This is a genomic window from Caballeronia sp. GAFFF1 (genome assembly GCF_023630705.1).
Classification (GTDB): domain Bacteria; phylum Pseudomonadota; class Gammaproteobacteria; order Burkholderiales; family Burkholderiaceae; genus Caballeronia.
On sequence record NZ_JALQEM010000023.1, the window covers coordinates 1 to 55307 of the forward strand.

A 55307-nucleotide genomic window follows, 5' to 3' on the forward strand; every position below is an offset into this window, starting at 1 on the left:
AATTACTCTCAAGCGAGACGTGTGGGCGGGTTTTTCTACGGCCCGCGGCGACGAAAAAGTCGGGGGCCGCCCCCCCCCCCCCCCCCCCCCCCCCGCCCGGCCGCGGCGACACGGGGCGGTTCGCGGCGCGCGCCGCCCACTCGCGATACGAATCGCTGCCGAGAACCCAGCCTTTGAGCGTCGCCTGAAGCAGACGGGTCGTCTCGCGCTCGTCGAGCGGTTGCTCGCTCAGTTCCTTGTACGCGTGCTGACGCTCGAACGGCGTGTTGCCGAGCAGCCAGAACAGGGAGTGGTCCGTGATGAGCGAATCCACCGTAAGCCCGATGTGATGTCGGTAGCTCGACCACTTGTAGTCCTGCGGCGACGCCACGAGCTGCGCGCGCACCGGCGCCATTTCGACGACGCGCGTGGCAAGCAGAAAGTACCGCTCTCCCTCGATGACCGTCGCGCGATACCGGCCTTCCCACAATGTGCCGCGCCGCGTGTAACGCCGGTTGAAGTGCGCGACGTAACGCCGGCCGACCGCCTGCATCGCCTTGGGCAAGCTGGCCTCGTCGCGGGGCGTGACGAGCAGATGGACGGCTTGCGGCATCAGCGCATAAGCGTGGATGGCGAGATGGTGATCGCGTGAGGCCGTCCTCAGGCATTCGATGAAAAGCTCGTAGTCCTGGTCGTCGACGAAGGCGGGCTGCTGGTCGAGACCGCGCAGGATGACATGCTGCGGCTGTTCGGGGACGTAGAGTCGTGCAAGCCGTGCCATTCTGGATATTCCATGGGTCGCGTTTGTGTTACCCCAAGCGGGGGCTGACTGGAGACGCTGCTGCAGCGGGGACACAAGACGCATGCAAGGGCCGTGCAACGGGACTCCGAAGCGGTCTTTCGCCCTAGGGAAAATGCTCTACCGTGCCGCTATGGTGACTTTGAAATGATGTGTTCATAATGAGCGTGCTTTCAGGAGGAGCACAAATTGAAAATAAAACAAGTCATGGCGGGGATCGCAGCACTCGCATGCGTGTCCACCGCGGCACACGCGCAATCGGCTGGGTCCATTTACGCAACTGCAGGCTGGTTTCACTTTGCACCGCAAGACAGCAGCGGTCCGCTCAAAGAAACAAGTGTAGGCGGATCTCCCGTTAATATCAGCGTACCCGGCACGGGTGCCGGCATCGGAAGCGCTGATACCGCCGGCTTCACGCTGGGCTACTTCGTCACCGACCACATCGCCACCGAACTGGAGATGGGCATTCCGCCCAGCTTCGATCTCAACGGAACCGGAACGCTCTCGCAGTACGGCAAGATCGGCAGCGCCAAGCAGTGGAGTCCCACGCTGCTGTTCAAATACTTCTTCAACGCTCCTGACGCGAAGTTCCGCCCGTTCGCCGGCATTGGCGTGACACGCACCTGGTTCACCGATGCGCAGATTTCGAACAGCGCATTCGAGAGCACCGTGCTGCATGGTCCGACCACCGTCGATACGGATAGTTCGTGGGCACCGGTCTTCAATCTGGGCGCTCAGTACAATTTCACACAACACTGGTTCGCGGCGTTCTCCGTGTCCTTCATTCCGTTGAAGGCGACCGCCAAGTTGAGCACGCAAGCGCAGACGCCTGTCGGCACGCTTAACGTGCAATCGCAGGCGAAGATCACCATCAATCCGATCGTGACGTATCTGCGCGTCGGCTATCGTTTCTGATCGCGCGAGCAGCGGTCGCTATGCAGTCCGAACGCCGTCGTGCAATCAGCATGACGGCGTTTGCTTTTACACGCGCCTTGTAAATGTGACTTGCGCGGCGGCGCATGCCATGCACTAATTACGCGTCGACGGCGTGCGCATCACGCGCTGATACCGGCATCCAATTTGCTCAATGGCACTTTCCGCCGCGAAAGCGGAGTGTCATCCATCCACGATTCATCCATCGACGGAGCGAACATGAACGCACTGCCTAACACGCGAGACGCCATCGGAGATTCATGGAACAGCACGAGCCGCCGCGCACGCCGCATGGCGCGGCACGGCCGCGACGCTGCTGAAGATATCGGCACCGAGCTGCGCGCGCTGCTCTCCGAGCTCGAAGAGACCTTGGGCGAAGGCGCGTCTGCCGATGCCGCGAGGCTGCGCGCGCGCATCAGTGACCAAGTGGACGCGGCCCGCGCCCGTCTGAACGATTCGCAAGCGGCCGTGCGCGAGCGCGCCGCCGCGGTCATGGACGACGCCGACGCTTACTTGCGCGACAGGCCGTGGCGAACCATCGCGCTGGTCGGCGGTCTCGCGTTGCTCGCGGGCGTGCTGCTGGCGCGCGCCCGCTGACGGTTCTGTCTTCGGCTAGCTGTCGAGAAACTTGGCGCCGATGATGTCGATGCGGTCCGTGCAGATCGCATCGACGCCCCATCGCGCGAGCAGGCGCGCCCGCTCGGGATCGTTCACGGTGTAGGCGAGCACGCGCAGGCCCGCGTCGCGGATGTCGCGCACGAGCGTTTCGTCGAGCGAACGATGGTCCGCATGCAGCGAGACGCACGCGAGCGCCGCGGTCTGCGCGCGCCAGTCTGCCGGCACGCGCTCGAACAGCATGCCGCGCGGCAGATCGGGCGCGGCGGCGCGCGCGGCTTCCAGCGCCTCGAACGAAAACGATGACAGCAGCGGCGCGGGCTCGGCGCCATTCCAGAGACGCGCCGCCTCACGCGCGACCAGTTCGCCTGTTTCGACTTCGCGCCCCGGACACGGCTTGATCTCCACGTTCGCAGCCAGACCTAGCGACGCGCATTGCTCGCGCACTTCCGCGAGCGTCGGCATGTGCGCGCCGGCAAATTCCTCGCTGAACCACGACCCCGCGTCGAGCGCGCGCAATTGCGCGTAGGGCATCGACCTCGCCGCGCCGTGGCCGTTGGACGTGCGGTCCACGTCGTCGTCATGCAGCAGGAACACGACATTGTCGGCCGACAGCTTCGCATCGAATTCGATCATCTTCAGGCCGAGACGCGCGCCCGTCCGGATGCCTTCGAGCGTGTTCTCCGGCGCGAGCTTGCCGCCGCCGCGATGCGCGACGATAGCGGGATACGGCCAGGTTCTCATCGCGGTTCTCCTCAATTGGCGCGCAACCCGGTATCCGGATCGAAGAAGTGGAGTTGCCGCGCCGGCACCGAAACCAGCAGCTTCTCGCCCCGCTGCGGCCGATGCGCATGCGGCAAGCGCGCCGCCACCTCATGCTTGCCCCACTTCCCATGCGCGAGATTGTCCGCGCCGAGCAATTCCACCGAATCGACGTCCAGCGTGGCGCTAGCCGTTTCGATATAACCGGGCGTCATGTGCTCCGGGCGAATGCCCATGATCCACTCGCGCCCGCACATCTCGCGCGTCAAGCCATGTGCGCCCGCAACCGGGAGCTTCGGCCCGCCGCGCGCCACTTCGAACACCGAACCATCTTCCGACAAGCGGCCTTCGAGCAGATTCATCGCGGGCGAACCGATGAAGCTGGCGACGAACACCGACGCGGGACGCTCGTACACTTCGGTCGGCGCGCCGATCTGCTCCGCGCGGCCCTTGTTCATCACGATGACGCGCTGCGCGAGCGTCATGGCTTCGATCTGATCGTGCGTCACATACAGGCTCGTGGTGGCGAGACGCGCATGCAGGCGCTGGATTTCGAGGCGCATTTGCACGCGCAGCTTGGCATCGAGATTCGAGAGCGGCTCGTCGAAGAGAAAGACGGCCGGCTCGCGGACGATCGCGCGCCCCATTGCCACGCGCTGACGTTGCCCGCCCGACAACTCGCGCGGCTTGCGCGCGAGCAGGTGTTCGAGTTCGAGAATACGCGCGGCATTCGCGACGCGGCTCTCGATGGTCGCGCGGTCCGCGCCGCCGATCTTCAGCGCATACGCCATATTCTGTGCGACGCTCATGTGCGGATAAAGTGCGTAATTCTGAAAGACCATCGCGATGTCGCGATCTTTCGGCTCCAGCTTGTTCACCACGCGCCCGCCGATCTCGATCGTGCCTTCCGACACGCTTTCGAGACCCGCGACCATGCGCAGAAGCGTCGACTTGCCGCAGCCCGAAGGCCCGACCATCACGACGAACTCGCCATCGTTCACCGCCACGTCGATGCCATGCAGTACGTACTGCTTGCCGTCGTACGTTTTCTTGACGCCCTGGAGTGTCAGCGCAGCCATTGAACCCTGTTCTCCTTATTATTTTTCCGCATCGACGAGGCCGCGCACGAACCACCGCTGCATCGTCAACACGACCGCGAGCGGCGGCAGCATCGCGAGCAGCGTCGCGCTCATGACGAGATGCCACTCGGTCGCCGTATCGCCCGAGGCGATCATGCTCTTGATGCCGACCACCGCCGTTTGCAGCGACTGCTCGTTGGTGATGAGAATGGGCCAGAGATACTGATTCCAGCCATAGATGAACGTGATGACGAAAAGCGCCGCAATGTTCGTCTTCGAAAGCGGCAGCACCACGTCCCAAAAAAAGCGCAGCGGCCCCGCGCCGTCGATGCGCGCCGCTTCCATCAGTTCGTCGGGCAGCGTCATGAAGAACTGACGGAACAGGAACGTGGCCGTTGCCGAAGCGATGAGCGGCAGCGTCAGGCCCGCATACGTGTTCGCGAGATGCATCGACGAAACGACCTGCACCGTCGGAAAGATGCGCACTTCGACTGGCAGCATCAGCGTGACGAAGATGAGCCAGAACGCGAGGTTCTTGAACGGAAAGCGGAAGAACACGATGGCATACGCCGAAATGATGGACACCGCGATCTTGCCGATGGAGATGACGAGCGCCATGACGAGACTGTTGACGAGCATGCGTCCGAACGGCGCGGCGGCGTTGCCGCTGCCGTGCGTCCAGATGTGCGCGACATTCTCGAACAGATGCGTGCTCGGGAGGAGCGAAAGCGGCACGGTGAAGACTTCTTTCGCGCTCATCGAGGCCGCGCAGAACGCGACGTAGACCGGAAACACGATCAGCGCGACGCCGAGTATCAGCACCGCATGACAGAAGATATCTAAGCCGCGGCGGTTCTCGATCATGAATATTGCACCCTGCGTTCGACGAAACGGAACTGCACGATGGTGAGCGCCACGACGATCATCATCAGCACGACGGACTGCGCGCCCGAACTTCCGATGTCGAGGCCCTGAAAGCCTTCCGCGAAGATCTTGTAGATGAGCGTTTTGGTCGATTGCGCGGGTCCGCCGCCCGTCGCGGCGTCGATCACGGGGAACGTATCGAAGAACGCGTAGACCAGATTGACGACGAGCAGGAAGAACGTCGTCGGCGACAGGAGCGGCAGCGCAATGCCAAAGAAGCGCCGCACGGGACCGGCGCCATCGATGGCGGCGGCTTCGATCAGCGATCGAGGAATCGCCTGAAGCCCGGCGTAGAAGAACAGGAAGTTGTAGCTGACCTGCTTCCAGACGGACGCGAGCACGACGAGAAACATCGCCTGCGTGCCATTGAGCGCGTGATTCCAGACGATGCCTTGCTTGGCGAGCGCATAGGTCACGAGCCCGATGCTCGGATTGAAGAGAAACGACCACAGCACCGCAGCGATGGCGGGCGCGACCGCATACGGCCAGATGAGCAGCGTTTGATACGCCTTCGCGCCACGCGTCACGCGATCCGCGCAGGCGGCAAGCACAAGCGATATCACGAGGCCGGATACGGTGACGAGCGCGCAGAAAATCATCGTCGTACTGAACGACGAAAGATAGAGCGGGTCCGCGAAAAGCTGCCTGAAGTTCGCGAGCCCGACGAATTCGCTCGATGTGCCGAATGCGTCCTGGCTTTGCGTTGCCTGAAAAAGCGCCTCGCCCGCCGGCCACAGAAAGAAGAGCGCCGTGATGGCGAGTTGCGGCGCGACGAGCAGATACGGCAAGACGCTCGCGTCGAAACGGGACCGTTTTTCCATTGACATGTCCTGAAGCGCGCCCGCGCGAGTCGCGGGCGCTTAAGCGTCGCGCGTCTTGTTCAGCCGCCGCTTTTCTCGAAGCGGCGCAGAAGTTCGTCGCCGCGCTGCACGGAAGAATCGAGCGCCTGCTGAGGCGTCTTCTTGCCCGCCCAGACCTGCTCCAGTTCCTCATCGACGACCGTGCGGATCTGCGGCATGTTGCCGAGGCGCAAGCCCTTCGTGTAGGCAAGCGGCGGCTTGTTCAACATCTGCTTGATGGCGATGTCCGCGCCGGGGTTCTTGTCGTAGAAGCCCTGCTTCTGCGTGAGTTCGTAGGCGGCAGTCGTTACCGGAAGATAACCCGTGTCCTGATGCCACTTCGCCGCCACCTTCGGCGACGAAAGATACGCGAGGAACTTCGCGACGCCCTTGTACACCGCCGGGTCCTTGCCCGAAAGCACCCACAGACTCGCGCCGCCGATGATCGCGTTCTGCGGCGCGCCCTTCACGCTGGCGTCGTACGGCATCATGCCGACGCCGTACTCGAACTTCGCGTACTTCTGGATGGTCGCCCGCGATCCCGACGAATTCGTGATGATCCCGCAGTCGCCGCTATAGAACTTGGAGACGGGCTCGTCTTTGCGGCCGACATAGGTGAACGTGCCGTCCTTCGCCATGTTCTGAAGAAACTGGATATGCGCGACCTGCAGCGGCTTGTTGAATTCGAGCGTGGCGTCGAGGCCATCGAAGCCGTTGTTCTTGGATGCGAACGGCGCGGCGTGCCACGCGCTGTAGTTCTCGAGATGAATCCAGCTCTGCCAGCCGGAAGAATACCCGCACGAGTAGCCCGCAGCCTTCAGCTTTTTCGCATCGGCTTCGACATCGGCCCAGGTCTTCGGCGGCTGGTTCGGATCGAGGCCCGCCTTCTTGAACGCGTCCTTGTTGTAGTAGAGGACCGGCGTGGAACTGTTGAAGGGCATCGAGATGAGATGCCCGGTCTTCGCGTCGCTGTAATAGCCGGAGATGGTCGGCACGAACGCTTTCTCGTCGAGCGGCACGCCCGCCTGCTTGAAGACGTCGTAGACCGGAAGCACGGCCTTCTTCGCCTGCATCATCGTCGCGGTGCCGACCTCATAGACTTGCAGGATCGCGGGCGCGTTGCCGCTGCGATACGCTGCAATGCCCGCCGCGAGCGTCTGGTCATACGTGCCTTTGAATACCGGCACGATCTTGTAATCGCTCTGCGATGCATTGAAGTCGTTCGCAATGTCGTTGACGCGCTCGCCGAGGGCGGCTTCCATCGCGTGCCAGAACTGGATTTCCGTCGCGGCGTGAGCCGCCGTGCTAGCGCCGAAAGCCAGAATGGCCGCGGCCGAGAGGGAACGGAACGAGGGCATGCATCGCATCGAGTGAGTCTCCGGTTGTCGAACGTCTGCGCGTTAAACGCGCAATGTTAGTTGTTGTCGATGACAAACAGGCGTTGATATTCTTTCAGTGCGTACCGATCCGTCATGCCCGCGATGTAATGCGCGATGAGCCGCGCCTGTGTGCTGTTGTGGCTGGGCGCGGCGGGATCGTTCGCCGACTCCTCCGCTGCCGCAATGCGCGCCTGATACGCCGGCGGCAGAAGGCGCGGATCGTCGGTGAAGGCGTCGAAGAGACCGGTCACGACGCGCCTTGCCTTATTGGCCATGCGCATGACGCGGTAGTGCCGGTACAGGTTCTTGAACAGGAAACGCTTCAGCGTGGCGGCTTGCGCGGCGACTTCGTCGCTATGGGCGACGAGCGGCGGCGCATTGCGCACGTCGTCGAGCGAGGCGGGCGCGGCGCGCGCGAGATTGCGGCTCGTGGCTTCGATCAGATCGACGATCAGCGTGTTGATGATTCGCCGAATGGTCTCGTGAATCAGCCTGCGCCCTTCGATGGCGGGAAACTCCGCGCGTGCCGCTTCGAAATGCGTGTGCCACACGCTCACTTCCGCGAGCTGGTCGAGCGTGATGAGGCCGGAGCGCAGGCCGTCGTCCACGTCGTGATTGTTGTACGCGATTTCATCGGCGACATTCGCGATCTGTGCTTCGAGCGAAGGCTGCTTGCCTGCGAGGAACCGCTCGCCGAGATCGCCGAGTTGCCGCGCATTCTCGCGCGAGCAATGCTTGAGAATGCCTTCGCGCGTTTCGAAGCACAGGTTCAGGCCATTGAACGCGCCGTAGTGCTCTTCGAGTTGATCCACGACCGCGAGACTCTGCAGATTGTGTTCGAAGCCGCCATGACCGCGCATGCATTCGTTGAGCGCGTCCTGGCCGGCATGACCGAACGGCGTATGGCCGAGATCGTGCGCGAGCGATATCGCTTCGACCAGATCTTCGTTCAGCCGCAGATTGCGCGCGACCGACCGCGCAATCTGCGCGACTTCCAGACTATGCGTGAGACGCGTGCGAAAGAGGTCGCCTTCGTGATTGACGAAGACCTGCGTCTTGTATTCGAGGCGGCGAAACGCGGTCGAATGCACGATGCGGTCGCGGTCGCGCTGAAACTCCGTGCGGGCGGCGGGCGGCGGCTCCGCATGCCGGCGCCCGCGCGACAACGCCGACCGCGCCGCGTACGGCGCGAGATGCGCTTCGAGCGCAAGCGACGAAGGCACTCCAAATCCAGCTTCTGTTTCGCTCACCGGTGGCTCCGCTTCGTCGTGCATCGTCGTGGTCCCGGCTGATGCCCGATTGGTCAGACGCTGGCAGCGAGCGTTTCGCGCACGGCCTGATCGGGCGCGCCGGTGATTTCCGTCGCGCCGAAGCGGGTCAGCAGGATGAATTTGATCTCGCCAGCTTCGGCTTTCTTGTCGACCTTCATGAGGTCGATGTAACGGTCGTCGCCGAGCTTCGGCGCGCGGACAGGCAGCTTCGCCGCTTCGATCACGCGCACGAGCCGCTTGCGCGCGGCGTCGTCGAGCCTGCCGAGGCGCACGGAAAGGTCCGCCGCCATCACCATGCCGCAGCCGACGGCCTCGCCGTGCAGCCATTCGCCGTAGCCGAGGCCGGCTTCGATGGCGTGGCCGAACGTGTGACCGAAATTGAGGATGGCGCGCTGTCCGCCCTCGCGCTCGTCCGACGCCACCACCGAAGCCTTGATCTCGCACGACCGCTTGACCGCGTGCGCGAGCGCCCGCTCGTCGCGGTCGTTCAAGGCGCCGATGTTCGCTTCGATCCAGTCGAAGAATTCGGCATCGGCGATTGCGCCCGTCTTGATGACTTCCGCGATGCCCGCCGCCAGTTCGCGCGCAGGCAGCGTATGCAGCGCGCCGATATCCGCGATGACCGCTTGCGGCTGGTAGAACGCGCCGATCATGTTCTTGCCGAGCGGATGGTTGATGCCGGTCTTGCCGCCCACCGACGAATCCACTTGTGCCAGCAGCGTGGTCGGCACCTGAATGAACGGCACGCCGCGCATGTAGCACGCCGCCGCGAAGCCGGTCATGTCGCCGACGACGCCGCCGCCCAACGCGATCAGCGTGGTCTTGCGGTCGGCGCGATTCGACAGCAGCGCGTCGAAGATGGTGTTGAGCGTTTCCCAGTTCTTGTGGGCTTCGCCGTCGGGCAGCACAACGGTCGTCACCTTCTTGCCGAGCGGTTCGAGCGCGGCGCGCAAGGCGTCGCCGTAGAGCGGATCGACCGTGGAATTGTTGACGATCGCGACCGACGAACCCTTGATATGCGGCGCGAAAAGTTCGGGGCGGCCGATCAGACCCGCGCCGATATGAATGGGATAGGCGCGCTCGCCCAGTTCGACGTTGACGGTGATCGTTGGGGTAATCATGGCGGACATTATGACTCAGCCGACTTGATGACGCCGGCCACCTCCAGTTGCATCAGGACCATGTTGACGAGCGCGTTGACGGTCGGGCGGCCCGTTTCCACGACGAAGTGCGCGCACTCGTGATAGAGCGGGTCGCGTGTTCGGAACAGCGTTTCCAGCTTGCCGCGCGGGTCGTCTGTCTGCAAAAGCGGCCGGTTCTTGTCCCGGCGCGTGCGCTGCCAGAGATCGTGCGGATTGGCGCGCAGATAGATAACGATGCCGCGATTCTTCAGATGTTCCCGGTTCTCGGGCCGCAGCACCGCGCCGCCGCCCGTTGCGAGCACGATGCCGCTCTTTTGCGACAGCTCGTCGATGACATTGGCTTCGCGCTGACGAAAGCCGCTCTCGCCTTCCAGTTCCCAGATCACCGGGATACGCGCGCCAGTGCGCGCCTCGATTTCCAGGTCCGAATCGATGAAATCGCGCTGCAAACGGCGCGCAACCGCGCGGCCCACGGTGGTTTTACCCGCCCCCATGAGTCCGACGAAAAAAATGTTCGCGTTCGCGTGCCCTTCCTGCAACGTCAATCCTTTACGGTATCGAATTTGTTCGTGCGGCAGCTTAAGGGCAAACCGCCCGCTTTGTCGAGTCGCGCCCGCCGCGCCGATCTGCCCCGCACCCGGCCGTCAGCGAGCCGCTATCCGTCCGACGCAATCACATGCGGCGTGATAAGGATGACGAGCTCGCTATGAGACCTTCGCCGCGCGTCGTGACGGAAAAGCCAGCCGATGAGCGGCAGCCTCATCAGTCCCGGCACGCCTGTCACGTCCTCGCGGTCATCGTCCGAATAGATGCCGCCGATCGCCACGGTTCCGCCGTCCTCCACTTCGACGCGCGTCTGCACGTGCTTCGTATTGATGGCGGGCCCCGACACGGTCTGTTCGCCGACGCTGTCCTTCGCTACATCCAGATCCAGCACGACATGACCGTGCGGCGTAATCTGCGGCTCGACCTCCAGTTTGAGCGCAGCGCGGCGAAACTGCACGCCGGAGACGCCATTGCCGACTTTCGCCTGATACGGCAGCTCGGTGCCCTGCTCGACGATGGCCTTCGCGCGGTCCGCCGTCACGACGCGCGGCCGCGACACGACCTGCCCGCGCCCTTCGGCCTCGAGCGCGCTCAGTTGAATATCCAATAGACGCGTGGCTTGCGCGGCAAAGAGCGTGAGGCCCGCCGTGGCCGCGTCGAAGCCATTGAGAGGCTGCGCCGACAGATCGTATACCACGCCGTCCTTGCCGCCCGCGATGCCGCGCGCCGCATCGCCCGTCGGCGCGACGCCCAGTTTCACGCCGAGATTGCGCGACAACCCGGTCTCGCCCTCCACGATCCGCGCTTCGATCATGACTTGCGGCGTCGGTTTGTCGATCGAGGCGATCAAATCGGCGATCTGCTGCACGCGTGCGTCGAGGTCGGTGACGAAGAGCAGGTTGGTGCGGGCATCGGCCATCGCGGAACCGCGCTTGGACAGCACGCGCTGCGTGCCGGAGCCGGTGAGCAGCTTGCGCACGTCTTCGGCGCGCGGATAGCGCAGCAGGAACGTGCGGCTCGCGAGCGGTTCGAGATCGGCGGCGCGCGCATGCGCTTCGTATCGCAGCTTTTCGCGGGCGGCGAGCTCGGCGAGCGGCGCGACCCAGATCACGTTGCCGTGCTGCTCCATGGCAAGCCCGTTGACGTCGAGGAGCGTATCGAACGCACGCCGCCACGGCACCGCCGCCAAGTTGATCGACACCTGACCGCGCACCTTCTCGCTCGCGATGATGTTGAGCCCGGTGAAGCGCGCGAAGCTCTGCAGCGCGGCGCTCAGGTCCGCGTTCTTGAGGTCGAGCGTGATCGGCTTGCCGTCGTCGGCGGCGGGGCGTGCATTATCCGATGCGCTCAGGCGTTGCCGCTTCGGCAGCGGCACGGGCGGGCCTTCGAGCGGCTCGTCGGCACTGGCGGCCGGCTGCGCGGCCGTGGCCGCAGGCGGCGACGGCACGATGACGGGCGACGCCGACGCGGCAGGCACGCTCGTATCGATGGCGAACTGGTCGGTCGGCAAGGTGTCGAACGATGCGGGCAGCGGCGGCAACGGCGCAACAGGCGCATCGCCGCTTTCGGCCGCGTTCACCGCGCCCGCAATCACGAGCGCAGCGACGCCGATCGCGCGGAAGATCGAAACGGCCGCGCTCACTTGCCGTCCTCCGCGAAGGTCAGCGCGCGCAGTGCGCCTTCGCCGCTCACCAGCTCGATGACGCGCGGCTGCACGCGCTGGAGCCGCTCATCGCCGATTGTCTGGCCCGGCTCGACATGCTCGACGCTCTTGGCGCTCTGCACGAGCGCCATCGCGCGATGCCGTCCGACGAGCGTGCCCACGAGCAGCATGCCCGCGCCGCGCGAAAAGCCGGCGGCGCTCTCCTTTGCGAAAGGATCGACGATGAACGCGTCGATGCGCGGCGGCTGCGCGAGCGGCACGGCGGGCAATGTGTCGTGGATGCGCAGCGTCGCGTCGAGGGTCAGCGCGCCCGCCTGCCGCCTAATCTGAACCGCCTCGGGCACGACCAGGCGTGGCAGTCCGGAAAGCGCCTCCAGAAAGCGTCGGATCTCGGGAAAGGCGCCTTCCGCGCGAAACGTCAACGCGCGTTCCGAGGGCGCCGGCGTCGGCGCCGGGTTCGGCGTGCCGCTTTTCGAAGCTTGCGGATCGATCTCGGTCACGCGCAGCCCGTTCTGCGCGGCGAGCGCGGCGACGGCGTGCAGCGCATCCCCGGCCGTCCAGTGTTCGGGCTGCATCGCGCTGGCCCCCACGCGCGTTCGCAGATCCGGCAGTTCGGCAGCCACGCGCCCTGCGTCGTCCAGCTTGCGCTGCGTCGCGGCGAGCGCGGCGCGGCTCGCATCGCGCTGACTCAAGCCGGCGTTCCGCCAGGCTTGCAGAGCCAGCGCGCATACAACGAATGCAAGCGCCACCGCAGTGATCGCGGTTCTGCGTTTCGACCATCGATCAAGCGGCTGAAGAATCGGCTGGCGCTGCCGCGTGGGGAAATTCATGCTGATCGTGTTCATCGGGTCCTCCTCGTGATCGACGCTTTGCTGCTCGCCGGTATCGGCTTACTCGCCGCCTGCGCATAGCGCACCAGCGCCGTGAACTCGTAACGGTCGGCGGCGGGCGCAACGGGCGCAACGGGCGCGACGACTTCGCGCCTGCCCGGCGACACCGTTTCGGCACGCCGCTTCATCTCCACGACTTCCACCGATTGCACGCCGCGCAGCCCTTCCAGACGCTTGAGCCAGCGCGCCGCCGTCTGCGAGTCGGGTGCAAGCGCGGCCAACTCCACTTCGTCCGTGCGTTGCGAGACGCGTTGCAGCGCGACTTCGCTCGAAGCTGGCCCGTCCGCGAGCGCATCGAGTAGCGCGAGAAACTGATCGCGCGGGGCGGCGAGCGGCTGCGCGGCCTCGCGCGCGCGACGCCGTTCGCCTTCGACGCGCAGCAGGCGTGCGTGCTCGTCGATTTGCGCGCTCGACGCGCGCAGCGTCGCTTCGAGCGCGATGCGGCGGTGGTCGAGACGCGCCCGCTCGAACGCGTCCCAGCCCACGACGCCGCCGACCGCCGCGCATCCCGTCAGCCCGGCAGCGGCGAGAATTGCGATCCGCTGACGCCGCATCGAGCGACGTTTTAGCGCTCGATGTGGAAGCAGGTTGAATCCTTCGACAATCGCGGCGCTCGTCATTGCAGCACCTCGCGTAGCGCGAGCCCGAAGGCCACCGCGAAGACCGGCGAATGTTTGAGTGCACCTGCGATTCCGGATGCGCCGTGGCAATACGGCGCGGACTCGAACGGCAACGCCGGGCAGCCGAAGACTTCGGTCAGCGCTTCGACGGAAAGCCCAGCCTGTTTGAGCAAATACTCTTGTCCGCCCACGAAGATGCCGCCGAGCGGCGCGGCGCCCGCCAGATCGCGCAACGCGTCCAAGGCGCTGCCGTACTCCGGCGCCGGATAGAGCAGGTCGCGCTCGACATCGCCCGCGTTCACGAGCCAACCGTGCAAGCCCGCGCCTTCGAGCCAGCACGCCAGATAGCGCGCCTCGGAACCCAGCTCCGTTCTGCCGGAATGGCGCATCGCGCGTAACGCGGCGGCGGGCTCGCCGTCGATGACGCACAGCGCGATGCCCGCCGCAGCCGCCGTTTCCACGCGTGCTTCGACGTGCTGACGCGCCGTCGCGGAAATGGCAACGTCCGGCTGGCCGCCCTCGCGCGATCGCACCGACCAGTCGACCGCCAGCGCGCTGCGCTCGATTCCCGACACGCGCTCGGCTTCGGCGAGCACCGCAGGTTCGAGCAGTCCGCACGGGTCCGCGCCGAGCGTCGCCATGTCGGCCTCACGCGTTTCGATCAGGCGCGCGAGCGGCACGCGCGTGGTGTGCGTCGCGGACGCCGGCAATCCCATGGCGCAACGCAACGCCCGCCACGCGCCGTTCTGCGGCAGGCGCGCGACCACCTCGCGCAGCGCGGCGACGACGGCGGCGCGGTCGATGAAATCGCTGCCCACCACCGCGCCCGGCGCGAGCGGCACTTTATCCAGATGCTCGACGCACACCGTCGAGTCCCGTTTCAGACGCCGGCTCAACACGGCGATGCGCACCGCGTCCTCGCTCACGTCGATGCCCGCCGCGAACCGGCGCGTGACCGTCAGCATCGTGCCGCGCAAGGCATTTTCGTTTCTCATGACCACTCCTTCTCTTATTCGCGCGCCGAACCGTTCGTGCGCACGCATTGCAGGAATTGTCCGGACGGCGGCGCACGGCGAACATTCGGCCGAATGGCTAACGCGTGCGGTGGCAGGATGTTTTGCCGGGCTATCGCGGGTATTGTTGGAGGTGGAAAAGCCAGCGCGATGCATCGGTCAGGTGTCTGGAGTCCCTAGGAAAAACCCGAAACCCGGACGGCTATAATCGCGGGACTGTTTTTGGTGGTGCTATGCAATCCTCTTCCCCGACCAATCCGCCTGCCACGCCGCCCGAACGGCCCAAGAAGGCATCACGCCCCTGGTACACACGGCTGTTTCTAGGTTTTCTCGTCGGCGTTTTCGCGCTGATCGTCTGTGCCGGACTGGTGCTGGGCTATGCGCTCGTCGTCGCGATGCCGAATCTGCCGTCGCTCGAAGCACTCACCGACTATCGTCCGAAGGTGCCGCTGCGTATCTATACGGCGGACCACGTGCTGATCGGCGAATTCGGCGAAGAGCGCCGCAGCGTTGTGCGCATTCGAGACGTGCCCGATCATCTGAAGAAGGCCGTGCTCGCCATCGAGGACGCGCGTTTTTATGACCACGGCGGCGTCGACCTGACGGGCATTCTGCGCGCGGGCAGCGTCGCGCTGACGAACGGCCACGCGTCGCAGGGCGCAAGCACGATCACCATGCAGGTCGCGCGCAACTTCTTCCTGTCGAGCGAAAAGACCTATACGCGCAAGATTTATGAAATGCTGCTCGCGTACAAGATCGAGCGCGCACTGACGAAAGATCAGATTCTCGAGGTGTATATGAATCAGATCTATCTCGGGCAGCGCGCCTACGGTTTCGCGAGCGCGGCGCGCGTCTACTTCGGCAAGGATCTCAAGGACATCACGCTCGCGGAAGCCGCCATGCTCGCCGGTCTGCCGAAAGCGCCGTCGGCGTATAACCCGGTGGTCAATCCGAAGCGCGCGAAAGTGCGCCAGGAGTACATTCTTCAGCGCATGCGCGAACTCGGCTTCATCACCGAGGACGAGTACGAAAAAGCGGCCAGGCAGCCGCTCGTCGTGAAAGGCCAGGGGCGTGAATTCAGCGTCCACGCCGAATACGTCGCGGAGATGGTGCGCCAGATGATGTACGCGCAGTATCGCGAGGAAGCGTACACGCGCGGCCTCAACGTCGTGACGACGATCGATTCCGCCGATCAGGACGCCGCGTATCACGCCGTGCGCAAAGGGTTGATGGACTACGAACGGCGTCACGGCTATCGCGGGCCGGAGGGTTTCATCGATCTGCCGTCGAACGCGGACGACCGCGAGCAGGCTATCGACGACGCGCTCGCCGAGCATCCGGACAACGGCGAGATCGTCGCGGCCGTGGTGACGGCGGCGAGCATGAAGGAAGTGAAGGCGAGCTTCATCGACGGCAACGTGGCCACCGTGAGCGGCAGCAATCTGCGCTTCGTCGCGAACGCGCTTTCGCCGCGCGCCCAGCCGAACCAGCGCATTCGTCCCGGCGCCATCGTGCGGCTCGTGAAGAACGACGACGGCGACTGGACCATCACGCAACTGCCGCAAGTGGAAGGCGCGCTCATTTCGATGGTGCCGCAGGACGGCGCGATTCGCGCGCTCGTCGGCGGGTTCGACTTCAACAAGAACAAGTTCAACCACGTCACGCAGGCATGGCGTCAGCCGGGGTCGAGCTTCAAGCCGTTCATTTACTCGGCGTCGCTGGAAAAGGGTTTGTCGCCGGCGACGATCATCAACGACGGACCGCTCTTCTTCAGCGCCGCGGAAACCGGCGGCCAGGCGTGGGAGCCGAAGAACTACGGCGGCGGCTTCGACGGCCCGATGACCATGCGCACCGCGCTGCAGAAGTCGAAGAACATGGTGTCGATCCGCATTCTGAACACCATCGGCACGAAGTACGGGCAGCAGTACATCACGCGCTTCGGCTTCGACGCCGACCGCCACCCCGCCTATCTGCCGATGGCGCTCGGTGCCGGTCTCGTCACGCCGCTGCAAATGGCGGCGGGCTACGCGGTGTTCGCGAACGGCGGGTATCGCGTGAATCCGTATCTGATTGCCGATATCACCGATCCGTACGGCGCGGTCGTGTCGCATCCGCAACCGCTCGTCGCGCAGCAGACTGCGCCGCTCGCCATCACGCCGCGCAACGCGTATGTGATGAACAGCCTGCTGCAAAGCGTCGCGCAGCACGGCACGGCGGCGAAAACGAATCAGCTGAAACGCAGCGATCTGGCCGGCAAGACCGGCACGACGAACGATTCGCGCGACGCCTGGTTCGCCGGCTATCAGCGTTCGCTCGTGGCGATCGCGTGGGTCGGCTACGACAATCCGCGCAGCCTCGGCGACAAGGAAACGGGCGGCGGGCTCGCGCTGCCGGTCTGGATGGACTACATGAGCCGCGCGCTGCAAGGCGTGCCCGAGTACAAGCCGTTGATGCCGCCCGATGTGAAATCACTCGGCGGCGAGCTGTACTACGACGACATGACGCCGGGCCACGGCTTCATCGCGACCATCGGCGTCAGTCAGGCGCCGCCGCAGGAAGGCGGCGTGTCGGGCGTGACGGCGCCCGCGCCGGATGTCGGCGAGCAGGAAAAGCAGGACATCATGAATCTGTTCAAGGGGCAATGAGCGTTGCGCGCCCCGCGCCGGTCACGCCGAGAAGCTGACCGGCTCGCCCGCCTGCGCGGTGGAATGCTGCGACAGCGCCGCGAAAAATTCGCTGTTGTCGCGAGTATCCCGCCACTGCCCGTCGACGTACTTGTAGTGGAATCCGCCCGCCTTCGCCGCGAGCCAGATTTCGTGCTTCGGCGGCTGAAGGTTCACGATCACCTTCGTCCGGTTCTCGAATTCGAGCGTCAGTACGTTGCCGCTTCGCTCGAATTCGATATCGGCTTCGGCCTGGTCGACGGACCGCTCGATCGCCGTCAGCACGGCCTCCGCCAAGGTCAGGTATTCCTGGTCTGTCATGCTAAACTCCATCGATTCTATGTACAGGGACGGTCATGCGAGCTGTTTTCAGGATGAGCGCGATTGTAGCGGCTGTCAGCGTTTGTGCCGCGATCACGCTCACGCTCGGCGGTTGCGGGCAACGCGGTCCGCTCTATCTCCCCGTCGTGCCTCCCATGCCGCAGCGCCCTGAGAACATTCAGGATACGCCGCCTTCCGACGTGACTCCCAGCGACGAAACCGCGTCGCGCGCCGGCAAGACCGGAGCCAACGCGGCGGGCGACGTGCCCGACACGTCCGGCGAACCGCTTTCGCTCGCTCCCGAGACCGACCTGAAATCGACGCCCGCGGCACCGAAAGCCGCGTCGTCGGCCGAGTGACCGGCAAGGTCTTCGCGCACCGCGCATCTTCCATTCCAAGCACGCATGAGTGATTCCGCATTCCACTATGTCGACGGCGTGCTGCACGCCGAAGGCGTCTCTGCCGCGTCGCTCGCGCAGCAGTTCGGCACGCCGCTCTATGTCTATTCCCGTGATGCGCTGACGCGAACCTACCGCGCTTACGCCGATGCGTGCGCCGGACGGCGCGCAGTCGTTCATGTGGCCGTGAAGGCCAACAGCAATCTCGCGGTGCTCAACGTGTTCGCGCGCATGGGCGCGGGCTTCGACATCGTCTCGTCGGGCGAACTGGCGCGCGTGCTCGCGGCGGGCGGCAAGGCCGAGAACACGGTGTTTTCGGGCGTTGGGAAGTCGGCGGCGGAAATGCGCGAGGCGCTGGAAGCGGGCGTCAAGTGCTTCAACGTCGAGTCGATTCCCGAGCTGCACGCGCTCAACGAAGTGGCGAAGTCGCTCGGCAAGCGAGCGCCGGTTTCGCTGCGCGTGAACCCGGACGTAGACGCGAAGACGCATCCGTACATTTCCACGGGTCTCAAGTCGAACAAGTTCGGCGTGGCGTTCAGCGACGCGCGCGCGACCTATCGCGAAGCGCACGCGATGCCCAATCTCGACGTTGTCGGCATCGACTGCCATATCGGGTCGCAGATCACCGAGATCAGCCCGTATCTCGACGCGCTCGACAAGCTGCTCGATCTCGTCGAGCAAATCGAGTCGGACGGCATGTCCATTCGTCATGTGGACGTCGGCGGCGGTCTGGGCATCACTTACGACGACGAAACGCCGCCCGATATCGGCGATTTCGTGCGCGCGCTGCTCGCGCATATCGAAAAGCGCGGCCACGGTCAGCGCGAAGTGTATTTCGAGCCGGGGCGCTCGCTCGTCGGCAATGCAGGCGTGCTGCTCACGCGCGTCGAATATCTGAAGCCGGGCGAGGAGAAGAGCTTCGCCATTGTCGATGCCGCCATGAACGACCTCGCGCGCCCCGCGATGTACGAGGCGTTTCATCGCATCGTGCCGGTCGTGAAGCGCGACGCGCCCGCGCACACGTACGACGTTGTCGGTCCCGTCTGCGAAAGCGGCGACTGGCTCGGGCGCGATCGCGATCTGGCTGTCGAGCCGGGCGACTTGCTCGCCATCTGCTCGGCCGGCGCGTACGGCTTCGTGATGAGCTCGAACTACAACACGCGCCCGCGCGCCGCCGAAGTCATGGTCGACGGCGAGCGCGCCCGCCTCGTGCGCCAACGCGAGGACGTGCGGCAGTTGTTCGCCGGAGAGTCGATCCTGCCGGACTGACGCTCGCTCAAATGCAGACGGAAAAAGCGATGCCGAGGCATCGCTTTTTTTATGCGCGCGTCGCTGCTTTCGACTTCAGCCACACAAGCAGACGCCAGCCGAGCAACGCAATCACGATCGCGCCGTAGATCTTCGGCAGTATCAGATCGTGCTTGCCCGCCTTCATCCACCAGAAGTGCAGGATGGCGAGCGCGGCGATGACATAGATCGCGCGATGCAGTGTCTGCCAGCGGCGGCCGAGCTTGCGCACCATCGCTTTGGGCGACGTAACGGCGAGGGGAATCAGCAACACGAACGCCGCGAATCCGACCGTGATGAACGGCCGCTTGCCGATGTCCTTCAGAATCTCCGCGATGTCGAACCACTTGTCGAACCAGAAGTACGTCGTGAAGTGCAGCGCGGCGTAAAAGAACGCATACAGCCCGATCATGCGGCGAAAGCGCACAAGCGCGGTCACGCCGGTCAGGCGTCTCGCGGGCGTGATGGCGAGCGTGATGCACAAGAACACGAGCGTCCAGAGCCCCGTCGACCGCGTGATGAACTCGATCGGGTTCGCGCCCAGCCCGCCATGCACGCCCGTCACGCCGAGCAGCACGAGGCGCGCAAGCGGATACAGCGCGGCAAGGAACACGACGACCTTGGCAGGCACGATCCAGCGCGGCCCCGTCTGCACGCGCGCCCGCGGCTGCGCCGTCTTGATATCGGTTGCGGTCGGCATGTTCAGAAGTTCTTCTTGAGGTCCATGCCCTGATACAGCGACGCCACCTGATCGCCGTATCCGTTGAATATCAGCGTCTTGCGTTTGGGCGTGAAGAATCCGTCCTCGCCGATGCGCCGCTCCGTCGCCTGGCTCCAGCGCGGGTGATCCACGGTCGGATTCACGTTTGAATAGAAGCCGTATTCGTTCGGCGCGTAGGTGTTCCAGCTCGTCGGCGGCTGCTTTTCCACGAAGCGGATTTTGACCAGCGATTTCGCGCTCTTGAAGCCGTACTTCCACGGCACCACGATACGCACCGGCGCGCCGTTCTGATTCGGCAGCACTTCGCCGTAGAGGCCGACGGTCAGAAGCGTGAGCGGGTTCATCGCTTCATCCATGCGCAGCCCTTCCGAATACGGCCAGTCGAGGATCGGCGTGGACAGGCCCGGCATCTGCGAACGGTCCGCGAGCGTGATGAACTGCACGTACTTCGCGTTGCCTGTCGGCTCGGCGCGCCTGATCAACTCGGACAGTGACACGCCGATCCACGGAATGACCATCGACCAGCCTTCGACGCATCGCAGCCGGTAGATGCGCTCTTCCAGCGGCGCGATCTTGAGAATCTCGTCGATGTCGTAGACCTTCGGATTCTTGATCTCGCCTTCCACCGACACTTTCCACGGCCGCGGACGCAGCGTGCCCGCGTGCTCGGCCGGATCGCCCTTGTCGGTGCCGAACTCGTAGAAGTTGTTGTACGTGGTGACGTCTTTGAGCGGCGTCGGCTTGTCGAGCGCGACGAACTTCGCATTGGTCTTCGCGGCGAGCTTCTGCCCCTTCGCATCGGGCGATGTCAGCGTCGCGTGGGCGAGACCGCTCGCGCCGGCGAGCCCCGTGGCCGCGAACGCGCCGATGGAGCGCAGCGCGCGGCGGCGGTTCTCGAACACCTCGCGCGGCGTGATCTCGTGAGGGGGGATGTCGTCGCCATAAAGCGCGCCGTTACGTTTGATCCACATGGAGCCGACTCCTACTTTGCTTTCGCGATACACAGGCAAACAGCAGAACCAGTGCCCGTATTCCACGCCGAAACGAAAAAAAACCGCCAGCGCGACGCATGGCGGTTTCTCCCTTTTTCTATGCCGGCCGGCTCACAGCTTGCCGTAACTGTGCAAGCCCGACAGGAACATGTTGACGCCGAGGAACGCGAACGTCGTCACGACCAGACCCGTCAGCGCCCACCACGCCGCCGCGGCGCCGCGCAGGCCCTTCATTAGCCGCATGTGCAGCCACGCCGCGTAGTTCAGCCATACGATGAGCGCCCACGTTTCCTTCGGGTCCCAGCTCCAGTAGCCGCCCCACGCTTCCGCCGCCCAGAGCGCGCCGAGAATGGTCGCGATGGTGAAGAACGCGAAACCGACCGCGATCGACTTGTACATGACGTCGTCGAGCACTTCGAGCGACGGCAGGCGGTCCGCCAGCACGCCGCGTTGCTTGGCGAGATACGCGACCGACACCATCGCGGAGAGCGCGAAGCTGCCGTAACCGATGAAGTTCGCCGGCACGTGAATCTTCATCCACCAGCTTTGCAGCGCGGGCACGAGCGGCTGAATCTGCTGCGCGTCGCGCGCAATCGAATACCACATCAGGAAGCCGACGGCCGCGCTGATCACGAGCAGCACGAACGCGCCCATTTGCCGTGTCGCGTAGTGCTGCTCGTAGTAGAGGTAGAACAGCGACGTGATGAGGCAGAACAGCACGAAGACTTCGTACAGATTCGAAATAGGAATGTGACCGACGTCGCTACCGATCATGTACGACTCGTACCAGCGCACCATCATGCCGGTGAAGCCCATCAGCACCGCGACCCACGTCATGCGCGAGCCGATCGCGCCGCCCGTCTGCGACCGCGTGACGAGTCCGATCCAGTAGAAGAGCGTCGCGAGAATGAAGAGCGCGCTCATCCACAGAATCGCGGACTGGCTCGACAGGAAATACTTGAGGAAGAAATTGGTGTCGGCGCGCGCCAGATCGTGCTGATAAAGCTGAATCGACAGCAGCGACATGACCGCGATCAGCGCGATCAGCAAGCGCACCGGCTTCCAGCGCCAGCCGAGCACCACGAACGTCGGCACCGCGCCGACCAGCACCGCCGTGTCGTACACGTCCATGTACGCGTGATAGCGGTTGAGCGCGAAACCCGCGCCCGCGACCATCGCGAGGGCGAACAGCCAGTCGAGCGCGCCGAGCCTGCGGAAGAACGGACGGTCGTCGAACACGGCGACATCGGGAAGGCTCGATGCCGGACGTTCCGTCTTGGCGGAGGCGTGGGAGGAAGTCTGTGTGAGGTCCATGATCTTACCGTGATGAAACTTCCGAGCTCGCGGCTTCGGATTGCGATTGCGGCGCGGCGGACGCCGGCGCTTTCTGAGCGGTCGGTGGCGCGGCCGGGTCGATTGGCGAAGCGCCCAGCGCCGCGCCGACCGACGCCCGCGTGCGCTCGAATTCCTTCTCGAAATCCAGCGTCCGGCGTGCGGTGGACATGGCCATCAGCACGCTCGCGCCGCCCTGCCCTGAATCTTTGAGCCAGAACCAGAGCCGACGTTCACGAACATAGAACATCGAGAAGATGCCGACGACCAGCAGAAGGCTGCCAAGATACACCACTTTTTTACCCGGCGCGCGCGTCAACTGGAATACCGAGGCTTGCACCTGCTTGAACGAATCCAGTTGCAGGAAGACGGGAGAACCGTACAGAAAGCTGTCAGAAAGCGCGTTGATCGAGGCCTGAACGAACGCCGTGCTCTTTTCGTCGATCTTCGCGTCGGGCACGCCGTTCTGCTCGCGCGACATTTGCCAGACGTCCCACATGGCGCCTTCGAGCATGCGCATCAGAAGGCCCGCGGCTTTTTCCTGCTCGCCCTTAGGCACGGATTTGTCGATGAAAGCCGCGATGCTCTGGAAACCGCCGTTCATCTGACCATTCGCGCTCGTCGCGCCGTTTTCGTCCGCGCCGGCGAACAGATTCAGCACGCGCAGCGCGCTTTCTTCCAGATGCTTCTGCAACTCGGCGTTTTCCTGCGGCACCGAGCGCATGGCGAATCGGTGTGCCGCCGCCGCGCGCGTCGCGGGCGTTTGCAGCGCGGCGCGCAAGTCCATCCACTGCTTGACGGAGCCTTGCTCGTCGGCGGGAATGCGCAGATAGCGGAACGGATCGTTCGGGCTCACGCGCATGCCGGCGAGGAACATGCGCTGCCCGCCGACATCCACCGGCAGCATGTAGTTGCTGTATTCGCGCGCCTGACCGTCCGTGCCGCGTACCTTGTACTGCACCGACGGGCCGATATTGCGCAGATCCGTCGGCCGCGATGTCTTCGCGCCGGAACCGAGGCGCTCGTCAAACGCGTCGCGCAGCGTTTCCTTCTTGCCGACGCCGCGCGCGTCCGGCGCGCCGCTGCCGTCCGTCATGTTCTCGACGTTGATCGCGCGGAAATCCGTGAATTCGACGGTTTCGCCCTGCGCGCCCGCGAACTGGGACGCGACGGGCGCGGTGCCGCCGATCGTCCCGTTGAACGGCGCGGTCTTGGCGCTGCCGCCGGTCATCGGCCAGGCGGTCATTTCGAGCTTTGAGCCGCCGTCCTGAAAGCTCGATTGGTAAATCGACACGCCGTCATACGTGAACGGCTTGTTCACCTCGACGCGCGCCGGAATGCGCTTGCCCGTCTTGTGATCGATCACGACGATATCGCTCGCGAAGAGCTTCGGCATGCCGGTCGAGTAGTAATCGACGATGAACTTGTCGAGCTGAATGGAGAACGGCAGGTCCTGAATGATCGAGCCGTCCTGCTGATTCAGAATGGCCGTGCCGACATATTGCCCTTCGGGCACCCACGCGTAGCCGCGAAAAGTTGGATTCGACGTGGAAAGGCGATGCTCGGCGGGAATGTCGTTGATGACCGCGTTCGTGGCGACCGGCGTCTTGTTGAAGAGCCACATTTGCAGCTTGATCGGCAGATTGCTGTCGAGCAGCCCGCCGATGCAGATCACGACGATCGCGAGGTGCGCCGAGATATAGCCGAGCTTCGTGAGCGCGCCGCGCTTGCCGGCGATCAGCGTCGCGCCGGTGTCGGTCTCGCGCCGGACGAAGCGATAGCCCATCTTCGCGCTGAGGCGTTCGAGCGCCGCGGCTGTCTGGGCGCGATCCGCGCCCACCACGAACTCGCCCTTGTGATGGAACGCGCGCAGACTGCCCTCGTGCACGCGATCCTTCCAGTTCTTGATATCCGCGATCATCTTCGGGCCATTGCGCACGACGCACAGCGACACCGAAATCACGAGGAACACGAGGATCAGCATGAACCACCACGCGCTGTACACGTTGTAGAGGCTCAGGCCGCGGAAGATGTCCGCCCAGAACGGGCCGAACTGGTTGACGTAGTTTGGATACGGGTCTTCCTGCGTCAGCACCGTGCCGATGATGCTCGCGATCGCCAGCACAACCAGCAAGGCGATGGCAAAGCGCATCGAACTCACGAGCTCGACGAAATGCTTCATGGCGCGACGGCTCGACTTCGACTGCAATCCCGATGTGGTGATGCTCATTCAAACTCCGGCTGACAGCAAAAAAGGGTGGAGACGTAAGCGGTCTGACCGACCGACGTCCCACCCTTTTTCTTGTTTTCGCGCCTGCCTCTGTGGGCCGGCTTCGTGCGTAGTATGGGCGATTCCCTGCGTTCTTGCTCTCCGCCGGGAACCGCTGGACGCTCTCGTGCTGCGTTTAATGCAATCCGGCGACGTAATCCGCTACCGCTTTCATTTCCGCTTCGTTCAGGCGCGACGCGATGGCGTGCATCGGTTCGCTGTTGTTGCGCGTGCCTTGGGCGAAGGCATTGAGCTGCGCGACGGTGTAATCGCCCCACTGCCACGACAGCCGCGGATACTGCACCGGAATGCCCATTCCCGTCGCGCCGTGGCACGCGGCGCACGCCGGCACGCCCTTGTCGGCAATCCCGCCGCGGTAAATTTTCTGGCCGAGCGCGACGTCGGTCTTGTCGCGAGCGTAATTCGGCTTGGTCTGCTGAGACGCGAAGTACGCCGCCACGTTCACCATGTCCTGATCCGACAGCGCCGCGGCAATGCCCGTCATGATCGGATTGTTGCGCGCCGGCGCCTTTGCGCCGGGCTGCGTCTTGTAATCCTTCAACTGCTTGACGATGTAGTCAGCGTGCTGCCCCGCGAGCTTGGGAAACGCAGCGCCGGCGCTGTTGCCGTCCGCCGCGTGACACGCCGCGCAAACCTGGGTCGCGATGGCCTGCCCTCTTGCCGCATCCGGCTTGGCCGGCTGGGCCGCCTCCGCCGCATTCACTGAAATCGATACCGCCAATCCACCGAGAGCCGCCGCTGCCTGAAGCACCACCAGAGACCTGTACAGTCGGTTCATTCGCGTACCCTGTTTTTCGTCTTGTGAGAATGTTAGGTTCTGCAAAAAACGACGGCAGCCGGATATGGCCGCAAGTACCCGAACGAAAGGGCTCAAAAGATGCCCTGAAACTGTCTCGCTCCTTTATGGGTGACGCCTGCAGCCTGGGTCTTGCGCCCATGCGGGTCTTTAAAAATCCGTCGTATTGTACAATAACCCGCTACACGCAAAGACGCCAGTCGGGGCATGCCCAGTATCGCCGGGGTTCTCTAGGCTTCGAGTCGCCGCCTCTCTCTCGCGCTCTTTCGCGCGCTTTAGTCCTCCCGCCAATGCCATTTCTGCTCCATCAAGCCCGCTTCTTCACCACGGTCAATCACCTGCGCGACCTTCCGCCGACGCCGCAGCCGGAAATCGCCTTCGCGGGTCGCTCCAACGCCGGAAAGTCGACGGCGATCAACGTGCTGTGCAATCAAAAGCGCCTTGCATTCGCCAGTAAGACGCCGGGGCGCACGCAGCACATCAACTACTTCTCGGTCGGACCGGAAGCGGCGCCGGTCGGGCATCTCGTCGACTTGCCGGGCTATGGCTACGCCGAAGTGCCGGGCGCGGCGAAGGCGCACTGGCAGCAGTTGCTCTCGACCTACCTTCAGAGCCGCGCGCAGCTACGCGGCATGATCTTGATGATGGATTCGCGCCGTCCGCTGACGGAGCTCGACCGCATCATGGTCGACTGGTTCGCGCCGACCGGCAAGCCGATCCACGCGCTCCTCACGAAGTGCGACAAATTGACGCGACAAGAGATGACCAACGCGCTGCGCGCGACGCAGAAGTCGTTCGGCGAATACAAGGCGGCGGGATATCGCGGCGAGTTGAGCGTGCAGTTGTTCTCCGCGCTCAAGCGCACGGGCCTCGACGAAGCGCACGAATTGATCGAAAGCTGGCTGCTGCCGGCCGAAGCGGCATCCGAAGACGCGGCCGAGTGATCTTGTAGTGGCAGCGAGCCTGCGAGCGGGATAAAAAAACCCGCCGCATGACGGCGGGTGAACAGCCTTATCGAATAACGACAGGCACCCGCTCAGGGAGGAGAAGCGGGGAGCGCGGCGCGAGCGCCTTGCTCGCTGGCTATGATATACCATTGTCTCAAAGCGCCTCCGAAACGCTCGCCGGCTTATCCAGCATGGCTTTGAGCCACACAGCGCACGTTTCGGATCTCCTCCTGAAGCACGTCAATTCGAGTCGAGTCATGAGTTTTTATCCGCATCATCGCCCGCGCCGCATGCGCCGCGATGACTTCTCGCGCCGTCTGATGCGCGAGAACATTCTCACCACCAACGACCTCATTTATCCGGTGTTCATCGTCGAAGGCACGAATGTGCGTCAGGCGGTGCCGTCGATGCCGGGCGTCGAGCGCACGTCCGTCGATCTGCTGATGAAGGTCGCGGAGCAATGCGTCGAGTTGGGCGTGCCGGTGATTTCGCTTTTCCCGGCGATCGAGCCGTCGCTCAAGACGCCTGATGGCCGCGAGGCGACCAATCCCGATGGTTTGATTCCGCGCGCGGTGCGCGAACTGAAGAAGAACTTCCCGATGCTCGGCGTGCTGACCGACGTCGCGCTCGATCCGTACACGAGCCACGGTCAGGATGGCGTGCTCGACGAAGAAGGCTACGTCAAGAACGACGAAACCAGCGAGATTCTCGTCGATCAGGCCCGCACGCAGGCGGAAGCGGGCGTGGATATCGTCGCGCCGTCGGACATGATGGACGGGCGTATCGGCGCGATCCGCGAAATGCTGGAAAGCGACGGCCACATCCACACGCGCATCATGGCGTATGCCGCGAAGTACGCGTCGGCGTTCTACGGCCCGTTCCGCGACGCGGTCGGCTCGGCCGCCAATCTCGGCAAGGGAAACAAGATGACGTATCAGATGGACCCGTCGAACTCGGACGAAGCCATGCGCGAAGTGCGCATGGATATCGAGGAAGGCGCGGACATGGTGATGGTCAAGCCGGGCATGCCGTATCTCGATATCGTCTGGCGGGTGAAGGACGAGTTCCGCTTTCCGACGTACGCGTATCAGGTCAGCGGCGAATACGCGATGATCAAGGCCGCCACGCAGAACGGCTGGCTCGATCACGACAAGGCAATGATGGAATCGCTGCTCGCGTTCAAGCGCGCGGGCGCGGACGGCGTGCTGACGTACTTCGCGCTGGACGCTGCGCGGATTCTGCGCGCGTCGAAGTAAGCTTCGCGATCACGCGAAACAAAGGGCGATGCGTTCTGGCATCGCCCTTTTCTTTTAGCCGTTCGAGGGCCCGAGCTTGTCGAGGCGCTTCAGGAACGTGTCCGCCGACTCATAGCCGACAACTCGCAGAACCTCGTTGCCCTGCGCGTCGAAGAAAATGATGCCCGGCGGCCCGAACAGCTTGAAACGCTTCAGCAGCGCCTGATCGTCCGCATTGTTCGCGGTGACGTCGGCGCGCAGCAGGTTCAGTTGGGCGAGCCGCGCCTGAACGCGGGAATCGGAGAAGGTCAGGTTCTCCATCTCCTTGCAGGAGACGCACCAGTCCGCGTAGAAGTCTAGCATCGCCGGGCGGGCGGCGGCTTTGACGGCCGAGTCCAGTTCCGTCGACGATCGCACCGGCGCAAAAGTCGGCGATTGATTCCGCGCGGCGGCAGTCGCGGCCGGATCGGCGCGCGATGTCAGGACGGCGAGCGGCTGCAACGGATCGGTCGAGCCTGCCGCGAGACCGACGATAAGCGCGGCGGCCCAGATGACGCAAACCGCGCCGAGCCCGCGCCCGAGGCGCTTCCAGACGTTCGCCGGCGCAGCGGTGACCGCGCCGAACACGCCGAGCGACGCTGCTGCAATCAAGAGCCACAGCGCGCCGAGCAGCATACGTGCGACGCCGCCGATCACCGGCCACACGATCCACAACGCCGCCGCCAGCAGCACGACGCCGAAGCACCCTTTCACCCCGTCCATCCAAGCGCCCGCACGCGGCAGAATCGAACCGGCGCCGAGCCCGATGACGAGCAGCGGCACGCCCAGACCGATGCCCATCGCGAAAAGCGCCGCACCGCCGAGCAGCGCGTTGCCCGTGTGCGCGATGAACGCGAGCACTGCGAAAAGCGGCGCCGTCATGCACGCGCCGACGACCAGCGCCGACAGCGCGCCCATGACGGCGACCGCGGCGAACTTCCCCCCGCTGCGCTTATGCGATGCCTCGTTCACGCCGCTTTGCCAGCGCTCGGGCAGCGCGATATCGACGCCCGAGATCAGCGTGACAGCGAAGACGGTGAGCAAGACGCCGAACGCGCCGAGCACCCACGGATTCTGGAGCCACGCGCCGAGACCCTGGCCGATCAGCGCCGCCGCCACGCCGAGCGCGGTGTACACGAGCGCCATGCCCACGACATAGGAAACGGACAGCGCGAAGCCGCGCGCCCGCGTCGCCCGCGCGCCCTCGCCCACGATGATGGCGGACAGAATCGGGATCATCGGATACGAGCACGGCAGCAGACTCAGCACCATGCCGGCGAGAAAGTACAGACCGACGACGGCGAAAAATCCGCCGCCTTCGAGCATCGACTGCGCGTAGTCAGCGCTCGTCGCGCGCTCGAAGAAAGATTGCGATGCATCCGTCGCGGACCGAGCCAGCGTCCGAGCGCCCGCAGGCTGCAGCGCGGCGTCTTTCACGCGATACGTGCGCTCCATCGGCGGGTAGCAAATGCCCTGATCGGCGCAACCTTGCGACGTCACGGCCAGTTCGAAGGGGCCTTTCGCCTGCGCGACGGGGATGCGGATCAGCAACTCGCCCCGATACGTCTCGACATCCTTATTGAACGTCTGATCGAAGTGAATCTTGCCGGCCGGCAATTGCGCGGCGCCGATAGTCGCCTCGCCGGTTTTGACCGCGAAAGCAAACCGCTCGCGGTACATGTAGTAGCCGTCGGCGATCTTGTACCGCACGTCGACTTCGCCCGGCTGCTCTGACGCGCTGAATTTGAAGGCGACGCTCGGATCAAGAAAGTCGTCGGCGGCCCGCGCCGCGCCCATGACACCGCAGAGCACCGCCAGCAGTAGAAACGCGCCCCATGCGCGACGCCCGAAAAATCGAGAAAGCTCAAACATGAATGGCACGCTGCGTTTCTGCATTGACCCACTGGCCGTAGGCTGGCGACGCATCCGCCTGCCAGACGAGAATTTCCGGCGTCTCGTACGGATGCCGCTGCGCGACGAATTGCTGAAGCTCATCTGCCCGCGCGACGCTCGTTTTGATAAGCACCTGCACTTCCTGCGACGACTCCACTGCGCCCTTCCAGTGATAGTGCGATTCGACCGCGCCGAGCTTGGTGACGCACGCAGCGAGATGCGCTTCGAGAATTTCCTGAGCGAGCGCGTTCGCCGATTCGGCGTCGGGCAACGTGGTCAGCATCAGGACGACGGGGACGTTCACTCGCGGCTCCAGAGAAGCAGGTAACGACCAATATCGTAGCATTCGCCGACGGCGCCGCATCGCTACCGAACCGGCCCGCGGAACGGCTCCGGCCAAAAGCAAAAAAGGCCAAGCTGAGCTTGGCCTTTTTGCTGACTGCTACCGAAACTTATTCAGCTTCCTGAACTTCTTCGGTTTCCTCGACTTCCGGGCGATCCATCAGCTGGACCAGCGCCATCGGGGCGTTGTCGCCGACACGGAAACCGAACTTCAGGATGCTCAGGTAGCCACCCGGACGGTTCGCGTAGCGCGGGCCGAGCACGTCGAACAGCTTCGCGACGGAATCACGATCGCGCAGGCGGTTGAACGCGAGACGGCGGTTTGCCAGCGACGGCTTCTTGCCGAGCGTGATCAGCGGCTCGACGACCTTGCGCAGTTCCTTGGCCTTCGGCAGCGTCGTCTTGATGACTTCGTGCTCGATCAGCGAGTTCGACATGTTACGGAGCATTGCCAGACGGTGGCTGCTCGTGCGGTTCAGTTTCCGCAAACCATGCTTGTGACGCATTTTCAGTTCCTTTAACGAGTTTTGATCCAGCTCTTCTATTGCGCTCCGCTTTCACGGAAAAGGCGCACGGGCCGGTCGAAGAAAAAGCAAGACGCGGATTTTAAAGCAAAATCCGCGTCTTTGCCAGTTACAGCGCGACGTCCGCGATGACTTGCAGACCTTACTTGTCCAGACCGGCCGGCGGCCAGTTTTCGAGCTTCATGCCGAGCGTCAGACCACGCGAAGCCAGCACTTCCTTGATCTCGTTCAGCGACTTGCGGCCCAGGTTCGGCGTCTTCAGCAGCTCGTTTTCCGTGCGCTGGATCAGATCGCCGATGTAGTAGATGTTCTCGGCCTTCAGGCAGTTCGCCGAGCGAACCGTGAGTTCGAGGTCGTCCACCGGACGCAGCAGGATCGGATCGATCTGCGGCGCACGCGACGGCGCTTCGGCAGCCGCTTCCGTGCCTTCCAGGGCTGCGAACACCGACAACTGGTCCACGAGAATGCGCGCCGATTGACGGATCGCTTCTTCAGGCGAAATAACACCGTTGGTTTCGATGTTCATCACGAGCTTGTCGAGGTCGGTACGCTGTTCGACACGCGCGCTTTCCACGGCGTAGCTGACGCGACGCACCGGCGAGAACGACGCGTCCAGCACGATACGGCCGATAATCTTTGCCGAATCTTCGCCGTAGCGACGCACGTTGCCCGGCACATAGCCGCGGCCCTTCTCGATCTTGATCTGCACGTCGAGCTTGCCGCCCTTCGACAGATGAGCGATCACGTGTTCCGGATTGATGACCTCGCAGTCGTGCGCGAGTTCGATATCGCCGGCGGTGACCACGCCTTCGCCTTCCTTGCGCAGCGTGACCGTGACTTCGTCGCGGTTATGCAGCTTGAAGACGACGCCCTTCAGGTTCAACAGCAGGTTGACCACATCCTCTTGCACACCATCGAGCGTCGAGTATTCGTGCACGACGCCTGCGATCGTCACTTCGGTCGGCGCGTAGCCCACCATCGACGATAGCAGCACGCGCCGAAGCGCGTTACCCAAGGTGTGGCCATAGCCGCGTTCGAACGGCTCCATAACCACTTTCGCGTGGCTTTCGCCAAGCGATTCAACTGCAATGATCTTGGGCTTCAACAAACTGGTTTGCATAGGTTTTCCTTTTCAATACCCTCGGCTCGTTACACCGATAAGGCTGACCGGTAACAACCTGAAAATACACAGCCGGGGATGCCCCTTTGCCACGAGCAATCAGGCTCCCCGGCTGCAGATCCGGTTACTGCGCGAAGGCCGCGCGATTAACGCGAATACAATTCGACGATCAGGCTTTCGTTAATGTCGCCAGCGATATCGCTACGCTCCGGCATCGACTTGAACGTGCCTTCGAACTTCTTCGCGTCGACCGACACCCAGCTCGGCAGGCCGCCCTGCTCTGCCAGCGACAGCGCTTCGACGATACGCGCCTGCTTGCGCGACTGTTCGCGCACGGAGACGACATCGCCAGCCTTCACTTGCAGCGACGGGATGTTAGCGACCTGGCCGTTCACCATGATCGACTTGTGGCTCACGAGCTGACGCGCTTCAGCGCGGGTCGAGCCGAAGCCCATGCGATACACGACGTTGTCGAGACGCGACTCGAGCAGTTGCAGCAGGTTCTCGCCCGTCGGGCCCTTGCGGCGGTCGGCTTCAGCGAAGTAGCGGCGGAACTGACGCTCGAGAACGCCGTAAATACGCTTCACTTTCTGCTTTTCGCGCAACTGGGTGCCGTAGTCGGACGTACGCGCGCCCGACGTGCGGCCGTGCTGGCCGGGCTTGCTGTCGAGCTTGCACTTGTCGGCGAGCGAGCGACGCGCGCTCTTCAGGAACAGATCGGTGCCTTCACGGCGGGACAGCTTGGCTTTAGGACCGGTATAACGTGCCACGTTGAATCCTTAAAAATTAGTCACGCGAACTTGCATCCGCGCTAGTCCGAACCCCTTGGGTCGAACGGTGGGCTTAGTCAATTCATTGACGCACGAATCCCGCCGATACTTTCGCATCAGCAGGAGCATGCGTTCGCGTCATCGCGTTAGATGCGACGGCGCTTCGGCGGACGGCAACCGTTGTGCGGGACCGGCGTCACGTCGGAGATCGCGGTGATCTTGATGCCAAGACCATGCAGCGCGCGCACCGCCGATTCACGGCCAGGACCGGGGCCCTTGATCCGCACTTCGAGGTTCTTCACGCCGTATTCCATCGCCACGCGGCCAGCCGATTCGGCTGCGACCTGAGCTGCAAACGGCGTCGACTTACGCGAGCCCTTGAAACCCTGACCGCCCGACGTCGCCCACGCGAGAGCGTTACCTTGACGATCGGTGATCGTGATGATGGTGTTGTTGAACGACGCGTGAACGTGAACCACGCCCTCGGCGACGTTCTTCTTAACCTTCTTGCGAACGCGTTGCGCCGCGGAGTTGTTCGAAGCCTTAGCCATTACGTTTTCCTGTAACTGTCAGTTCCGCTTACTTCTTCAGCGATTGCGCTGCACGACGCGGACCCTTGCGCGTACGGGCATTCGTGCGGGTGCGCTGGCCGCGCAGGGGCAGACCCTTGCGGTGACGCATGCCGCGGTAGCAACCCAAGTCCATCAGGCGCTTGATGTTCATCGTCACTTCACGGCGCAGGTCGCCTTCGACGATGAACTTGCCCACTTCGTCACGCAGCTTTTCGAGGTCTGCGTCAGTGAGGTCCTTGACCTTCTTCGAAAATTCCACACCAGCTGCGGTGCAAATGCCGCGCGAACGCGTGCGTCCGATGCCGAAGATTGCCGTCAGGCCGATCTCGGTATGCTGGTGATTCGGGATGTTAACCCCTGCGATACGAGCCATTGTTTTTCCTCAAACAAAAAGCGCAAGCAAAAGCGCGGCGTTCAGCCTTGACGCTGTTTGTGGCGCGGATCAGAGCTGCAAATCACGCGCACAACGCCCTTGCGCTTGATGATCTTGCAATTGCGGCAAATGCGCTTAACCGATGCCATCACTTTCATGATATTACCCTTTTTTCAAATCACTTCGCCCGGAACACGATCCGTGCACGAGACAGATCGTAAGGCGTCAATTCAACCGTAACCTTGTCGCCTGGCAGGATGCGGATGTAGTGCATCCGCATCTTTCCAGAAATGTGTCCCAGGACGACATGGCCATTTTCCAATTTCACCCGGAAAGTAGCGTTGGGCAGGTTTTCAATCACCTCGCCCTGCATCTGGATTACATCGTCTTTGGCCATAGTCCTTAATTAACGCATCGGGACATTGCCGCCCTTGAAGTTTGCCTTCTTGAGCAGCGATTCATATTGTTGCGACATAACGTACGACTGCACCTGAGCCATGAAGTCCATCGTGACGACGACAATGATCAGCAGCGACGTTCCACCAAAATAAAACGGCACGTTCCAGCGCAACACCAAGAACTCAGGCAACAGGCACACGAACACAATGTAGATCGCACCGGCCAGCGTCAAACGCGTGAGGATGCGGTCGATATACCGTGCAGTCTGATCGCCCGGACGGATACCCGGAACGAATGCACCGCTCTTCTTCAAGTTGTCGGCGGTTTCCCGGCTGTTGAACACCAGTGCGGTGTAGAAGAAGCAGAAGAAAACGATCGCCAACGCATACAGCAGCACGTACACCGGTTGACCGGGCTTGATGGCCTCGGCCACGCCATGCAGCGTGTTCGCGAACCAGTTGGTGCGCGTACCCGAACTGAACCAGTTCAGGATGGTTGCCGGGAAGAGGATGATCGACGACGCGAAGATCGGCGGAATCACACCCGACATGTTGAGCTTCAGCGGCAGATGGGACGACTGTCCGCCGTAAATCTTGTTACCGACCTGGCGCTTCGCATAGTTCACGAGGATCTTGCGCTGACCGCGTTCGATGAACACGACCAGATACGTGACCGCCGCGATCAGCACGACAATGATGATCGCCGAGATGATGCTCATCGACCCGGTGCGGACTAGTTCAAACAGACCGCCAATCGCGTTCGGGAAACCCGCCGCGATACCACCGAAGATGATGATCGAGATGCCGTTGCCGAGACCGCGCTCCGTGATCTGCTCACCCAGCCACATCAGGAACATCGTGCCCGTCACCAGCGTGACGACCGTCGTCAGCCGGAACACCATGCCGGGGTCCAGCACCAAAGCAGGCTGATTCTCCAGCGCCACTGCGATACCGAACGCCTGGAAGGTCGCGAGCACCACGGTGAAGATACGCGTGTACTGCGTGATCTTCCGCTGCCCCGCCTGCCCTTCCTTCTTCAACGCCTCCATCTGCGGCGACACGATCGACAGCAACTGCATGATGATCGACGCCGAAATGTAGGGCATGATGCCCAGCGCAAAGATCGTGAATCGCGACAGCGCGCCACCCGAGAACATGTTGAACATGCCAAGGATGCCGCCCGACTGGCTCTGGAACAGCTTGGCCAGTTGATCCGGATCGATGCCGGGAACCGGAATGTGCGCACCAATGCGGTAGACGATCAGCGCCAGCAGCAGGAACACTGCACGCCGACGCAGATCGCCGAATTTCGCCGCGCTTCGACCGGGTTTTGCGAGACTCGGGCTGTTAGCCAAGAACCTTCTCCGATGCTAGTGCTAGTAACGGCGAAAGCGCGTTACTCGGCGAACGAGCCGCCAGCGGCTTCGATTGCCTCACGGGCGCCCTTCGTTGCCGTCAGGCCCTTCACCGTGACCTTGCGGCTGATCTCGCCGGTCTTGATGATCTTCGCGCTCTTGATGAGTTCGCCGACCAGACCCGCTTGCTTCAGCGCCAGGAGATCGATTTCGTCGACCGGCAGCTTCTCGAGATCCGAGAGGCGCACTTCACCGACGAATTCCTTGGTCAGCGAGGTGAAGCCGCGCTTCGGCAGACGACGCTGCAGAGGCATCTGACCGCCTTCGAAGCCGACCTTGTGAAAGCCGCCCGAACGCGATTTCTGACCCTTGTGGCCGCGGCCCGCGGTCTTGCCGAGGCCCGAACCGATCCCGCGACCGACGCGACGCTTAGCGTGCTTCGCGCCTTCCGCCGGCTTCAGGTTATTCAATTCCATGTTCAACTCCTTGGATCCGTGGTCGGCCGCTTAGGCGATGACCTTAACGAGGTACGAGACCTTGTTGATCATCCCGCGCACTGCCGGCGTGTCCTGCAGCTCGGAGACCGAGTTCAGGCGACGCAGGCCGAGGCCACGCACCGTTGCGCGGTGCGATTCGCGGGTCCCGATCAGGCTCTTGACGAGCTGAACCTTGACAGTTTTTTCAGACATGGTGCCCACCTTAGCCCAGAATGTCTTCGACGGACTTACCACGCTTCGCCGCGATGTCGGCCGGAGTCGACTGCTTGCGCAGACCATCCAGCGTCGCACGGACGAGGTTGTACGGGTTCGTCGAACCGTGGCTCTTGGCCACAACGTTTTGCACGCCCATCACGTCGAACACTGCGCGCATCGGACCGCCGGCGATCACGCCGGTACCGTCCTTCGCCGGAGCGAGGAGGACCGCCGAAGCGCCATGCTTGCCGTGGACTTCGTGTTGCAACGTGCCATTCTTCAGGGGCACCTTGAACATGTTGCGGCGGGCTTGTTCCATTGCCTTTTGAACGGCAACCGGAACTTCCTTCGCCTTGCCCTTGCCCATGCCGACGCGGCCATCGCCGTCGCCAACCACGGTCAGTGCGGCGAAGCCGAGAATACGGCCACCCTTCACGACCTTGGTCACGCGGTTGACCGAAATCATCTTTTCGCGCAGGCCGTCGTCGCGTTCGTCAGCCTGAACTTTCGCTTGCATCTTTGCCATGACGAATTCTTCCCTTAGAACTTGAGCCCGGCTTCGCGCGCCGCATCAGCCAGCGCCTTCACGCGGCCGTGGTAGCGGAAACCCGAGCGGTCAAAGGCGACGGATTCGATGCCGGCAGCCTTGGCCTTTTCGGCAATACGCTTGCCGATCAGGGTTGCAGCGTTGATGTTGCCGCCCTTGCCCGACTTGTCGGCCAGCTCTGCGCGCACTTCGGCTTCGAGCGTCGAAGCGCTTGCGAGCACCTTGGTGCCGCACGCCGAGAACACTTGCGCGTAGATGTGCGTATTCGTGCGATGCACGGCGAGACGCGCGACCTGCAGCTCAGCGATCTTGATACGCGTCTGACGAGCGCGGCGCAGGCGAGATTGAGTCTTATCCATGATTGCGCACCCTTACTTCTTCTTCGTTTCTTTGAGGATCACGACCTCGTCGGAATAGCGCACGCCCTTGCCCTTGTAGGGCTCCGGCGGGCGATAGCCGCGCACTTCCGCCGCGACTTGTCCGACTTTCTGCTTGTCGATCCCCTTGATCACGATTTCGGTCTGCGACGGGGTTTCAGCCTTGATGCCTTCCGGCATCTGGTGCACCACCGGGTGCGAGAAACCCAGCGACAGGTTCAGCTTGTCGCCTTGCGCTTGCGCACGATAACCGACGCCAACCAGCGTCAGCTTGCGCTCGAAACCCTTGGTGACGCCGTGCACCATGTTCGCCACCAGGGCGCGCATCGTGCCGGACATCGCGTTTGCTTCACGGCTTTCGTCGGCCGGCGCGAAGTTCAGCGTGCCGTTGTCGTTCGCCACGCTCACCAGCGGATTACCCGCTTGCGAGATCGTGCCGAGCGGCCCCTTGACGGTGATGACGTCGCCCTTGACGGCCACTTCCGCGCCTTGCGGCAGCGCGATCGGGCTTTTACCTACTCGAGACATGTTTCTTCTCCCTTCGGCGTTAAGCGACGTAGCAGATGACTTCGCCGCCGACGCCGTTCTGGCGCGCCTTGCGGTCGGTCATCACACCCTTCGGCGTCGACACGATGGCAACGCCCAGGCCGTTCATGACCTGCGGAATGTCGTTGCGACCGCGGTACACGCGCAGACCAGGCTTCGAGACGCGCTCGAGGCGCTCGATCACCGGACGGCCAGCGTAGTACTTCAACGCGATGTTCAATTCCGTCTTCGCACCTTCAGCCTTCACTGCGAAGTCGTCGATATAACCTTCGTCCTTCAAAACCTGCGCAATCGCAACCTTGACTTTCGACGAGGGCATAGTCACCGAAACCTTCTCGACCATCTGCGCATTGCGGATGCGAGTCAGCATATCGGCGATAGGATCACTCATGCTCATTTATGTTTCTCCTATTACCAGCTCGCCTTGGTCAGGCCAGGGATTTCGCCGCGGAAGGCGATCTCGCGAATCTTGTTACGCGCGAGGCCGAACTTCCGGAACGTGCCACGCGGACGACCCGTGATCGCGCAGCGGTTACGCTTGCGAGTGGGGTTCGAGTTACGCGGCAGTTGTTGCAGGGCCAGACGAGCGAAGTAACGCTCTTCGTCCGACTTGCTTGCGTCGTCGATCACAGCCTTCAGTTCAGCACGCTTCGGAGCGTACTTAGCAGCCAGGCGCGCACGCTTCTTTTCACGTTCGATCAGTGCCAGTTTAGCCACGGTAACCTCAGTTTCTGAACGGGAACTTGAAGCCGGCGAGCAGCGCCTTTGCTTCGTCGTCAGTCTTCGCGGTAGTCGTGATGCTGATGTTCAGCCCACGCAGCGCGTCGATCTTGTCGTAGTCGATTTCGGGGAAAATGATCTGCTCTTTCACACCGATGTTGTAGTTGCCACGACCGTCGAATGCACGGCCCGACACGCCACGGAAGTCACGCACACGCGGGAGCGCAACCGTCACGAAGCGGTCCAGGAATTCGTACATCGCTTGACCGCGCAGCGTGACCATCGCGCCGATCGGGTAGCCCTGACGAATCTTGAAGCCTGCGATTGCCTTGCGCGCTTTCGTGATAACCGGCTTCTGGCCAGCAATCTTCGTCAGGTCGCCCACGGCGTTTTCGATGATCTTCTTGTCAGCGACGGCTTCGCCAAGGCCCATGTTCAGGGTGATCTTGGTGATGCGCGGCACTTCCATGATGGACTTGTAGCCGAACTTTTCAACGAGTTGCGGCACAACCGTTTCTTTATAAATCTCTTGCAGACGAGCCATTTTTTAACTCCGCATCAGGCGTTGAGCGTGGCGCCGGTCGACTTCAAGAAGCGAACCTTCTTGCCGTCTTCGACCTTGATGCCAACACGCGATGCCTTGCCGTTCCCGTCGACGAGAGCGACGTTCGAAATATGCAGCGGCATCGACTTGGCTTCCACACCGCCCGTCGTACCCTTCATCGGGTTCGGCTTCACGTGCTTCTTGACGAGGTTGATACCCTCGACGGTCACACGGTCGTCCGCAACGGCCAGCACGGTGCCGCGCTTGCCCTTGTCCTTGCCGGTGATGACGATGACTTCGTCACCCTTGCGAATCTTGTTCATCGCGACTCCTTACAGCACTTCCGGCGCGAGCGAAACGATTTTCATGAATCGTTCGCTACGCAGTTCACGCGTCACCGGCCCGAAAATACGCGTGCCGATCGGCTCGAGCTTCGTATTCAAGAGGACAGCGGCATTGCCGTCGAACTTGATCAGCGAGCCATCCTGGCGACGCACGCCTTTGGCCGTGCGAACGACCACGGCGTTGTAAATTTCGCCCTTTTTCACGCGTCCGCGCGGCGTCGCTTCCTTGACGGTCACCTTGATGATGTCGCCAATGCTAGCGTAACGACGCTTCGAGCCGCCGAGCACCTTGATGCACATGACTTCACGCGCACCCGTGTTGTCGGCCACTTCAAGCCGAGTTTCGGTCTGGATCATGGTTTATCTTTCCCAACTTAATCCGGTCGCACCACCATGGCGCATCCGGTCAGTCTTGGTCCCGTCAGCCAATCGGCTGCTTGGGTTAGAACAGGCAGCGAGGGCAGACGAAACCCGCCATCGCAATCCGGTGAATCTGTCGATACAGGCTGGCGCCCGAACCGGCTTCCCCCACCAATTTCGCCCGCGACGGGGCTCCCACAAAGAGGGAAGACCGAGATTATAACAAATAATCCCGGTCTTGCAAGCGAAACTTACTGCGACACCACTACTTACTGCATCGCGATACTTCAGCTTTAGATCACGCGAGCCGCTTCAACCAGCTTCGACACAACCCAGGCCTTCGTCTTCGAGATCGGACGCGTTTCCTGGATTTCGACGAGATCGCCTTCGTTGTACGTGTTCGCGTCATCGTGCGCGTGGTACTTCTTCGAGCGCACGACGTACTTTCCGTAGATCGGGTGCTTCACGCGGTGCTCGACCAGCACGGTAACCGTCTTGTCCATCTTGTTGCTGACGACCTTGCCGACCAGCGTCCGCTTGAGCGAGGTTTTTACGCTATCGTTCATTTCTGGTTCGCCTTTTCAGTCAGGACAGTCCGCACACGTGCGATGTCGCGACGAACCTTCTTCAGCTGGCTCGTGTTCGTGAGCTGCTGAGTCGCGAGTTGCATGCGCAGGCCGAATTGCGCCTTAAGCAGGTCCGACAGCTCTTTGTTGAGCGCGGCCTGGTCCTTCTGGTGAAGTTCAGATGCCTTCATCGTTTACTCCTTAGGCGCCGAGCTGGCGGATGACGAAGTTCGTCTTCAGCGGCAGCTTGGCTGCAGCCAGACGGAACGCTTCGCGCGCCAGTTCTTCGGAGACACCGTCCATTTCGTACAGCATCTTGCCCGGTTGAATTTCAGCGACGTAGTACTCCGGGTTACCCTTACCGTTACCCATACGCACTTCTGCCGGCTTTTGCGAAATCGGCTTGTCCGGGAAAATGCGGATCCAGATCCGGCCACCACGCTTGATGTGACGCGTCATGGCACGACGCGCCGCTTCGATTTGACGCGCGGTCAAACGGCCGCGACCGATAGCCTTCAGGCCATATTCACCGAACGACACCGCGTTGCCGCGCGTCGCCTTGCCGGTGTTACGACCCTTCTGCTCTTTGCGATACTTTCTGCGTTTCGGTTGCAGCATCGTTATTCTCCACTCTTCGCGTCACCGCCAGCGCCGCCACGACGGGGGCCGCCGCGGCGTGCACCAGCCGGCGCACCTTCACCGTCACGACGCGGACGGCGATCGCCACCCGGACGTGCGTTGCGACGCGGACGCTTTTCTTCCGCGGCTTCTTCCACTACCGGCGCTTCGTTGCGGCCGAGGGTGTCGCCCTTGTAGACCCACACCTTCACGCCGATGATGCCGTACGTGGTCTTCGCTTCGGACGTCGCGTAGTCGATATCGGCGCGCAGCGTATGGAGCGGCACACGACCTTCGCGATACCACTCGGTACGAGCGATTTCGATACCGTTCAGACGGCCCGCGCTCATGATCTTGATGCCCTGGGCGCCAAGACGCATCGCGTTTTGCATCGCACGCTTCATCGCGCGGCGGAACATGATCCGGCGCTCGAGCTGCTGCGTGATGGAATCGGCGATCAGCTGAGCATCGGTTTCCGGCTTGCGGATTTCTTCGATGTTGACGTGAACCGGAACGCCCATGCGCTTTTGCAGCTCGGACTTCAGCGATTCGATGTCCTCGCCCTTCTTGCCGATCACGACACCCGGACGCGAGCTGAAAATCGTGATGCGTGCGTTCTTTGCAGGACGCTCGATCACCACGCGACCGACGGACGCGTTCTTCAGCTTCTTCTTCAGGTATTCACGAACACCGATGTCTTCCTGCAACATCGCCGCGAAATTGTTGTTGTTCGCGTACCAACGCGAAGCCCAATTGCGGCTGACGGCCAAACGGAAGCCAGTCGGATGAATTTTCTGTCCCATCGTATGGCTCCTTAATTCCCGACCGTCACAGTGATGTGACAGGATTGCTTCTCTATGCGGTTACCGCGACCCTTTGCGCGTGCGGTGAAACGCTTGAGCGAAGCGGCCTTGTCGACGTAGATGCTCGTGATCTTGAGCTCGTCGATATCGGCGCCTTCGTTGTGCTCCGCATTCGCGATCGCAGACAGCACGACCTTCTTGACGATACCCGCCGCCTTCTTCGGCGAGAACGTCAGGACGTTCAGCGCCTTGTCGACCGGCAAACCACGAATCTGGTCAGCCACAAGGCGCGTTTTCTGCGCCGAGATGCGGGCACCGCGATGAATTGCTTTCACTTCCATCTTGATAGCCCCTTATTTCTTGGCCTTCTTGTCGGCCGCGTGACCCTTGAACGTACGGGTCAGTGCGAACTCGCCAAGCTTGTGGCCGACCATGTTTTCCGTGACGTACACCGGAACGTGTTGACGGCCGTTGTGAACGGCGATCGTCAGACCGATGAAATCCGGCAGAATCGTCGAGCGACGCGACCAGGTCTTGATTGGCTTCTTGTCGCGCGTAGCTGCAGCCGACTCAACTTTCTTCAGCAAATGAGCGTCGCAGAACGGACCTTTTTTAGCAGAACGTGTCATTGCCTACTCCTTAACGCTTGTGACGGCGCTGGACGATCATCGTCGTCGTGCGCTTGTTGCTGCGGGTGCGATAGCCCTTCGTCGGCGTGCCCCACGGGCTCACCGGATCGCGACCTGCAGCCGTCTTGCCTTCACCACCGCCGTGCGGGTGATCGACCGGGTTCATTGCAACACCACGCACCGTCGGACGGATGCCGCGCCAGCGATTCGCGCCAGCCTTACCGATTTGACGGAGGCTATGCTCTTCGTTGCCGACTTCACCGATGGTTGCGCGGCACTCGACGTGCACGCGGCGGATTTCACCCGAACGCAGACGAACCTGCGCGTAGATGCCTTCACGCGCCAGCAGCATGGCCGACGTACCGGCCGAACGCGCGATTTGCGCGCCTTTGCCCGGCAGCATTTCGATGCAGTGGATCGTCGTACCGACCGGAATGTTGCGGATCGGCAGGGTGTTACCCGCGCGAATCGGCGCTTCCGAACCGGACATCAGCTGCGCGCCGACCGCCACGCCCTTCGGCGCGATGATGTAGCGACGCTCGCCGTCTGCGTACAGAACCAGCGCGATGTTCGCGCTACGGTTCGGGTCGTACTCGAGACGCTCGACCTTTGCCGGAATGCCGTCCTTGTTGCGACGGAAATCGACGATACGGTAGTGCTGCTTATGACCGCCACCCTGGTGACGCGTGGTGATGCGGCCGTTGTTGTTACGGCCCGCCGACTTGGATTGCGAGTCGAGCAGCGCAGCATGCGGCTTGCCCTTATGCAGATCCTTGTTGACGATCTTGACCATCGCGCGGCGACCCGGCGAGGTCGGCTTAACTTTCACGATTGCCATGATTACTTGGCCTCCGCTTCAAAGTTGATTTCCTGGCCGGGCTTCAGGCAGACGTACGCCTTCTTCACGTCCTTGCGCTTGCCGTTGAAGCGGCCAAAGCGCTTGGCTTTGCCCTTCGTGACGAGCACGTTGACGGAATTGACTTCGACCTTGAACAGCAGCTCGACAGCAGCCTTCACTTCCTGCTTCGTGGCGTCCGGCGCGACTTCGAACACGACTTGTTCGTTCTTGTCGGCAACCAGCGTCGCCTTTTCGGAGATCACCGGCGCGAGCAGAACTTGCATCAAACGATGATCGTTTTTGCGAACTTCGCTCATGACAGCAACTCCTCGATCTGAGCGACCGCAGCCTTCGTGATCAGAATCTTCTTGAAGTAGATCAGCGAGAGCGGGTCGGCGTAACGCGGCTCGACAACCGCCACGTGGGCCAGGTTGCGCGACGCGAGGTACAGGTTTTCGTCGACCGTATCGGTAATGACCAACACGGAATCGAGACCCATCGCCTTGAATTTATCAGCCAACAGCTTGGTCTTCGGCGCTTCGAGCGCGAGATCCTCGACCACCGAGATGCGGCCTTCGCGAGCCAACTGCGAGAAGATCGAGCAGAGGCCTGCGCGATGCATCTTCTTGTTGACCTTGTGCGAGAAGTTTTCTTCCGGCGAGTTCGGGAAAATGCGACCACCGCCACGCCACAACGGGCTCGACGACATACCGGCACGAGCGCGGCCCGTACCCTTCTGACGCCACGGCTTCTTCGTGGTGTGCTTGACCTGCTCACGATCCTTCTGAGCGCGGTTGCCACTACGTGCGTTCGCCTGATAAGCGACGACGACTTGGTGAATCAGGGCTTCGTTGTAATCGCGACCGAACACGACGTCCGATGCGGTCACGCCAGCACCTTCCTGACCATTGGCATTCAGGAGCTTAAGTTCCATTATTTCGCTCCTTTCGCAGCACGGGTCTTGACGGCCGGGGTCACGAAGACCTTGCCGCCCTTCGCACCCGGAACAGCACCGCGGACGAGCAGCAGATTGCGCTCAGCGTCGATGCGGGCGATTTCGAGATTCTGGACCGTGACGGTCTCGTCACCGAGGTGACCCGTCATGCGCTTGCCGGGGAACACGCGACCCGGATCCTGCGCCATACCGATCGAACCCGGAACGTTGTGCGAACGCGAGTTACCGTGCGAAGCGCGGCCCGAAGCGAAGTTGTAACGCTTGATGGTACCGGCGTAGCCCTTACCGATCGACGTGCCTTGCACGTCAACCTTCTGGCCGACTTCGAAAATGTCCGTACCGATGACGGCGCCGTTCGACAGTTCACCTGCCTTGGCGGTATCGATATGGAATTCGCGGAGGATTTCACCGGCTTGAACGCCGGCTTTGGCGAGGTGACCCGCCAACGGCTTCGTCACGCGCGAAGCGCGGCGAGTACCGAATGCAACCTGAACGGCGGTATAACCATCCGTTTCAACGGTCTTGATCTGCGTCACACGGTTGTCCGACACGTCCAGCACGGTGACGGGGATCGAGTCCCCCTCAGGCGTGAAGATACGGGTCATGCCAACCTTGCGACCTACGAGTCCAAGGCTCATCGTTTTCTCCATTCCCGACTGCGATTGGTCGGGGCTGATTACAAAATGTCCGCTTTGCTACGAGAAGCAAGACGAACTTTTTTGCGCGAATGCGCGAAAAGCCTTGGAGTATAACAAGGCTTTTCGTTTTCTGCAAGCAATCAAAGACTTAGCTCCATCCGGGACGCCGGCGGAGCTTTGTAGGCTTACTGCAGCTTGATTTCGACGTCCACACCGGCCGGCAGATCGAGCTTCATCAGCGCGTCGACGGTCTTGTCCGTCGGGTCGACGATGTCCATCAGGCGTTGGTGCGTACGGATTTCGAGCTGGTCGCGCGACGTCTTGTTGACGTGCGGCGAACGCAGGATGTCAAAACGCTGAATACGCGTCGGCAGCGGCACCGGGCCACGGACGATCGCGCCAGTCCGCTTCGCCGTATCGACGATCTCGGCTGCCGATTGATCGATCAGGCGATAGTCGAAAGCCTTCAGACGAATGCGGATTTTCTGGTTCTGCATGACGATTCCTTAAAAAGAGCGAGGCGGTATTGCGCCGCCGGTTGGGCAAAAGAGCGAGGAACCGGGCATTCGCTTGAGGCGAACACCCGGTTCCGGTCACGTTACTTCAGTGCAGCGACTTCAAAGAAGACCGAGATTTTACTCGATAATCTTCGCAACGACACCTGCGCCGACGGTACGGCCGCCTTCGCGGATCGCGAAGCGCAGACCTTCTTCCATGGCGATCGGGGCGATCAGCTTGACCGTGATCGACACGTTGTCGCCCGGCATCACCATTTCCTTGTCCTTCGGCAGCTCGATCGAGCCGGTCACGTCCGTCGTACGGAAGTAGAACTGCGGGCGGTAGTTGTTGAAGAACGGCGTGTGACGGCCGCCTTCGTCCTTGCTCAGCACGTACACTTCAGCGGTGAAGTGCGTGTGCGGCGTGATCGAACCCGGCTTGGCCAGCACCTGGCCACGCTCGACGTCTTCACGCTTCGTGCCGCGCAGCAGGATACCGACGTTGTCGCCCGCTTGACCCTGGTCGAGCAGCTTGCGGAACATTTCCACGCCCGTGCAGGTGGTCTTCACCGTCGGCTTGATACCGACGATTTCGATTTCCTCGCCGACCTTCACCACACCGCGCTCGACGCGACCCGTCACCACCGTGCCGCGACCCGAGATCGAGAACACGTCTTCCACCGGCATCAGGAAGGCGCCGTCCACCGCGCGCTCCGGCGTCGGGATGTACGTATCCAGCGCATCGGCCAGGTTCATGATCGCCACTTCGCCCAGCTCGCCCGTGTCGCCTTCCAGCGCGAGCTTGGCCGAACCCTTGATGATCGGTGTGTCGTCGCCCGGGAAATCGTACTTCGAGAGAAGTTCGCGCACTTCCATTTCGACGAGCTCGAGCAGCTCGGCGTCGTCCACCATGTCGCACTTGTTCAGGAACACGATGATGTACGGCACGCCGACCTGACGGGCCAGCAGGATGTGCTCACGCGTTTGCGGCATCGGGCCGTCAGCGGCCGAGCACACCAGGATCGCGCCGTCCATCTGCGCGGCGCCCGTGATCATGTTCTTCACGTAGTCGGCGTGGCCCGGGCAATCGACGTGTGCGTAGTGGCGGTTAGCCGTTTCGTACTCGACGTGCGCGGTGTTGATGGTGATGCCGCGCGCCTTTTCTTCCGGCGCCGCGTCGATCTGGTCATACGCCTTGGCTTCGCCGCCGAACTTCTTGGTCAGCACCGTCGTGATCGCTGCCGTCAGCGTGGTCTTGCCGTGGTCAACGTGACCGATCGTGCCCACGTTCACGTGCGGCTTGGTCCGCTCGAATTTACCTTTTGCCATGATTACCTTCTTTCAAAGTTTGGTTATCGGTTAATGCTTGTGGCTTGCGCCGAATGACTTGCGGGTATTACTTACCCTTGGCGTTGATGATCGCGTCGGCGACGTTACGCGGGGCTTCAGCGTAGTGCTTGAACTCCATCGTGTACGTTGCACGGCCTTGCGTCAGCGAGCGCAGGGACGTCGAGTAGCCGAACATTTCCGACAGCGGCACTTCGGCGCGAACAATCTTGCCACCGCCAACCATGTCTTCCATGCCCTGGACGATACCGCGACGGCCGGACAGATCGCCCATCACGTTGCCCATGTAGTCTTCCGGCGTTTCGACTTCCACAGCCATCATCGGTTCGAGGATGACCGGGCTTGCCTTGCGCATTGCTTCCTTGAAGGCCATCGAGCCGGCCATGCGGAACGCGTTTTCGTTCGAGTCCACGTCGTGGTACGAACCGAACGTCAGGTGCACCTTCACGTCCACGACCGGGAAGCCAGCCAGTACGCCCGACTTCAGCGTTTCCTGGATACCCTTGTCCACGGCCGGGATGTATTCGCGCGGAATCACGCCGCCCTTGATCTCGTCCAGGAACTCGTAGCCCTTGCCCTGCTCGTTCGGCTCCAGCGTGATGACTGCGTGACCGTACTGGCCGCGACCACCCGACTGCTTGACGAACTTGCCGTCAACGTCAGCCGCCGTCGTGCGAATGGTTTCGCGGTATGCAACCTGCGGCTTGCCGACAGTCGCTTCCACGCCGAATTCGCGCTTCATGCGGTCGACCAGAATTTCGAGGTGGAGCTCGCCCATGCCCGAAATGATGGTCTGGCCCGATTCCTCGTCCGTTTGAACGCGGAACGACGGATCTTCCTGCGCCAGACGGTTCAGCGCCAGGCCCATCTTTTCCTGGTCAGCCTTGGTCTTCGGCTCGACAGCCTGCGAAATCACCGGCTCCGGGAAAATCATGCGCTCGAGCACGATCGGGTTCTGCGGATCGCACAGCGTGTCGCCCGTGGTCGCTTCCTTCAGGCCGACGGCCGCGGCGATATCGCCCGCGCGCACTTCCTTGATTTCTTCGCGCTGGTTCGCGTGCATCTGCAGAATACGGCCGAGACGTTCCTTCTTGTCCTTGGTCGCGTTCAGCACGGTGTCACCCGAATTCACGACGCCCGAGTACACGCGGAAGAAGATCAGCTGACCGACGAACGGGTCCGTCATGATCTTGAACGCGAGTGCCGAGAACTTCTCGTCGTCGGCAGCACGGCGCTCGGCCTTCTCGCCGCTTTCGAGTTCACCCGTGACCGGCGGAATGTCAACCGGCGACGGCAGGAAGTCGATCACGGCGTCGAGCATGCGCTGCACACCCTTGTTCTTGAACGCGGTGCCGCACAGCATCGGCTGGATTTCGCACGCGATGGTCCGGTCGCGGATCGCCTTCACGATTTCCGCTTCCGACAGCTCTTCGCCGCCAAGGTACTTTTCCATCAGCTCTTCGCTGGCTTCGGCAGCCGACTCGATCATCTTTTCGCGCCACTCGTTGCACGTGTCAACGAGTTCGGCGGGGATGTCGACGTAGTCGAACTTCGTGCCTTGCGACGCTTCATCCCAAACGATCGCCTTCATCTTCAGCAGATCGACCACGCCCTTGAAGTTCTCTTCCGAGCCGATCGGCACGACGACGGGCACAGGATTCGCCTTCAGACGCGTCTTCAGCTGGTCGTAGACCTTGAAGAAGTTCGCGCCGGTCCGGTCCATCTTGTTGACGAACGCGAGACGGGGAACCTTGTACTTGTTCGCCTGACGCCACACCGTTTCCGACTGCGGCTGCACGCCGCCCACTGCGCAGTAGACCATGCACGCGCCGTCGAGCACGCGCATCGAACGTTCCACTTCAATGGTGAAGTCGACGTGTCCCGGCGTGTCGATGATGTTGATGCGGTGCTCGGGATAGTTGCCGCCCATGCCCTTCCAGAAGGCCGTGGTAGCAGCCGACGTGATGGTGATGCCGCGCTCCTGCTCCTGCTCCATCCAGTCCATCGTTGCTGCGCCGTCGTGAACTTCACCGATCTTGTGGTTCACGCCCGTGTAAAACAAGATGCGCTCGGTCGTCGTCGTTTTGCCGGCGTCGATGTGAGCGCTAATACCGATGTTGCGGTAGCGCTCGATAGGTGTCTTGCGAGCCACTTTGGATCCTTTATTCGGTCGACGCGCCGACTCAGTCAATGAGCCAGCAGCGCCCTAACACAAACGGGCGAGGCGCCAAACTAGCGCACCCGCCCTGATTTTTCCGTTACTCTATGAGCGGGAGCTTAGAAACGGAAATGCGAGAATGCCTTGTTAGCCTCTGCCATGCGGTGAACTTCGTCGCGCTTCTTCATCGCGCCGCCGCGGCCTTCGGCCGCTTCGGAGAGCTCACCTGCCAGGCGCAGGGCCATCGACTTTTCGCTGCGCTTCTTCGCGGCTTCACGCAACCAACGCATCGCCAATGCCATACGACGCGAGGGACGCACTTCGACCGGAACTTGATAGTTCGCACCACCAACGCGACGGCTCTTTACTTCGACCACCGGCTTCACGTTGTTGAGCGCGACCGTGAACACTTCCAGCGGGTCCTTGCCACCCTTGGTCTGGATCTGTTCAAAAGCGCCGTACACGATGCGTTCGGCAACCGACTTCTTGCCGGACAACATCAGCACGTTCATGAACTTGGCTACATCTACGTTGCCGAACTTCGGATCCGGCAATACTTCCCGCTTGGGGACTTCGCGACGACGCGGCATGATTCTTCCTTTACCTTTTCAGTTGGAGCGTTTTTCCGCTCCGCGGCCACCAACTAACCCGATCCATCTCTCGACTAAACCAGCTTGGCCGGGTGACCACTTACTCGACAGCACCGGCACATCCGGCACCACCGCATTAACCGCCTTACGGCGACCTCAAACTACTTCGACTGCTCGAACCGGCGATTACTTGCCAGCCTTGGCACGCTTCGCACCGTACTTCGAGCGAGCCTGCTTACGATCCTTGACGCCCTGGGTATCCAGCGAGCCGCGGACCATGTGGTAACGCACACCCGGCAAGTCCTTCACACGACCGCCGCGAATCAGCACGACCGAGTGTTCCTGCAGGTTGTGGCCTTCACCACCGATGTACGAAATGACTTCAAAGCCGTTCGTGAGACGAACCTTGGCAACTTTACGAAGTGCCGAGTTCGGCTTCTTCGGCGTCGTCGTGTACACGCGGGTGCACACGCCGCGACGCTGCGGACAGTCCTGCAGGGCCGGCGACTTGCTCTTCGTCGTTTCCGACGTGCGGCCTTTGCGAACCAGTTGATTGATGGTTGGCATCGTTTAATCCTAAAAATGAACAAAATCGGCGCAATTCCGAACGGGCAAAGCGAAGGAATCGCGCGTCTGACCTTCTCGTGAATGGCTTTCGCCCGGAGCAGCCCGCCTTAGGCAGGATCCCAAAACGGGCCAAGAACGAGAACCTAGCATGATAGTCCGGAAATGTTAATCCGGTCAATACGTTGCGTGACTTTCTGGCGCACTCGCCGATGCAACGTCAGTCCGCGCCGACCACGTCGAGCAGTTCGTCGCCGAAACGCTCCAGTTTTCGCACGCCGATGCCCGGAATGTGCCGCAAGTCGTCGATCGTATCGGGATCGCTCCGCGCGATTTCGGCAAGCGTCGCGTCGTGGAAGATGACGTACGCCGGCACGCCGTCGGTTTTCGCAGTCTCGGCCCGCCACGTCCGCAAGCGATCCCATCGCGCTTTCTCGCGCGGCGACATGCCCGCGGTCGGATCGGCGCGTTCGCCTGTGCGTCCCGACGACTGCCGGTTGCGCACTGGCTTCACGTACTTGCGCAGCGTGACGCGCTCGTCGCCCTTCAGCACGGGCTTGCTCGCGTCGGTCAGGACGAGCGCCCCGAAGCCGTCGTGATCGACGGCAAGAAACCCAAACGCGACCAATTGCCTGAAAACGGCGCGCCACTCCGGTTCCGAAAGACTCGCGCCGACGCCGAACGTCGACAACTTATCGTGGCCGCGCTGCAAGACTTTCTCGCTGCGCGTGCCGCGCAAGATGTCGATCAGATGCCCCGCGCCGAAGTGGAACCCGCTCGCCTTCTGCGCGCGATACACGCACGACAGCGCCATTTGCGCCTCACGCGTCGCGTCCCACGACGCCGGCGGCTCCAGACACGTATCGCAATTGCCGCACGGCGTGCTGGTCTCGCCGAAGTACGCGAGCAGGCGCACGCGGCGGCACGTCGCCGCTTCGCATAGGCCGAGGAGCGCGTCGAGCTTGCCCGTCTGCACGCGCTTGTGCGCGTCGTCAGCGTCGGATTCGTCGATCATCTTTCGCTGCTGGACGACGTCGCCTAAGCCGTAGGCCATCCACGCGTTCGCGGGCAAGCCGTCGCGGCCGGCGCGCCCGGTCTCCTGGTAGTAGCCTTCGACGCTCTTCGGCAAATCAAGATGCGCGACGAAGCGCACGTCCGGCTTGTCGATCCCCATGCCGAACGCAATCGTTGCGCACATCACGATGCCCTCTTCGCGCTGAAACATCTCCTGATGCTTCTGACGCGTCTCGAATTCCATGCCGGCGTGGTACGGGAGCGCGCGCACGCCCTGCCCCTTGAGCCAGTCGGCGGTTTCTTCCACCTTACGGCGCGAGAGGCAATACACGACGCCCGCGTCCGTGGTGCCGTCCTTGTTCGTGTGCTCGGCGCGAATGAAGTCGAGCAATTGCGAGCGCGCGTTGTCCTTCTCGACGATCCGATAGCGGATATTCGGCCGGTCGAAGCTCGACACAAAGATCCGCGCGTCGTCGAGCGCAAGGCGGTGCACGATTTCGTCGCGCGTGATGGCGTCCGCCGTTGCCGTCAGCGCGATGCGCGGCACGTTCGGGAAACGCTCATGCAGCACGGACAGCTGGATGTATTCGGGCCGGAAGTCATGGCCCCATTGCGAGACGCAGTGCGCCTCGTCGATCGCAAAAAGGCCAACAGGCGAGCTTTCGAGCAAGTCGAGGAAACGCGGCGTCATGAGACGCTCGGGCGCGACGTACAGCAGATCGATGCTGCCGTTGCGCAGCGCGCGCTCGGTCGCGGCGGCCTCGGCGCCCGAGAGCGTCGAGTTGAGATACGCGGCGCGCACGCCGACTTCAGTGAGCGCGGCCACCTGATCCTGCATCAGCGCTATCAGCGGTGAAACGACGATGCCCGCGCCGAAGCCCGCCTCTTTGCGCACCAGCGACGGAATCTGGTAGCACAGCGATTTTCCCCCGCCCGTCGGCATGAGCACGAGCGAATCGCCGCCGTTCGCGACATGTTCGACGATTTCCGCCTGCTGTCCGCGAAAAGCCGGATAGCCGAAAACTTCGTTGAGAATTTCTAGCGGACGGGACATAGAGAAGAAGCGCGGACTGCGGCGTGGAGGATAACGAATTCTATCAACGCAGGCGCATGCGCCCACGCGTGAATTGCAACGTTAGCCGTTCGGCCGAGGCGCGAATCGGAAAGACGAGATGAAAAAAAACCGCCCGGCGAAAACCGGGCGGTTCGAGGTGCTACCAGCGAAAGACGCTTACTCGTTGGTATGCGGCTGCTGCTCCGTTGCCGGGGCTTCCGGCGTACCGAAATCGAATGCCTCTTCGGCAGCGATCTGGTCGAAGCGTTCGCGATCCGCCGACTCCTTGGTCTTGCGCGCCTTGTGGAACGCGAGACCCGTACCGGCCGGAATCAGACGGCCGACGATCACGTTTTCCTTCAGACCACGCAGATCGTCGCGCTTGCCCATGATCGCCGCTTCGGTCAGCACGCGAGTCGTTTCCTGGAACGACGCCGCCGAGATGAACGAATCGGTCGACAGCGATGCCTTCGTGATACCGAGCAGCACGTTCTCGTACGTTGCCGGACGCTTGTCTTCCGCGATCATGCGGTCGTTCTCGTCGAGCATGTCCGATCGCTCGACTTGTTCGCCCGGAATGAAGCGCGTATCGCCGTTGTCGACGATCTGCACGCGGCGCAGCATCTGACGCACGATCACTTCGATGTGCTTGTCGTTGATCTTCACGCCTTGCAGACGGTACACGTCCTGCACTTCGTCCACGATGTAGCGCGACAACGCCTCGATACCCTGCAGACGCAGGATGTCGTGCGGATCGGCAGGACCGTCGACGATCATTTCGCCCTTGTTGACGACCTGACCATCGTGCACCAGCACCTGCTTTTCCTTCGCGATCAGGAACTCGTGCTGATTGCCCTCGAGGTCCGTGATGACGAGACGCTGCTTGCCCTTCGTGTCCTTACCGAACGACGTCGTGCCCGTGACTTCCGCCAGAATGCCGGCGTCCTTCGGCGAGCGCGCTTCGAACAGTTCGGCCACGCGCGGCAGACCACCGGTAATGTCGCGCGTCTTCTGCGCTTCAACCGGGATACGCGCCAGCACTTCACCGACCTGCACTTGCTGACCATCCTTCACGGTGATCAGTGCGCCGACCTGGAAGCCGATCTGCACCGAATGCTCGGTGTTCGGGATCTTCACTTCCTCGCCGTTCGCGTCGAGCAGCTTCACCTGCGGACGCACGCTCTTGCCAGCCTGCGAGCCGCGGCGCTTCGCGTCGATCACGACGAGCGTGGACAGACCGGTCACGTCGTCGATCTGCTTGGCGACCGTCACGCCTTCCTCGACGTTTTCGAACTTCACCGTACCGCCCCACTCGGTGATGATCGGACGCGTCAGCGGGTCCCATTGCGCGAGTTGCGAGCCGGCCTTGATCGTGGCGCCGTCGAGTTGCAGCAGCGTCGCGCCGTACGGAATCTTGTGACGCTCACGCTCGCGACCGAGGTCGTCCGCGATGATCGCTTCGCCCGAACGCGAAATGACGACCTGCTCGCCCTTCGCGTTGGTCACGTAGCGCATCGTGGCCGTGAAACGCACCGTACCGTTGCTCTTCGCTTCCACCGTCGATGCAACCGCCGCACGCGATGCCGCGCCACCGATGTGGAACGTACGCATGGTCAGCTGCGTGCCCGGCTCGCCGATCGACTGCGCCGCGATCACGCCGACTGCTTCGCCGACGTTCACTCGCGAGCCGCGGCCGAGGTCGCGGCCGTAGCACGCGGCGCACAGGCCGTAGCGCGTTTCGCAGGTGAGCGGCGTGCGCACGCGCACTTCGTCGATGCCGAGACGCTCGATCTCTTCCACCGCGTCTTCGTCCAGCAGATCGCCGGATGCGAACAGCGTTTCCTGCGTTTCCGGATTGACGACGTCCGCCACCGCGACGCGACCGAGAATACGGTCACGCAGCGCTTCGACGACTTCACCGCCTTCGACCAACGCCTTCATCGCCACGCCGTTCGACGTACCGCAATCGTCTTCGACCACGACGAGATCCTGCGTCACGTCCACGAGACGACGCGTCAGGTAACCCGAGTTCGCCGTCTTCAGTGCCGTATCCGCCAGACCCTTACGTGCGCCGTGCGTCGAAATGAAGTACTGCAGCACGTTCAGGCCTTCGCGGAAGTTCGCGGTGATCGGCGTCTCGATGATCGAGCCGTCCGGCTTCGCCATCAGGCCGCGCATACCGGCCAGCTGACGAATCTGCACCGCGGAACCCCGCGCGCCCGAGTCGGCCATCATGTAGATGGAGTTGAACGACTCCTGCTTCGTCTCGTTGCCGTCACGGTCGATGACCGGTTCGGTTGCGAGCTGCTCCATCATCGCCTTGCCGACGCTTTCCGACGTTGCCGACCAGATGTCGACCACGTTGTTGTAGCGTTCCTGCGCGGTGACGAGACCCGACATGTACTGACGGTCGTACTCCTTCACCTTCTTCGCGGCGTCGCCGACGATCGTCTCTTTCTGCGGCGGCACGAGCATGTCGTCCACGCAGATCGAGATACCGGCGCGCGTCGCGAGGCGGAAGCCCATCTGCATCAGCTGGTCGGCGAAGATCACCGTTTCGCGCAGACCGCACTTGCGGAACGCCGTGTTGATCAGGCGCGAAATTTCCTTCTTCTTCAGCGGCTTGTTCAGCACCGAGAACGGCAGGCCCGGCGGCAGAATTTCCGACAGGATCGAACGGCCGACGGTCGTCGCGTACAGCGTGACCTTCGGCACGAACTTCGGCGCGCCTTCGCTCGTGTCTTCGTTCGCCACCATTTCGGTGATACGCACGTTGACGCGCGAGGCCAGCTCGACTTCCTTGTTCTCGTACGCGCGGATCACTTCCGACACGCCCGTGAACGTGAGGCCTTCGCCCTTGCCGTTGATCGCTTCGCGCGATGCGTAGTACAGGCCGAGCACGATATCCTGCGACGGCACGATCGACGGATCGCCGTTGGCCGGAAACAGGACGTTGTTCGACGCCAGCATCAGCGTGCGCGCTTCCATCTGCGCTTCGAGCGACAGCGGCACGTGAACAGCCATCTGGTCACCGTCGAAGTCGGCGTTGAACGCCGCGCAAACCAGCGGGTGCAGCTGGATTGCCTTACCTTCGATCAGCACCGGCTCGAAAGCCTGAATGCCGAGACGGTGCAGCGTCGGCGCGCGGTTCAGCATGACCGGATGCTCGCGGATCACCTCTTCCAAGATGTCCCACACCACCGGCGTCTGGTTCTCGACTTCCTTCTTCGCAGCCTTGATGGTGGTCGCAACACCCATCACTTCCAGCTTGTTGAAGATGAACGGCTTGAACAGTTCGAGCGCCATCAGCTTCGGCAGGCCGCACTGATGCAGCTTGAGCGTCGGGCCGACCACGATCACCGAACGGCCCGAGTAGTCCACGCGCTTACCGAGCAGGTTCTGACGGAAACGACCGCCCTTACCCTTGATCATGTCAGCGAGCGACTTCAGCGGACGCTTGTTCGCGCCGGTCATGGCCTTACCGCGACGGCCGTTGTCGAGCAGCGAATCGACAGCTTCCTGCAGCATCCGCTTTTCGTTGCGGACGATGATTTCAGGCGCCTTCAGTTCGAGCAGACGCTTCAACCGGTTGTTACGGTTGATGACGCGGCGATACAGGTCGTTCAGGTCCGACGTCGCGAAACGGCCGCCGTCGAGCGGCACGAGCGGACGCAGTTCCGGCGGCAGCACCGGCAGCACTTCGAGCACCATCCAGTCAGGCTTGATGCCCGAACGCTGGAACGCCTCGAGCACCTTCAGGCGCTTCGCGTACTTCTTGATCTTCGCTTCCGAGCCCGTGTTCTTGAGTTCGGTGCGCAGCATTTCGACCTGCTCGTCGATGTTGATCGAACGCAGCAGTTCGCGCACGCCTTCCGCGCCCATTTCGGCACGGAATTCGTCACCGTACTCTTCGACCTTGTTGTAGTAATCCTCTTCCGTCATGATCTGCCGCGCTTTCAGCGGCGTCATGCCCGGATCGATCACCACGTACGCTTCGAAGTACAGCACGCGCTCGATGTCGCGCAGCGTCATGTCGAGCACCATGCCCAGACGCGACGGCAGCGACTTCAAAAACCAGATGTGC

Annotated in this window: 62 protein-coding genes and 1 pseudogene (1 of these 63 running past the window's edge); 7 read left to right on the forward strand and 56 right to left on the reverse strand. The window is 62.5% G+C overall.

The annotated features are described in order from the left end of the window. Nucleotides 1-91 precede the first annotated feature (91 nt). Nucleotides 92-760, reverse strand: a pseudogene (locus NCR37_RS12105) (transposase); the annotation flags it as partial. Nucleotides 761-967: 207 nt separating this feature from the next. Between NCR37_RS12105 and NCR37_RS12110 the strand changes: the two are divergent. After that, on the forward strand, nucleotides 968-1693 hold the full coding sequence (locus NCR37_RS12110; protein WP_502800516.1) for an OmpW/AlkL family protein: 726 nt from the start codon (nucleotides 968-970) through the stop codon (nucleotides 1691-1693). A 237-nt stretch (nucleotides 1694-1930) separates the two neighbouring features. Continuing rightward, nucleotides 1931-2308, forward strand: a complete 378-nt coding sequence (locus tag NCR37_RS12115; protein WP_250473211.1) for a glycine zipper domain-containing protein — start codon at nucleotides 1931-1933, stop codon at nucleotides 2306-2308. A gap of 15 nt (nucleotides 2309-2323) precedes the next feature. Here the strand turns inward: NCR37_RS12115 and ugpQ are convergent, their stop codons facing one another. The 12 genes from ugpQ to pilM all read right to left on the reverse strand — a co-directional run bounded on the left by ugpQ (nucleotide 2324) and on the right by pilM (nucleotide 14436). After that, nucleotides 2324-3070 (reverse strand): glycerophosphodiester phosphodiesterase, encoded by a 747-nt coding sequence (gene ugpQ, locus NCR37_RS12120; protein WP_250473212.1) that lies wholly within the window; start codon nucleotides 3068-3070, stop codon nucleotides 2324-2326. Between the two features lie 11 nt (nucleotides 3071-3081). Further along, nucleotides 3082-4167, reverse strand: a complete 1086-nt coding sequence (locus NCR37_RS12125; RefSeq protein ID WP_250473213.1) for a sn-glycerol-3-phosphate import ATP-binding protein UgpC — start codon at nucleotides 4165-4167, stop codon at nucleotides 3082-3084. An 18-nt stretch (nucleotides 4168-4185) separates the two neighbouring features. After that, entirely contained in the window at nucleotides 4186-5031 is an 846-nt protein-coding gene (gene ugpE / locus NCR37_RS12130) for a sn-glycerol-3-phosphate ABC transporter permease UgpE (protein WP_250473214.1), read from the reverse strand. After that, on the reverse strand, nucleotides 5028-5912 hold the full coding sequence (gene ugpA, locus NCR37_RS12135) for a sn-glycerol-3-phosphate ABC transporter permease UgpA (protein ID WP_250473215.1): 885 nt from the start codon (nucleotides 5910-5912) through the stop codon (nucleotides 5028-5030). The genes ugpE and ugpA overlap by 4 nt, the downstream gene beginning before the upstream one ends. Before the next feature lie 59 nt (nucleotides 5913-5971). Continuing rightward, on the reverse strand, nucleotides 5972-7297 hold the full coding sequence (gene ugpB / locus NCR37_RS12140) for a sn-glycerol-3-phosphate ABC transporter substrate-binding protein UgpB (protein ID WP_250473216.1): 1326 nt from the start codon (nucleotides 7295-7297) through the stop codon (nucleotides 5972-5974). 47 nt (nucleotides 7298-7344) lie between these two features. After that, on the reverse strand, nucleotides 7345-8583 hold the full coding sequence (locus NCR37_RS12145) for a deoxyguanosinetriphosphate triphosphohydrolase (RefSeq protein WP_250473217.1): 1239 nt from the start codon (nucleotides 8581-8583) through the stop codon (nucleotides 7345-7347). 29 nt (nucleotides 8584-8612) lie between these two features. After that, entirely contained in the window at nucleotides 8613-9710 is a 1098-nt protein-coding gene (aroB, locus tag NCR37_RS12150; protein ID WP_250473218.1) for a 3-dehydroquinate synthase, read from the reverse strand. Further along, nucleotides 9710-10216, reverse strand: coding sequence for a shikimate kinase (locus NCR37_RS12155; protein ID WP_502800517.1), 507 nt, complete (start codon nucleotides 10214-10216; stop codon nucleotides 9710-9712). The genes aroB and NCR37_RS12155 overlap by 1 nt, the downstream gene beginning before the upstream one ends. A gap of 161 nt (nucleotides 10217-10377) precedes the next feature. Continuing rightward, nucleotides 10378-11910 carry a type IV pilus secretin PilQ gene (locus NCR37_RS12160; RefSeq protein ID WP_350029060.1) on the reverse strand — a complete coding sequence of 511 codons (1533 nt, stop codon included), beginning with the start codon at nucleotides 11908-11910 and terminating at the stop codon, nucleotides 10378-10380. Continuing rightward, entirely contained in the window at nucleotides 11907-12776 is an 870-nt protein-coding gene (locus NCR37_RS12165) for a hypothetical protein (RefSeq protein ID WP_250473221.1), read from the reverse strand. Before NCR37_RS12165 ends, NCR37_RS12160 begins: the two co-directional genes overlap by 4 nt. Continuing rightward, nucleotides 12773-13375, reverse strand: coding sequence for a PilN family protein (locus NCR37_RS12170; protein WP_250473222.1), 603 nt, complete (start codon nucleotides 13373-13375; stop codon nucleotides 12773-12775). Before NCR37_RS12170 ends, NCR37_RS12165 begins: the two co-directional genes overlap by 4 nt. 62 nt (nucleotides 13376-13437) lie before the next feature. Continuing rightward, nucleotides 13438-14436, reverse strand: a complete 999-nt coding sequence (gene pilM / locus NCR37_RS12175; RefSeq protein ID WP_250473223.1) for a type IV pilus biogenesis protein PilM — start codon at nucleotides 14434-14436, stop codon at nucleotides 13438-13440. Nucleotides 14437-14687: 251 nt separating this feature from the next. Between pilM and NCR37_RS12180 the strand changes: the two genes are divergently transcribed. Next, entirely contained in the window at nucleotides 14688-17099 is a 2412-nt protein-coding gene (locus tag NCR37_RS12180) for a penicillin-binding protein 1A (RefSeq protein ID WP_250473225.1), read from the forward strand. A 21-nt stretch (nucleotides 17100-17120) separates the two neighbouring features. Here NCR37_RS12180 and cyaY read toward each other — a convergent pair whose 3' ends face one another. Continuing rightward, on the reverse strand, nucleotides 17121-17438 hold the full coding sequence (gene cyaY, locus NCR37_RS12185; RefSeq protein ID WP_250473226.1) for an iron donor protein CyaY: 318 nt from the start codon (nucleotides 17436-17438) through the stop codon (nucleotides 17121-17123). Nucleotides 17439-17473: 35 nt separating this feature from the next. Here cyaY and lptM point away from each other — a divergent pair, with 35 nt between their 5' ends. Continuing rightward, nucleotides 17474-17797: an LPS translocon maturation chaperone LptM gene (gene lptM, locus NCR37_RS12190; RefSeq protein ID WP_250473227.1), complete on the forward strand. Its 324-nt coding sequence runs from the start codon at nucleotides 17474-17476 to the stop codon at nucleotides 17795-17797. A 45-nt stretch (nucleotides 17798-17842) separates the two neighbouring features. Next, a complete protein-coding gene (lysA, locus tag NCR37_RS12195; RefSeq protein WP_250473228.1) occupies nucleotides 17843-19105 on the forward strand; it encodes a diaminopimelate decarboxylase in 1263 nt (420 codons plus the stop codon). A 49-nt stretch (nucleotides 19106-19154) separates the two neighbouring features. Here the strand turns inward: lysA and msrQ are convergent, their stop codons facing one another. The 5 genes from msrQ to NCR37_RS12220 all read right to left on the reverse strand — a co-directional run bounded on the left by msrQ (nucleotide 19155) and on the right by NCR37_RS12220 (nucleotide 25236). Continuing rightward, a complete protein-coding gene (gene msrQ / locus NCR37_RS12200; RefSeq protein WP_250473229.1) occupies nucleotides 19155-19823 on the reverse strand; it encodes a protein-methionine-sulfoxide reductase heme-binding subunit MsrQ in 669 nt (222 codons plus the stop codon). A gap of 2 nt (nucleotides 19824-19825) precedes the next feature. After that, a complete protein-coding gene (gene msrP, locus NCR37_RS12205) occupies nucleotides 19826-20815 on the reverse strand; it encodes a protein-methionine-sulfoxide reductase catalytic subunit MsrP (protein WP_250473230.1) in 990 nt (329 codons plus the stop codon). Between the two features lie 132 nt (nucleotides 20816-20947). After that, complete coding sequence (ccsB, locus tag NCR37_RS12210) at nucleotides 20948-22150, reverse strand: c-type cytochrome biogenesis protein CcsB (RefSeq protein WP_250473231.1); 1203 nt, start codon at nucleotides 22148-22150, stop codon at nucleotides 20948-20950. A gap of 4 nt (nucleotides 22151-22154) precedes the next feature. After that, the gene (locus tag NCR37_RS12215) at nucleotides 22155-24398 is read right to left on the reverse strand and encodes a cytochrome c biogenesis protein ResB (protein WP_250473232.1); all 2244 of its coding nucleotides are present in this window, start codon (nucleotides 24396-24398) and stop codon (nucleotides 22155-22157) included. Between the two features lie 175 nt (nucleotides 24399-24573). Further along, a complete protein-coding gene (locus NCR37_RS12220) occupies nucleotides 24574-25236 on the reverse strand; it encodes a c-type cytochrome (RefSeq protein ID WP_250473233.1) in 663 nt (220 codons plus the stop codon). Nucleotides 25237-25544: 308 nt separating this feature from the next. On the opposite strand from NCR37_RS12220, the gene yihA reads away from it, so the two are divergent. Both yihA and hemB read left to right on the forward strand, forming a co-directional pair. After that, a complete protein-coding gene (yihA, locus tag NCR37_RS12225; protein WP_175946462.1) occupies nucleotides 25545-26198 on the forward strand; it encodes a ribosome biogenesis GTP-binding protein YihA/YsxC in 654 nt (217 codons plus the stop codon). A 260-nt stretch (nucleotides 26199-26458) separates the two neighbouring features. Further along, complete coding sequence (gene hemB / locus NCR37_RS12230) at nucleotides 26459-27457, forward strand: porphobilinogen synthase (protein WP_250473234.1); 999 nt, start codon at nucleotides 26459-26461, stop codon at nucleotides 27455-27457. 54 nt (nucleotides 27458-27511) lie between these two features. Here hemB and dsbD read toward each other — a convergent pair whose 3' ends face one another. The 37 genes from dsbD to rpoC all read right to left on the reverse strand — a co-directional run. Then, nucleotides 27512-29347, reverse strand: a complete 1836-nt coding sequence (gene dsbD / locus NCR37_RS12235) for a protein-disulfide reductase DsbD (RefSeq protein ID WP_250473248.1) — start codon at nucleotides 29345-29347, stop codon at nucleotides 27512-27514. Then, on the reverse strand, nucleotides 29340-29672 hold the full coding sequence (gene cutA / locus NCR37_RS12240; protein ID WP_250473235.1) for a divalent-cation tolerance protein CutA: 333 nt from the start codon (nucleotides 29670-29672) through the stop codon (nucleotides 29340-29342). The genes dsbD and cutA overlap by 8 nt, the downstream gene beginning before the upstream one ends. Before the next feature lie 148 nt (nucleotides 29673-29820). After that, complete coding sequence (gene rplQ, locus NCR37_RS12245; RefSeq protein ID WP_008344047.1) at nucleotides 29821-30216, reverse strand: 50S ribosomal protein L17; 396 nt, start codon at nucleotides 30214-30216, stop codon at nucleotides 29821-29823. A 160-nt stretch (nucleotides 30217-30376) separates the two neighbouring features. Continuing rightward, nucleotides 30377-31354 (reverse strand): DNA-directed RNA polymerase subunit alpha, encoded by a 978-nt coding sequence (locus NCR37_RS12250; protein WP_159837170.1) that lies wholly within the window; start codon nucleotides 31352-31354, stop codon nucleotides 30377-30379. A gap of 146 nt (nucleotides 31355-31500) precedes the next feature. After that, nucleotides 31501-32124: a 30S ribosomal protein S4 gene (gene rpsD, locus NCR37_RS12255; protein WP_250473236.1), complete on the reverse strand. Its 624-nt coding sequence runs from the start codon at nucleotides 32122-32124 to the stop codon at nucleotides 31501-31503. Nucleotides 32125-32270: 146 nt separating this feature from the next. Beyond that, on the reverse strand, nucleotides 32271-32675 hold the full coding sequence (gene rpsK, locus NCR37_RS12260; protein ID WP_006052224.1) for a 30S ribosomal protein S11: 405 nt from the start codon (nucleotides 32673-32675) through the stop codon (nucleotides 32271-32273). 28 nt (nucleotides 32676-32703) lie between these two features. After that, on the reverse strand, nucleotides 32704-33069 hold the full coding sequence (gene rpsM / locus NCR37_RS12265; RefSeq protein WP_008344037.1) for a 30S ribosomal protein S13: 366 nt from the start codon (nucleotides 33067-33069) through the stop codon (nucleotides 32704-32706). A 41-nt stretch (nucleotides 33070-33110) separates the two neighbouring features. Then, complete coding sequence (gene rpmJ / locus NCR37_RS12270) at nucleotides 33111-33227, reverse strand: 50S ribosomal protein L36 (RefSeq protein ID WP_004199844.1); 117 nt, start codon at nucleotides 33225-33227, stop codon at nucleotides 33111-33113. A 20-nt stretch (nucleotides 33228-33247) separates the two neighbouring features. Beyond that, nucleotides 33248-33466, reverse strand: coding sequence for a translation initiation factor IF-1 (gene infA / locus NCR37_RS12275; RefSeq protein ID WP_004521905.1), 219 nt, complete (start codon nucleotides 33464-33466; stop codon nucleotides 33248-33250). A 9-nt stretch (nucleotides 33467-33475) separates the two neighbouring features. Continuing rightward, on the reverse strand, nucleotides 33476-34822 hold the full coding sequence (gene secY, locus NCR37_RS12280) for a preprotein translocase subunit SecY (RefSeq protein ID WP_159837172.1): 1347 nt from the start codon (nucleotides 34820-34822) through the stop codon (nucleotides 33476-33478). A gap of 41 nt (nucleotides 34823-34863) precedes the next feature. Beyond that, nucleotides 34864-35298 (reverse strand): 50S ribosomal protein L15, encoded by a 435-nt coding sequence (gene rplO / locus NCR37_RS12285; RefSeq protein WP_175946452.1) that lies wholly within the window; start codon nucleotides 35296-35298, stop codon nucleotides 34864-34866. A gap of 30 nt (nucleotides 35299-35328) precedes the next feature. Continuing rightward, nucleotides 35329-35511, reverse strand: coding sequence for a 50S ribosomal protein L30 (rpmD, locus tag NCR37_RS12290; RefSeq protein ID WP_006400644.1), 183 nt, complete (start codon nucleotides 35509-35511; stop codon nucleotides 35329-35331). Between the two features lie 10 nt (nucleotides 35512-35521). Then, nucleotides 35522-36040, reverse strand: coding sequence for a 30S ribosomal protein S5 (rpsE, locus tag NCR37_RS12295; RefSeq protein ID WP_061170928.1), 519 nt, complete (start codon nucleotides 36038-36040; stop codon nucleotides 35522-35524). Nucleotides 36041-36054: 14 nt separating this feature from the next. Continuing rightward, nucleotides 36055-36420, reverse strand: coding sequence for a 50S ribosomal protein L18 (gene rplR, locus NCR37_RS12300; RefSeq protein WP_035967614.1), 366 nt, complete (start codon nucleotides 36418-36420; stop codon nucleotides 36055-36057). Nucleotides 36421-36432: 12 nt separating this feature from the next. After that, nucleotides 36433-36966: a 50S ribosomal protein L6 gene (rplF, locus tag NCR37_RS12305; protein WP_250473237.1), complete on the reverse strand. Its 534-nt coding sequence runs from the start codon at nucleotides 36964-36966 to the stop codon at nucleotides 36433-36435. Between the two features lie 19 nt (nucleotides 36967-36985). Continuing rightward, the gene (rpsH, locus tag NCR37_RS12310; RefSeq protein ID WP_035967610.1) at nucleotides 36986-37381 is read right to left on the reverse strand and encodes a 30S ribosomal protein S8; all 396 of its coding nucleotides are present in this window, start codon (nucleotides 37379-37381) and stop codon (nucleotides 36986-36988) included. Between the two features lie 14 nt (nucleotides 37382-37395). Beyond that, on the reverse strand, nucleotides 37396-37701 hold the full coding sequence (gene rpsN / locus NCR37_RS12315) for a 30S ribosomal protein S14 (protein WP_061126156.1): 306 nt from the start codon (nucleotides 37699-37701) through the stop codon (nucleotides 37396-37398). A 7-nt stretch (nucleotides 37702-37708) separates the two neighbouring features. Then, nucleotides 37709-38248, reverse strand: coding sequence for a 50S ribosomal protein L5 (gene rplE / locus NCR37_RS12320; RefSeq protein WP_159837176.1), 540 nt, complete (start codon nucleotides 38246-38248; stop codon nucleotides 37709-37711). 14 nt (nucleotides 38249-38262) lie between these two features. Next, nucleotides 38263-38571 carry a 50S ribosomal protein L24 gene (gene rplX / locus NCR37_RS12325; RefSeq protein WP_159837177.1) on the reverse strand — a complete coding sequence of 103 codons (309 nt, stop codon included), beginning with the start codon at nucleotides 38569-38571 and terminating at the stop codon, nucleotides 38263-38265. A gap of 9 nt (nucleotides 38572-38580) precedes the next feature. Next, nucleotides 38581-38949 carry a 50S ribosomal protein L14 gene (gene rplN / locus NCR37_RS12330; protein ID WP_006998478.1) on the reverse strand — a complete coding sequence of 123 codons (369 nt, stop codon included), beginning with the start codon at nucleotides 38947-38949 and terminating at the stop codon, nucleotides 38581-38583. A gap of 296 nt (nucleotides 38950-39245) precedes the next feature. Next, nucleotides 39246-39518: a 30S ribosomal protein S17 gene (gene rpsQ, locus NCR37_RS12335; RefSeq protein WP_008343854.1), complete on the reverse strand. Its 273-nt coding sequence runs from the start codon at nucleotides 39516-39518 to the stop codon at nucleotides 39246-39248. Further along, nucleotides 39515-39709: a 50S ribosomal protein L29 gene (rpmC, locus tag NCR37_RS12340; RefSeq protein ID WP_007180130.1), complete on the reverse strand. Its 195-nt coding sequence runs from the start codon at nucleotides 39707-39709 to the stop codon at nucleotides 39515-39517. The genes rpsQ and rpmC overlap by 4 nt, the downstream gene beginning before the upstream one ends. 10 nt (nucleotides 39710-39719) lie before the next feature. Further along, entirely contained in the window at nucleotides 39720-40136 is a 417-nt protein-coding gene (gene rplP / locus NCR37_RS12345; protein ID WP_035967605.1) for a 50S ribosomal protein L16, read from the reverse strand. Between the two features lie 2 nt (nucleotides 40137-40138). Beyond that, nucleotides 40139-40939, reverse strand: a complete 801-nt coding sequence (gene rpsC / locus NCR37_RS12350) for a 30S ribosomal protein S3 (protein WP_250473238.1) — start codon at nucleotides 40937-40939, stop codon at nucleotides 40139-40141. A gap of 11 nt (nucleotides 40940-40950) precedes the next feature. Next, the gene (gene rplV, locus NCR37_RS12355; RefSeq protein ID WP_007730533.1) at nucleotides 40951-41280 is read right to left on the reverse strand and encodes a 50S ribosomal protein L22; all 330 of its coding nucleotides are present in this window, start codon (nucleotides 41278-41280) and stop codon (nucleotides 40951-40953) included. Between the two features lie 12 nt (nucleotides 41281-41292). After that, nucleotides 41293-41568, reverse strand: coding sequence for a 30S ribosomal protein S19 (gene rpsS / locus NCR37_RS12360; RefSeq protein ID WP_035506764.1), 276 nt, complete (start codon nucleotides 41566-41568; stop codon nucleotides 41293-41295). A gap of 10 nt (nucleotides 41569-41578) precedes the next feature. Then, the gene (gene rplB / locus NCR37_RS12365) at nucleotides 41579-42406 is read right to left on the reverse strand and encodes a 50S ribosomal protein L2 (protein WP_159837180.1); all 828 of its coding nucleotides are present in this window, start codon (nucleotides 42404-42406) and stop codon (nucleotides 41579-41581) included. A gap of 2 nt (nucleotides 42407-42408) precedes the next feature. Beyond that, entirely contained in the window at nucleotides 42409-42723 is a 315-nt protein-coding gene (rplW, locus tag NCR37_RS12370; RefSeq protein ID WP_035967599.1) for a 50S ribosomal protein L23, read from the reverse strand. Next, the gene (gene rplD, locus NCR37_RS12375) at nucleotides 42720-43340 is read right to left on the reverse strand and encodes a 50S ribosomal protein L4 (protein WP_040050472.1); all 621 of its coding nucleotides are present in this window, start codon (nucleotides 43338-43340) and stop codon (nucleotides 42720-42722) included. The genes rplW and rplD overlap by 4 nt, the downstream gene beginning before the upstream one ends. Further along, complete coding sequence (gene rplC / locus NCR37_RS12380; protein ID WP_159837181.1) at nucleotides 43340-43999, reverse strand: 50S ribosomal protein L3; 660 nt, start codon at nucleotides 43997-43999, stop codon at nucleotides 43340-43342. The genes rplD and rplC overlap by 1 nt, the downstream gene beginning before the upstream one ends. Nucleotides 44000-44184: 185 nt before the next feature. Further along, nucleotides 44185-44496, reverse strand: a complete 312-nt coding sequence (gene rpsJ, locus NCR37_RS12385; RefSeq protein ID WP_006998489.1) for a 30S ribosomal protein S10 — start codon at nucleotides 44494-44496, stop codon at nucleotides 44185-44187. A 138-nt stretch (nucleotides 44497-44634) separates the two neighbouring features. Continuing rightward, complete coding sequence (tuf, locus tag NCR37_RS12390) at nucleotides 44635-45825, reverse strand: elongation factor Tu (RefSeq protein ID WP_090541958.1); 1191 nt, start codon at nucleotides 45823-45825, stop codon at nucleotides 44635-44637. Nucleotides 45826-45892: 67 nt separating this feature from the next. After that, on the reverse strand, nucleotides 45893-47995 hold the full coding sequence (gene fusA / locus NCR37_RS12395) for an elongation factor G (RefSeq protein ID WP_250473239.1): 2103 nt from the start codon (nucleotides 47993-47995) through the stop codon (nucleotides 45893-45895). 125 nt (nucleotides 47996-48120) lie between these two features. After that, the gene (rpsG, locus tag NCR37_RS12400) at nucleotides 48121-48591 is read right to left on the reverse strand and encodes a 30S ribosomal protein S7 (RefSeq protein WP_006053291.1); all 471 of its coding nucleotides are present in this window, start codon (nucleotides 48589-48591) and stop codon (nucleotides 48121-48123) included. Nucleotides 48592-48777: 186 nt separating this feature from the next. After that, nucleotides 48778-49158 carry a 30S ribosomal protein S12 gene (gene rpsL / locus NCR37_RS12405; RefSeq protein WP_006053290.1) on the reverse strand — a complete coding sequence of 127 codons (381 nt, stop codon included), beginning with the start codon at nucleotides 49156-49158 and terminating at the stop codon, nucleotides 48778-48780. Between the two features lie 217 nt (nucleotides 49159-49375). Beyond that, nucleotides 49376-51223: a DNA helicase RecQ gene (gene recQ, locus NCR37_RS12410; protein WP_250473240.1), complete on the reverse strand. Its 1848-nt coding sequence runs from the start codon at nucleotides 51221-51223 to the stop codon at nucleotides 49376-49378. A 177-nt stretch (nucleotides 51224-51400) separates the two neighbouring features. Next, a protein-coding gene (gene rpoC, locus NCR37_RS12415; RefSeq protein WP_250473241.1) for a DNA-directed RNA polymerase subunit beta' crosses the window boundary here: on the reverse strand, nucleotides 51401-55307 show its 3' portion. 335 nt of this gene lie beyond the right edge of the window; only the last 3907 of its 4242 coding nucleotides appear in the window; the start codon falls outside the window, past its right edge; its stop codon occupies nucleotides 51401-51403.

Coding starts and splice junctions, on each gene's coding strand:
- rplC (WP_159837181.1), bottom strand. CDS start 43,999: ATGAGCCTTGGACTCGTAGGTCGCAAGGTTGGCATGACCCGTATCTTC.
- ugpB (WP_250473216.1), bottom strand. CDS start 7,297: ATGCGATGCATGCCCTCGTTCCGTTCCCTCTCGGCCGCGGCCATTCTG.
- rplB (WP_159837180.1), bottom strand. CDS start 42,406: ATGGCAATCGTGAAAGTTAAGCCGACCTCGCCGGGTCGCCGCGCGATG.
- rplN (WP_006998478.1), bottom strand. CDS start 38,949: ATGATCCAGACCGAAACTCGGCTTGAAGTGGCCGACAACACGGGTGCG.
- NCR37_RS12215 (WP_250473232.1), bottom strand. CDS start 24,398: ATGAGCATCACCACATCGGGATTGCAGTCGAAGTCGAGCCGTCGCGCC.
- cyaY (WP_250473226.1), bottom strand. CDS start 17,438: ATGACAGACCAGGAATACCTGACCTTGGCGGAGGCCGTGCTGACGGCG.
- rpsL (WP_006053290.1), bottom strand. CDS start 49,158: ATGCCAACCATCAATCAACTGGTTCGCAAAGGCCGCACGTCGGAAACG.
- rplV (WP_007730533.1), bottom strand. CDS start 41,280: ATGGAAGTGAAAGCAATTCATCGCGGTGCCCGCATCTCGGCGCAGAAA.
- ccsB (WP_250473231.1), bottom strand. CDS start 22,150: ATGGACCTCACACAGACTTCCTCCCACGCCTCCGCCAAGACGGAACGT.
- yihA (WP_175946462.1), top strand. CDS start 25,545: ATGCCATTTCTGCTCCATCAAGCCCGCTTCTTCACCACGGTCAATCAC.
- NCR37_RS12250 (WP_159837170.1), bottom strand. CDS start 31,354: ATGCAAACCAGTTTGTTGAAGCCCAAGATCATTGCAGTTGAATCGCTT.
- NCR37_RS12125 (WP_250473213.1), bottom strand. CDS start 4,167: ATGGCTGCGCTGACACTCCAGGGCGTCAAGAAAACGTACGACGGCAAG.
- aroB (WP_250473218.1), bottom strand. CDS start 9,710: ATGTCCGCCATGATTACCCCAACGATCACCGTCAACGTCGAACTGGGC.
- rplR (WP_035967614.1), bottom strand. CDS start 36,420: ATGGATAAGACTCAATCTCGCCTGCGCCGCGCTCGTCAGACGCGTATC.
- pilM (WP_250473223.1), bottom strand. CDS start 14,436: ATGAGAAACGAAAATGCCTTGCGCGGCACGATGCTGACGGTCACGCGC.
- hemB (WP_250473234.1), top strand. CDS start 26,459: ATGAGTTTTTATCCGCATCATCGCCCGCGCCGCATGCGCCGCGATGAC.
- tuf (WP_090541958.1), bottom strand. CDS start 45,825: ATGGCAAAAGGTAAATTCGAGCGGACCAAGCCGCACGTGAACGTGGGC.
- rplQ (WP_008344047.1), bottom strand. CDS start 30,216: ATGCGTCACAAGCATGGTTTGCGGAAACTGAACCGCACGAGCAGCCAC.
- ugpE (WP_250473214.1), bottom strand. CDS start 5,031: ATGATCGAGAACCGCCGCGGCTTAGATATCTTCTGTCATGCGGTGCTG.
- NCR37_RS12170 (WP_250473222.1), bottom strand. CDS start 13,375: ATGCGGCGTCAGCGGATCGCAATTCTCGCCGCTGCCGGGCTGACGGGA.
- rpsQ (WP_008343854.1), bottom strand. CDS start 39,518: ATGAACGATAGCGTAAAAACCTCGCTCAAGCGGACGCTGGTCGGCAAG.
- recQ (WP_250473240.1), bottom strand. CDS start 51,223: ATGTCCCGTCCGCTAGAAATTCTCAACGAAGTTTTCGGCTATCCGGCT.
- NCR37_RS12155 (WP_502800517.1), bottom strand. CDS start 10,216: ATGGGGGCGGGTAAAACCACCGTGGGCCGCGCGGTTGCGCGCCGTTTG.
- rpsS (WP_035506764.1), bottom strand. CDS start 41,568: ATGACACGTTCTGCTAAAAAAGGTCCGTTCTGCGACGCTCATTTGCTG.
- msrP (WP_250473230.1), bottom strand. CDS start 20,815: ATGTGGATCAAACGTAACGGCGCGCTTTATGGCGACGACATCCCCCCT.
- NCR37_RS12145 (WP_250473217.1), bottom strand. CDS start 8,583: ATGCACGACGAAGCGGAGCCACCGGTGAGCGAAACAGAAGCTGGATTT.
- rplO (WP_175946452.1), bottom strand. CDS start 35,298: ATGGAATTGAATAACCTGAAGCCGGCGGAAGGCGCGAAGCACGCTAAG.
- dsbD (WP_250473248.1), bottom strand. CDS start 29,347: ATGTTTGAGCTTTCTCGATTTTTCGGGCGTCGCGCATGGGGCGCGTTT.
- ugpA (WP_250473215.1), bottom strand. CDS start 5,912: ATGGAAAAACGGTCCCGTTTCGACGCGAGCGTCTTGCCGTATCTGCTC.
- rplP (WP_035967605.1), bottom strand. CDS start 40,136: ATGCTGCAACCGAAACGCAGAAAGTATCGCAAAGAGCAGAAGGGTCGT.
- lysA (WP_250473228.1), top strand. CDS start 17,843: ATGAGTGATTCCGCATTCCACTATGTCGACGGCGTGCTGCACGCCGAA.
- rplE (WP_159837176.1), bottom strand. CDS start 38,248: ATGGCTCGTCTGCAAGAGATTTATAAAGAAACGGTTGTGCCGCAACTC.
- rplD (WP_040050472.1), bottom strand. CDS start 43,340: ATGGAACTTAAGCTCCTGAATGCCAATGGTCAGGAAGGTGCTGGCGTG.
- rpsC (WP_250473238.1), bottom strand. CDS start 40,939: ATGGGACAGAAAATTCATCCGACTGGCTTCCGTTTGGCCGTCAGCCGC.
- infA (WP_004521905.1), bottom strand. CDS start 33,466: ATGGCCAAAGACGATGTAATCCAGATGCAGGGCGAGGTGATTGAAAAC.
- rpmD (WP_006400644.1), bottom strand. CDS start 35,511: ATGTCTGAAAAAACTGTCAAGGTTCAGCTCGTCAAGAGCCTGATCGGG.
- NCR37_RS12220 (WP_250473233.1), bottom strand. CDS start 25,236: ATGAACCGACTGTACAGGTCTCTGGTGGTGCTTCAGGCAGCGGCGGCT.
- rpmC (WP_007180130.1), bottom strand. CDS start 39,709: ATGAAGGCATCTGAACTTCACCAGAAGGACCAGGCCGCGCTCAACAAA.
- NCR37_RS12165 (WP_250473221.1), bottom strand. CDS start 12,776: ATGAACACGATCAGCATGAATTTCCCCACGCGGCAGCGCCAGCCGATT.
- lptM (WP_250473227.1), top strand. CDS start 17,474: ATGCGAGCTGTTTTCAGGATGAGCGCGATTGTAGCGGCTGTCAGCGTT.
- rplX (WP_159837177.1), bottom strand. CDS start 38,571: ATGAACAAGATTCGCAAGGGTGACGAAGTCATCGTCATCACCGGCAAG.
- rpsG (WP_006053291.1), bottom strand. CDS start 48,591: ATGCCGCGTCGTCGCGAAGTCCCCAAGCGGGAAGTATTGCCGGATCCG.
- ugpQ (WP_250473212.1), bottom strand. CDS start 3,070: ATGAGAACCTGGCCGTATCCCGCTATCGTCGCGCATCGCGGCGGCGGC.
- rpsK (WP_006052224.1), bottom strand. CDS start 32,675: ATGGCTAAGGCTTCGAACAACTCCGCGGCGCAACGCGTTCGCAAGAAG.
- rpsM (WP_008344037.1), bottom strand. CDS start 33,069: ATGGCTCGTATCGCAGGGGTTAACATCCCGAATCACCAGCATACCGAG.
- NCR37_RS12115 (WP_250473211.1), top strand. CDS start 1,931: ATGAACGCACTGCCTAACACGCGAGACGCCATCGGAGATTCATGGAAC.
- msrQ (WP_250473229.1), bottom strand. CDS start 19,823: ATGCCGACCGCAACCGATATCAAGACGGCGCAGCCGCGGGCGCGCGTG.
- NCR37_RS12180 (WP_250473225.1), top strand. CDS start 14,688: ATGCAATCCTCTTCCCCGACCAATCCGCCTGCCACGCCGCCCGAACGG.
- rplW (WP_035967599.1), bottom strand. CDS start 42,723: ATGAGCGAAGTTCGCAAAAACGATCATCGTTTGATGCAAGTTCTGCTC.
- rplF (WP_250473237.1), bottom strand. CDS start 36,966: ATGTCTCGAGTAGGTAAAAGCCCGATCGCGCTGCCGCAAGGCGCGGAA.
- rpsH (WP_035967610.1), bottom strand. CDS start 37,381: ATGAGCATGAGTGATCCTATCGCCGATATGCTGACTCGCATCCGCAAT.
- rpsE (WP_061170928.1), bottom strand. CDS start 36,040: ATGGCAAAGATGCAAGCGAAAGTTCAGGCTGACGAACGCGACGACGGC.
- rpsJ (WP_006998489.1), bottom strand. CDS start 44,496: ATGCAGAACCAGAAAATCCGCATTCGTCTGAAGGCTTTCGACTATCGC.
- rpmJ (WP_004199844.1), bottom strand. CDS start 33,227: ATGAAAGTGATGGCATCGGTTAAGCGCATTTGCCGCAATTGCAAGATC.